At 45.5% G+C, this 46255-nt stretch carries 46 protein-coding genes and 1 riboswitch (1 of these 47 only partly in view); of the genes, 29 read left to right on the top strand and 17 right to left on the bottom strand.

The features are described from left to right. Nucleotides 1-403: 403 nt before the first annotated feature. On the bottom strand, nucleotides 404-928 hold the full coding sequence (locus OH459_RS02040) for a DUF3087 domain-containing protein (RefSeq protein ID WP_269984947.1): 525 nt from the start codon (nucleotides 926-928) through the stop codon (nucleotides 404-406). Nucleotides 929-1086: 158 nt separating this feature from the next. Here OH459_RS02040 and trmY point away from each other — a divergent pair, with 158 nt between their 5' ends. Continuing rightward, entirely contained in the window at nucleotides 1087-1686 is a 600-nt protein-coding gene (gene trmY, locus OH459_RS02035) for a tRNA (pseudouridine(54)-N(1))-methyltransferase TrmY (RefSeq protein WP_269984945.1), read from the top strand. 66 nt (nucleotides 1687-1752) lie between these two features. On the opposite strand, the gene OH459_RS02030 is transcribed toward trmY, so the two are convergent. Together OH459_RS02030 and OH459_RS02025 are read right to left on the bottom strand one after the other, a co-directional pair. Then, complete coding sequence (locus tag OH459_RS02030; protein ID WP_269984943.1) at nucleotides 1753-3096, bottom strand: TldD/PmbA family protein; 1344 nt, start codon at nucleotides 3094-3096, stop codon at nucleotides 1753-1755. After that, nucleotides 3096-4481 carry a TldD/PmbA family protein gene (locus OH459_RS02025; RefSeq protein WP_045392730.1) on the bottom strand — a complete coding sequence of 462 codons (1386 nt, stop codon included), beginning with the start codon at nucleotides 4479-4481 and terminating at the stop codon, nucleotides 3096-3098. Before OH459_RS02025 ends, OH459_RS02030 begins: the two co-directional genes overlap by 1 nt. A gap of 481 nt (nucleotides 4482-4962) precedes the next feature. Then, nucleotides 4963-5073, top strand: a riboswitch (TPP riboswitch). 109 nt (nucleotides 5074-5182) lie between these two features. Here OH459_RS02025 and thiD point away from each other — a divergent pair. From thiD to OH459_RS01985, 8 genes are all read left to right on the top strand, one after another. Further along, the gene (gene thiD, locus OH459_RS02020) at nucleotides 5183-6055 is read left to right on the top strand and encodes a bifunctional hydroxymethylpyrimidine kinase/phosphomethylpyrimidine kinase (protein ID WP_269984939.1); all 873 of its coding nucleotides are present in this window, start codon (nucleotides 5183-5185) and stop codon (nucleotides 6053-6055) included. Continuing rightward, nucleotides 6045-6800: an ABC transporter ATP-binding protein gene (locus OH459_RS02015; RefSeq protein ID WP_269984937.1), complete on the top strand. Its 756-nt coding sequence runs from the start codon at nucleotides 6045-6047 to the stop codon at nucleotides 6798-6800. Before thiD ends, OH459_RS02015 begins: the two co-directional genes overlap by 11 nt. Further along, complete coding sequence (locus OH459_RS02010) at nucleotides 6793-7593, top strand: ABC transporter permease (protein ID WP_005428301.1); 801 nt, start codon at nucleotides 6793-6795, stop codon at nucleotides 7591-7593. Before OH459_RS02015 ends, OH459_RS02010 begins: the two co-directional genes overlap by 8 nt. A gap of 47 nt (nucleotides 7594-7640) precedes the next feature. Further along, nucleotides 7641-8591: an ABC transporter substrate-binding protein gene (locus OH459_RS02005; RefSeq protein ID WP_029788739.1), complete on the top strand. Its 951-nt coding sequence runs from the start codon at nucleotides 7641-7643 to the stop codon at nucleotides 8589-8591. Nucleotides 8592-8645: 54 nt separating this feature from the next. Further along, on the top strand, nucleotides 8646-9314 hold the full coding sequence (gene tenA / locus OH459_RS02000; RefSeq protein WP_269984934.1) for a thiaminase II: 669 nt from the start codon (nucleotides 8646-8648) through the stop codon (nucleotides 9312-9314). 12 nt (nucleotides 9315-9326) lie between these two features. Further along, nucleotides 9327-10118, top strand: a complete 792-nt coding sequence (gene thiM, locus OH459_RS01995; RefSeq protein WP_017189896.1) for a hydroxyethylthiazole kinase — start codon at nucleotides 9327-9329, stop codon at nucleotides 10116-10118. A 64-nt stretch (nucleotides 10119-10182) separates the two neighbouring features. After that, nucleotides 10183-10797 carry a thiamine phosphate synthase gene (thiE, locus tag OH459_RS01990; RefSeq protein ID WP_122020924.1) on the top strand — a complete coding sequence of 205 codons (615 nt, stop codon included), beginning with the start codon at nucleotides 10183-10185 and terminating at the stop codon, nucleotides 10795-10797. Nucleotides 10798-10985: 188 nt separating this feature from the next. Next, entirely contained in the window at nucleotides 10986-11711 is a 726-nt protein-coding gene (locus OH459_RS01985; RefSeq protein ID WP_009697284.1) for a phosphatase PAP2 family protein, read from the top strand. 78 nt (nucleotides 11712-11789) lie between these two features. Here OH459_RS01985 and OH459_RS01980 read toward each other — a convergent pair whose 3' ends face one another. Together OH459_RS01980 and OH459_RS01975 are read right to left on the bottom strand one after the other, a co-directional pair. Continuing rightward, nucleotides 11790-14237 (bottom strand): molybdopterin guanine dinucleotide-containing S/N-oxide reductase, encoded by a 2448-nt coding sequence (locus OH459_RS01980; RefSeq protein WP_222326902.1) that lies wholly within the window; start codon nucleotides 14235-14237, stop codon nucleotides 11790-11792. 23 nt (nucleotides 14238-14260) lie between these two features. Next, nucleotides 14261-15355 (bottom strand): NapC/NirT family cytochrome c, encoded by a 1095-nt coding sequence (locus OH459_RS01975; RefSeq protein ID WP_009697286.1) that lies wholly within the window; start codon nucleotides 15353-15355, stop codon nucleotides 14261-14263. Between the two features lie 231 nt (nucleotides 15356-15586). On the opposite strand from OH459_RS01975, the gene OH459_RS01970 reads away from it, so the two are divergent. The 6 genes from OH459_RS01970 (at nucleotide 15587) to OH459_RS01945 (ending at nucleotide 19418) form a co-directional block, all read left to right on the top strand. Beyond that, nucleotides 15587-16138 carry a GNAT family N-acetyltransferase gene (locus OH459_RS01970; protein WP_038898016.1) on the top strand — a complete coding sequence of 184 codons (552 nt, stop codon included), beginning with the start codon at nucleotides 15587-15589 and terminating at the stop codon, nucleotides 16136-16138. A 27-nt stretch (nucleotides 16139-16165) separates the two neighbouring features. Beyond that, nucleotides 16166-16897 (top strand): SDR family oxidoreductase, encoded by a 732-nt coding sequence (locus OH459_RS01965; protein ID WP_269984925.1) that lies wholly within the window; start codon nucleotides 16166-16168, stop codon nucleotides 16895-16897. A gap of 9 nt (nucleotides 16898-16906) precedes the next feature. Continuing rightward, a complete protein-coding gene (locus tag OH459_RS01960; protein ID WP_009697287.1) occupies nucleotides 16907-17371 on the top strand; it encodes a GNAT family N-acetyltransferase in 465 nt (154 codons plus the stop codon). A 446-nt stretch (nucleotides 17372-17817) separates the two neighbouring features. Then, the gene (locus tag OH459_RS01955) at nucleotides 17818-18288 is read left to right on the top strand and encodes an HAD family hydrolase (RefSeq protein ID WP_005449534.1); all 471 of its coding nucleotides are present in this window, start codon (nucleotides 17818-17820) and stop codon (nucleotides 18286-18288) included. A gap of 66 nt (nucleotides 18289-18354) precedes the next feature. Next, nucleotides 18355-18885: a GNAT family N-acetyltransferase gene (locus tag OH459_RS01950; protein WP_005449536.1), complete on the top strand. Its 531-nt coding sequence runs from the start codon at nucleotides 18355-18357 to the stop codon at nucleotides 18883-18885. Nucleotides 18886-18968: 83 nt separating this feature from the next. After that, entirely contained in the window at nucleotides 18969-19418 is a 450-nt protein-coding gene (locus OH459_RS01945) for a GNAT family N-acetyltransferase (protein WP_252045540.1), read from the top strand. Between the two features lie 16 nt (nucleotides 19419-19434). Here OH459_RS01945 and OH459_RS01940 read toward each other — a convergent pair whose 3' ends face one another. Together OH459_RS01940 and OH459_RS01935 are read right to left on the bottom strand one after the other, a co-directional pair. Next, nucleotides 19435-20094, bottom strand: a complete 660-nt coding sequence (locus OH459_RS01940; protein WP_009695877.1) for a hypothetical protein — start codon at nucleotides 20092-20094, stop codon at nucleotides 19435-19437. Between the two features lie 65 nt (nucleotides 20095-20159). Further along, on the bottom strand, nucleotides 20160-20603 hold the full coding sequence (locus OH459_RS01935; protein WP_005449549.1) for a c-type cytochrome: 444 nt from the start codon (nucleotides 20601-20603) through the stop codon (nucleotides 20160-20162). 133 nt (nucleotides 20604-20736) lie between these two features. Between OH459_RS01935 and OH459_RS01930 the strand changes: the two genes are divergently transcribed. Both OH459_RS01930 and OH459_RS01925 read left to right on the top strand, forming a co-directional pair. Continuing rightward, on the top strand, nucleotides 20737-21378 hold the full coding sequence (locus OH459_RS01930) for a cytochrome b/b6 domain-containing protein (protein WP_269984963.1): 642 nt from the start codon (nucleotides 20737-20739) through the stop codon (nucleotides 21376-21378). A 10-nt stretch (nucleotides 21379-21388) separates the two neighbouring features. Further along, a complete protein-coding gene (locus OH459_RS01925) occupies nucleotides 21389-21817 on the top strand; it encodes a MarR family winged helix-turn-helix transcriptional regulator (RefSeq protein ID WP_009695880.1) in 429 nt (142 codons plus the stop codon). Nucleotides 21818-21912: 95 nt separating this feature from the next. On the opposite strand, the gene OH459_RS01920 is transcribed toward OH459_RS01925, so the two are convergent. The 4 genes from OH459_RS01920 to OH459_RS01905 all read right to left on the bottom strand — a co-directional run bounded on the left by OH459_RS01920 (nucleotide 21913) and on the right by OH459_RS01905 (nucleotide 24481). After that, nucleotides 21913-22440, bottom strand: a complete 528-nt coding sequence (locus tag OH459_RS01920) for a hypothetical protein (protein ID WP_017818234.1) — start codon at nucleotides 22438-22440, stop codon at nucleotides 21913-21915. Between the two features lie 331 nt (nucleotides 22441-22771). Continuing rightward, nucleotides 22772-23143 carry a c-type cytochrome gene (locus OH459_RS01915; protein ID WP_050903296.1) on the bottom strand — a complete coding sequence of 124 codons (372 nt, stop codon included), beginning with the start codon at nucleotides 23141-23143 and terminating at the stop codon, nucleotides 22772-22774. A gap of 71 nt (nucleotides 23144-23214) precedes the next feature. Then, nucleotides 23215-23502 (bottom strand): hypothetical protein, encoded by a 288-nt coding sequence (locus OH459_RS01910; RefSeq protein WP_005449568.1) that lies wholly within the window; start codon nucleotides 23500-23502, stop codon nucleotides 23215-23217. Between the two features lie 61 nt (nucleotides 23503-23563). Then, a complete protein-coding gene (locus OH459_RS01905) occupies nucleotides 23564-24481 on the bottom strand; it encodes a DMT family transporter (protein WP_005449569.1) in 918 nt (305 codons plus the stop codon). Between the two features lie 110 nt (nucleotides 24482-24591). On the opposite strand from OH459_RS01905, the gene OH459_RS01900 reads away from it, so the two are divergent. After that, nucleotides 24592-26037 carry an aminotransferase-like domain-containing protein gene (locus OH459_RS01900; RefSeq protein WP_269984912.1) on the top strand — a complete coding sequence of 482 codons (1446 nt, stop codon included), beginning with the start codon at nucleotides 24592-24594 and terminating at the stop codon, nucleotides 26035-26037. A 314-nt stretch (nucleotides 26038-26351) separates the two neighbouring features. On the opposite strand, the gene OH459_RS01895 is transcribed toward OH459_RS01900, so the two are convergent. From OH459_RS01895 to OH459_RS01875, 5 genes are all read right to left on the bottom strand, one after another. Further along, nucleotides 26352-27971: an endonuclease gene (locus OH459_RS01895; protein ID WP_005449571.1), complete on the bottom strand. Its 1620-nt coding sequence runs from the start codon at nucleotides 27969-27971 to the stop codon at nucleotides 26352-26354. A 555-nt stretch (nucleotides 27972-28526) separates the two neighbouring features. Beyond that, nucleotides 28527-30149 carry an alpha-amylase family glycosyl hydrolase gene (locus OH459_RS01890; protein WP_069217902.1) on the bottom strand — a complete coding sequence of 541 codons (1623 nt, stop codon included), beginning with the start codon at nucleotides 30147-30149 and terminating at the stop codon, nucleotides 28527-28529. Nucleotides 30150-30235: 86 nt separating this feature from the next. Continuing rightward, nucleotides 30236-30742, bottom strand: coding sequence for a hypothetical protein (locus tag OH459_RS01885; RefSeq protein WP_047514782.1), 507 nt, complete (start codon nucleotides 30740-30742; stop codon nucleotides 30236-30238). Between the two features lie 328 nt (nucleotides 30743-31070). Further along, complete coding sequence (locus OH459_RS01880; RefSeq protein WP_005449574.1) at nucleotides 31071-31880, bottom strand: MalM family protein; 810 nt, start codon at nucleotides 31878-31880, stop codon at nucleotides 31071-31073. A gap of 100 nt (nucleotides 31881-31980) precedes the next feature. Continuing rightward, nucleotides 31981-33264 (bottom strand): maltoporin, encoded by a 1284-nt coding sequence (locus OH459_RS01875; protein WP_029788721.1) that lies wholly within the window; start codon nucleotides 33262-33264, stop codon nucleotides 31981-31983. A gap of 446 nt (nucleotides 33265-33710) precedes the next feature. On the opposite strand from OH459_RS01875, the gene glgX reads away from it, so the two are divergent. The 11 genes from glgX to OH459_RS01820 all read left to right on the top strand — a co-directional run bounded on the left by glgX (nucleotide 33711) and on the right by OH459_RS01820 (nucleotide 45424). Further along, nucleotides 33711-35678 (top strand): glycogen debranching protein GlgX, encoded by a 1968-nt coding sequence (gene glgX / locus OH459_RS01870; RefSeq protein WP_269984906.1) that lies wholly within the window; start codon nucleotides 33711-33713, stop codon nucleotides 35676-35678. Between the two features lie 252 nt (nucleotides 35679-35930). Continuing rightward, the gene (locus tag OH459_RS01865) at nucleotides 35931-37652 is read left to right on the top strand and encodes a sensor domain-containing diguanylate cyclase (RefSeq protein WP_080994678.1); all 1722 of its coding nucleotides are present in this window, start codon (nucleotides 35931-35933) and stop codon (nucleotides 37650-37652) included. Nucleotides 37653-37906: 254 nt separating this feature from the next. Further along, complete coding sequence (locus OH459_RS01860) at nucleotides 37907-38062, top strand: hypothetical protein (protein WP_009695888.1); 156 nt, start codon at nucleotides 37907-37909, stop codon at nucleotides 38060-38062. Next, nucleotides 38062-38853 (top strand): uroporphyrinogen-III C-methyltransferase, encoded by a 792-nt coding sequence (gene cobA / locus OH459_RS01855; RefSeq protein ID WP_269984903.1) that lies wholly within the window; start codon nucleotides 38062-38064, stop codon nucleotides 38851-38853. The genes OH459_RS01860 and cobA overlap by 1 nt, the downstream gene beginning before the upstream one ends. A gap of 25 nt (nucleotides 38854-38878) precedes the next feature. Continuing rightward, entirely contained in the window at nucleotides 38879-39907 is a 1029-nt protein-coding gene (gene asrA, locus OH459_RS01850) for an anaerobic sulfite reductase subunit AsrA (RefSeq protein ID WP_069217899.1), read from the top strand. After that, nucleotides 39907-40707 carry an anaerobic sulfite reductase subunit AsrB gene (asrB, locus tag OH459_RS01845; protein WP_005449587.1) on the top strand — a complete coding sequence of 267 codons (801 nt, stop codon included), beginning with the start codon at nucleotides 39907-39909 and terminating at the stop codon, nucleotides 40705-40707. Before asrA ends, asrB begins: the two co-directional genes overlap by 1 nt. Before the next feature lie 12 nt (nucleotides 40708-40719). Continuing rightward, nucleotides 40720-41721 carry a sulfite reductase subunit C gene (gene asrC / locus OH459_RS01840; protein ID WP_269984898.1) on the top strand — a complete coding sequence of 334 codons (1002 nt, stop codon included), beginning with the start codon at nucleotides 40720-40722 and terminating at the stop codon, nucleotides 41719-41721. Between the two features lie 7 nt (nucleotides 41722-41728). Beyond that, nucleotides 41729-42874 (top strand): cyclopropane fatty acyl phospholipid synthase, encoded by a 1146-nt coding sequence (gene cfa, locus OH459_RS01835; protein ID WP_045485803.1) that lies wholly within the window; start codon nucleotides 41729-41731, stop codon nucleotides 42872-42874. A 314-nt stretch (nucleotides 42875-43188) separates the two neighbouring features. Continuing rightward, entirely contained in the window at nucleotides 43189-43425 is a 237-nt protein-coding gene (locus tag OH459_RS01830) for a hypothetical protein (protein ID WP_005449600.1), read from the top strand. A 188-nt stretch (nucleotides 43426-43613) separates the two neighbouring features. Continuing rightward, complete coding sequence (locus tag OH459_RS01825) at nucleotides 43614-44243, top strand: recombinase family protein (protein WP_188014408.1); 630 nt, start codon at nucleotides 43614-43616, stop codon at nucleotides 44241-44243. Continuing rightward, a complete protein-coding gene (locus tag OH459_RS01820) occupies nucleotides 44240-45424 on the top strand; it encodes a multidrug effflux MFS transporter (protein WP_269984893.1) in 1185 nt (394 codons plus the stop codon). The genes OH459_RS01825 and OH459_RS01820 overlap by 4 nt, the downstream gene beginning before the upstream one ends. Nucleotides 45425-45494: 70 nt before the next feature. Here the strand turns inward: OH459_RS01820 and OH459_RS01815 are convergent, their stop codons facing one another. Further along, a protein-coding gene (locus tag OH459_RS01815) for a hypothetical protein (RefSeq protein ID WP_017189873.1) crosses the window boundary here: on the bottom strand, nucleotides 45495-46255 show its 3' portion. Its footprint extends 10 nt past the window's final position; the window shows 761 of its 771 coding nt (coding positions 11-771); its start codon lies beyond the right edge, outside the window; the stop codon is at nucleotides 45495-45497.

The raw sequence follows: 46255 nt of genomic DNA, 5'->3' as shown, positions 1-46255 counted from the left end.
GGTCACTTCGTTTCATTGAAACCTAATTTGAAACCGCTCTTTATTAAGAGAAATTTCTAATTGGATTATCATCAACGAGTGCCCACACAGATTGATAGGTCTATATTGTTAAAGAGCTTGCTTCGTAAGCTTTGCTATCGAAGCGGAGGCGTATTCTAAGGAATTAATTCTTAGTGTCAAACACTTTTTTAAATTAATTTTTAGAAGCTTTTTCTTTCGCCTCATTGCCAACCGCTTTTGCGTTTCCGCTTTGCCCTGACAACGGAGGCGCATTATAGGGAGATGATTTTTCTTGGCAACCCTTTTTTAGAAAAAAACTTAAAAAAAAGCGTTGAGTGATGAAATCTCACTCAAACGCTTATTTTTAGCACTTAGTTGTTAACTTCAAGTAGCAAATAGGCAATCAATATGTGTCTATCCAAGACTCTTCAAAGCTAGCGATATCCAGATCCCGTGATTGCGCCGCTTCTATTTGTTCAATTGCCTCTAATTCTTTATTTACACTGCTCATCGTTAATGTGTTGTTGTCTAACTCAAACACCTGACTTTGAGTCGTATAGTAGAACTTAAGTATCGTCAGCGCTTTTACATCGTGCTCAACAGAAGCGGCTTTAATGCTTTTCAGTTTACGAAAGATCTTGTTGTGCAGTTGCTTGAGTTTCCAGACATACAACACTTCTTCCATATAAGGGCGTGTTTTGAATTGGTTCAACAAAGACAGTGAAGTGGCTAAGGCGAGCACAACACCAATTAAGTTCCAATGAAAGTTCCCCGTCGATTGTTCAGGTACTACATCTGTATTACCGAACAAGACAATTAATAAAGTACTAAAAGCAAGAGAAGAGATCGCAAGCAAGGCAACAAAGCCACCAATCACTAGGTTGACCTTCTTTCTATAGACTTGTTTGTTTATTTTTTTGATTTCCATATACCGCTCCTAACAGGTTGCCTCTATTCTAACCAGCACACTCCTTACGACAATCGAAGCTTTGTAAGTAAGTTCACATTTGCTATTAAACTCGCATCCCTTCCCTGCTTGGGTATATACTTCCGCGCATTCACTCTTCCTATATAGAGGCTAAATTCATGCGCTCTTTTGTTTTACGAGCTCGCGCGGCGCCAACCACCAGCAAAGCACTGTTAGAAGGTGTTGGTAATGAAGCGCATACAGAGATTCTTGCTCATACCATGATGAACACTATGTTCGTTGCTCAATCGCACCGCGAAGATGTGGTTGTACACTTGGTTTTAGAAAGCACAAAAGATTTCTCACGTACCATTACCATTCGCTCCAACAACATAACCAACATTGGCGGCTTCCATGAGTCAACTTTGATTGCAGCGGTGGCTCGCGCTTTAGACGCTTCGGTTGGTATGGGTAAAGAGCAGCTTCGTGAAGTCGAACCTGGTATCACCGTTCGTACAGTCAGCTTTGAACGCTTAGTGCAAGAACTGGCAGAAGATCACCAACTATATATGTTGGATAAAAAAGGCGAATTTGTTCGTGATGCAGAAATCGGTGGAAACCCATGTTTCTTGCTAACTGACCATATTCCGATGCCGAAGAAGTCTTTTAACAGCTTAAAGCGCCTTGGCACAGAGAAGATCAGCTTAGGTCCTAAGATGCTGTTCGCTTCTCAGTGTGTGGTATTGATCCACAATGAGTTAGACATTCGCGAATTTTAATTCTCACGAGTTAAAAGAAAGAGGACTCCATTGAGTCCTCCTTTTGTTTCTATAGGAATGCCTGAGTTATTTACCGCCAATGCTCAAACGAGCAAAACGAACGTCTGGCGAGAAGAAAGTGCGGCTATCGTTAATTAACTGAGCATCACCCACAGCCTCAACTTCTTGCAGCATCTTGTAGAAGTTACCCGCTACAGTGATACCACGCACTGGTTGAATGCGCTCACCATCACGGCACAAGAAGCCACTCGCACCAAACGAGAAATCACCACTCACCGCATCCGCGCCAGAGTGAACACCCTGCAGTTCGACTAACTCTAGGTACTCACCCGCTTTTACTTCTGACGCACTACTGTTGCCTGTCGCAATCACTTTGTGATTCGCTGATACTTCTAGGCTCGATTTTGCACCGCGAGCGGCACTTGCTGTCGAGACTGCACCCAAGTAACTTGCGGTCTGGCTGTTGTGTAGCAAGGTTTTCAACTCACCATTAGCAATCATCACATTGTCTTGAGTAGCAAAGCCTTCACTATCAAAACTTGCGATTGCCATACCATTTGGCATGTAAGCCGTATCACTAAAGGTAATTAAATCACTCGCAACACGTTGACCAAGCTTATCACCCAGTGGCGTAATGCCTTTCATCGCGCTTACGCCAGAGAAAGCACTGCCGAAAGCACCGAATAAACTTGCTAGCGCATTGATATGGAAGATAGCAGGGTAGTTACCCGTCGCAACCGGTGCACCTTCAAGAAGATCTCGAGCAAGGTTGTAACCGCCTTCTATACAGTAAGCTGGATTCAACTCATCAAAACGGCGACCAAGTGACATTCTACCCGCCATTGACTGTTTGCCGTCTTTTTCAAACAAGGTATACGCGTAACAAGTGAACGAGCGCTCGAAGTGTTGACACAATGTGCCTTGAGTATTGGCAATGATCAGTTGTGTTTCGCCATCGCTATAACCATTGTAAGGTGCGCTAGAAGCATGAGGCAGAGCTACTACGCCTTGCTCAAGTGCGAGAGACAGTTCAATTTTTTCATCAACAGAAGTCGTATCTTCTTGCGCAATCTCAGCAACATCAGTCGCGATTTGGCTGTTCACGCAACTAATAGTCTGATGTTCATCTTGCTTGGAAAAGCGAGCGCTTTGCAGTGCGTTTGTCAGCATCAAATCTAAGCTTGGTTGCTCTAACGACTCAGAATAGCTCGTTGCTACGCGCGCATCTTTCACAACACGAACACCCAGAACTTGGCTTGAGCTTACTTTGTACTCATCCAGCTTTCCTTGGTTCGCTTTCAAAGAAAAGCTGCTGTTGCGGTTTACAATGACGTCCGCTTCTGCACCTTGGCGTTTTGCTTCTGATAGGACGTAATCAACCGCATTAAGAAGTTGTTGTTCTTGGCTCATTAGTTACCGCCTCCTACCAGAATGTTATCTACTTTCAGCGTTGGCTGACCGACTGTTGTTGGCACTGAACCACTCACGGAACCACACATGCCCGGCGCAAGCGCCATGTCTTTGCCGACCATGCTGATTTCTTTCAGCACTTTTGGACCCGTGCTGATCAGCGTTGCAGTTTTCAGAGGTTTGGTGATTTTGCCATTTTCAATGAGGTAAGCTTCACGAACGGCAAAGTTGAACTCCCCCGTACCCGGTTGAACCGAGCCGCCGCCCATCTTCTTCGCATAGATACCACGCTCGATGCCTGTCAGCATGTCATCAAGTGAATGCTCGCCTTCTTCGATAAAGGTGTTACGCATACGCGAGGTTGGTGCGAACTTGTAGTTTTGACGACGACCAGACCCCGTAGGTTCGTAACCTGTCTTCATGCCCCCCATTTTATCGACCATGAAGCTGGTAAGCTTACCGTCTTTGATCAATTGAGTGCGCTGAGTCTTCATGCCTTCATCATCAACATGAATCGAGCCCCATTCGTTAGTCATGGTGCCATCATCGACTGCATTCACTGCGGTGTGAGCAACCATTTCGCCCATCTTGTCGTGGAAGACTGATGCTTTCTTCGCAACTGAAGTGGTTTCTAACAAGTGACCACATGCTTCATGGAAGATAACGCCACCAAAGCCGTTACCAATCACCACCGGCATTTCACCCGATGGACAAGCATCCGCACCAAGTTTAACCAACGCTTGCTGCGCGATAGTTTGACCTAGCTCTTTGGCATCAAGCTGTTCACTGAATTCCCAACCCGCAAGAGCGCCAGGACCTTCCATACCTGAAGACTGCTCATTACCTTTTTGAGCGACGGTATTACCAGCAACTCGGATGTAGTGGCGAGTATCGTCAACGTGTAGACCTTCTGAGTTGAAGATAGACACTTGCTGTTCGCGCTGAAGCACGCTGCCGATGAACTGGCTGATATGTTCACTCTCTGCGCGTGCGGCTTGGTCAACTTGCAATAAGAAAGCAATTTTAGAATCTAGGTTAGCGTCTTTGCCAAGTGGCATACGACAACCATGTTGAATTGGGTAGCGGTTCAGATTGAGAGAACCTGCTGACACGATTTGCTCACGCTTGTCTTTTGCTGCAAGCAGTGAGGTTACGCGTTTAAGCTCGGCTTCATCGGTGCTGTTGGTGTAACCGTAAAGCACTTTATGACCGAAGAAGAGACGAATACCGATACCAAAATCGATACCCGAGTTCACCTTGTCCACCTCACCAGATGCGATCTGGACAGTGTTGGTTTGATGGTGTTCAACGAATAGCTCAGCGAAATCAGCCCCTAAAAAGAGGGCATGATCGATCACCGCTTTCGCTGTTACAGAATTAAGCATGAAATCTCCTTGCTCGTTGATCGTCCTAGCCTTCCCCACCTTTGAGTTAGACTCTGTTTATAACAGTCATAACCTAAATTGGATGACTCAAAAGGATATTGGCAACGCGTTAAATATTAACACTTTTTTAACCTTGTTTTATGCTAATCCTTGTTAAATCAAAGAACGAATCGTTACGTATTATGTCGACATCTCACTATTAGATAGTGTCTTGAACTGCCAGTTTCAATGCAGCACGTTATTTACACTAAATTCTGCCACCATATTGCTGTTGGATTCACAAAATAATTAGGGTTCCAGCTAGGCAACAAGCGAAAGAGTCCCATGAGCATAGTTAGCCTATGTGATTGGGCGAGTGAGCGCAGTTAACAACGCTGGGGCTCTAATTACGAAGAGAATCCAGTTCTCATATTTAAATGATGACTCTCTCTAGCCATAAAAAAACACGTGCACCGTAACTGAGTGAACTGCTATTATCTTGACGAAATAGTCGGGGGGCCCATGCAGTGAATGCATCGGCTGAGATCGAAATTCGAGACCCGTTGAACCTGATTCAGTTAGCACTGACGTAGGGAACTATCATCACTTTGCCACTAGCTTGCCTTGAGTCTCTACCAGTGCAGCTAGCCCAATGGATCCGATCACCGATCTTCCCTTGCTTGGCCAAGTCAGTTCCTGTACGTCTTGTAATAGGAGCGACCATGGCGCAGCAGTCAAGCCAAGAAAAACCATCAACACAGCCACAAGCAGCAACTTCAACAGACACACCGATTGTGTTAACGATTGCAGGTTCTGATAGCGGTGGCGGCGCAGGCATTCAAGCCGACATAAAAGCGATGTCCGCAACCGGCAGTTTTGCTTGCTCGGTAATCACGGCGATTACTTCGCAAAATACCCAAGGCGTTTCTGCGATTTTCCCCATTCCTCTCGACCATGTAGAGAGCCAACTTGATGCGGTATTTACCGACCTCAACATCGTTGCAGTTAAAGTGGGCATGCTGGCCGATTCCAATATCATCAAAGTCGTTGCAGACAAAATTAAACAATACCAGCCAAAACACCTCGTGATTGACCCTGTTATGGTGGCCACCAGCGGCGATCTATTACTGGAACAGTCGGCAATCAACACTTTAAAAGAAGAATTGATTCCGCTCGCAGACATCATTACCCCTAACCTACCTGAAGGTGCTGCATTGACAGGTAAACCAGTTCCTCAATCAGAATCTGAAATGAACGATATGATTGCTGACTTGCACGCATTAGGGGCAAAAGCGGTGCTGTTAAAAGGCGGCCACTTGGAAAAAGATGAAAACAGCAACGATCTGCTGATCATGCAAGACAGCGCCGAGTTAATCAGCGCTAAACGCTTTCCAACCAAAAACACCCATGGCACAGGCTGCACACTGTCTTCTGCTATCGCGTCTTACCTTGGTCAAGGCAACAACCTGCACAAAGCGGTGCACCTTGGTAAGCAGTACATCAGCCAAGCTATCGCACACGCTGACGAATTGGATGTCGGTAAAGGTCATGGTCCTGTGAACCATTTTTTTGCAGGTCACACGCATGTGCGCTAATGCACTCGGCATTCAGCTTACCGAAGCAAGTCTGCAATACAAAGACAGCCAAACACCAACATTAGCTGGGTTGAGTATGGCCATCCCTGCCAATCAATGGACGGTGTTACTTGGTCGCAGTGGTTGCGGAAAAACGACGATCCTTCGTTATCTAGCTGGGTTGTTAGACGACAAAGTCGAATGGCATGGCGAGTTAACCACCACGGATGGCATCACCTTACACAAGCGTATTGCCTACATGGCGCAGCAAGACTTGTTGCTGCCGTGGTTAAATGTGTTAGACAACGTCTGCCTAAGTTCTCGATTTTCTCAAGATCAAGCACCAGAACAAAATACACAACGTGCACTGACTTTACTTAACCAAGTGGGACTCGCCGATTACGCGGATGCTAAGCCAGCTCAACTCTCTGGCGGCATGAGACAGCGTGTTGCCCTTGCTCGCACTCTGATGCAAGACAAGCCTCTAGTCCTGATGGATGAGCCTTTCTCTGCACTGGACGCGGTTACTCGTCATAAGTTGCAAACCTTGTCTGCCGAATTACTGAAAGACAAGACGGTTGTTCTTATTACCCACGACCCACAAGAAGCGGTGCGATTAGCTCACCAACTCTATGTGCTGCAAGGCACACCTGCGCAAGCTCAGCACTTGGTTGTTCCGGATTCCAAGCCTCCAAGAGTTCTCGATGGAGAGTGCGCAGCGCTACAACAGGCGATTTTGGATCAATTGGAGAAAGACTATGAGTGATATGACTCAGTACAACTCCGTTTCGGCACGTATTAATAAAAAAGAACGCGTGACCCATCCGGCTCTGCGCTTGGTCATAAGCACTGCGGTGATCTTGGGATTGTGGCAGTTGGTCGTGGTGATATTCGATATGCCAAGCTTCATCTTACCTTCACCTATTGAAGTGCTGGATAGATTGGTCACTCGTTACGATGTATTGCTCAAACATACTTGGGTTACTGCGCAAGAGATTTTACTTGGCTTGGCGCTTGGATTATCGATGGGTTTGCTGTTCGCATTGCAAATGCTGATGTTCGAGCCGCTGAAGCGTTGGTTACTGCCAATTCTGATTGCTAGCCAAGCGATCCCTGTGTTCGCCATCGCGCCAGTGCTCATGCTTTGGCTGGGTTACGGCATTGCTTCAAAAGTTGTTATGGCGGCGATCATCATCTTTTTCCCCGTCACGACATGTTGCTACGACGGCTTACGCAATACACCAACAGGTTACCTCGATCTTGCCAAGACCATGGGCGCGTCTAAATGGCAGCTACTTCGTCATATTCAATTGCCAGCCGCACTACCAACTTTAGCCTCAGGTATTCGTGTTGCCGTCGTTATTGCGCCAATTGGAGCAGTGGTCGGTGAGTGGGTAGGTTCAAGTGAAGGCTTGGGTTATCTGATGCTCCAAGCTAACGCTCGCATGATCATTGATGAGATGTTTGCGGCGCTGTTTATCCTCGCCGTGCTGTCTATCGCACTCTACTTCATCACCGATAAATTATTGAAAAAAGCCATCCCTTGGGAAAGCAAGTAATTGCCGAAAATAACCAAAGGAAATTGGGAAAGAAAAGGAAGAACCCCGTGAATAAAAACAAACTTATGAGCGCTGCTGCTCTACTCGCTTCAGTGGTATCAACCAACGTCCTTGCCGCTGAAAAAGAGATGACACTGATGTTGGATTGGTTCGTCAATCCAAACCATGGTCCTATCGTGATTGCCAAAGAGCGCGGTTACTTCAAAGAACAAGGTTTGAAGGTCAACATTCAAGAGCCTGCTGATCCAAGTACACCTCCTAAATTGGTCGCTGCTGGCAAGGTCGACATGGCGATTTCTTACCAACCAAGCCTAACTATCGATGTCGCGGCTGGTTTGCCACTAATCCGCTCTGCGACTTTGATTGCTACGCCACTCAACACGCTGATGGTGTTGGACAACGGTAAGAATGAAAACCTTGGTGACTTGAAAGGCAAGAAGATCGGTATTGCGATCGCAGGCAACGAAGAAGCGACAATCGGCACCATGCTAGCTCAAGAGAACGTGAAGTTTTCTGACGTACAAATCATCAACGTAGGTTGGGCGCTATCTTCGTCTCTTGCGTCTGGCAAGGTGGATGCGATTTGGGGCGGTCTACGTAACTTCGAAACCAACCAACTGGCACTAGAAGGTTATAAAGCTAAAGCCTTCTTCCCTGAAGAACACGGCGTGCCAGCGTATGACGAGTTAGTCTTCGTAGCCAATGCAAAAACCTACGACAAAGAAGCCATCAAGGCATTCAACAAAGCACTGGAGCAAGCGACCACTTACATCGTTAACCATCCAAAAGAATCTTGGAAAGAGTTTGTGGCTTATTCACCAGACACCCTCAATAATGAGCTTAACCAACGCGCTTGGAATGACACGCTAACTCGTTTCGCTCTTCGTCCATCTGCAGTAGATCTGAAACGCTACGATGATTATGCCGAGTTCATGTATTCACAAAACATCATCGAAACACTGCCAAAAGCGAAAGATTACGTACCGAGCTTTGACTAATTCTACTGACCTTAGGCTCAAAGCCTAAGGTCTTTTGATAACGAGATATCCATAATGAAATACCAAGACTTGATCGACGCTTGCCACCAAGATTGGCAAGAATACACTGAGCATGCTTTCGTGCAGCAATTGGCGCAAGGCACTCTGGCTCAGCCTTGTTTTCTGCACTATCTAAAGCAGGATTTTCTGTTCCTAAAGCAGTACGCACGAGCTTACGCATTAGCGATCTACAAAGCGCGTACTTTGGATGACATGCGCAGCGCTCTCCCAAGCGTACATGCATTGCTCGATTCTGAAATCGCCCACCACGTGACTTACTGTGAGCAATGGGGGCTGACGGAATCCGACCTAGAAAACGAGCCGGAAGATTTCGGCACTGTGGCTTACACCCGCTACGTATTGGATGCCGGCATGACGGGCGATCTTGTTGATCTATACGCGGCACTAGCGCCATGCTCTATCGGTTATGCCGTTATCGGTAAGATGCTGATTGGAGATGAAAAGACAGTAATCGAAGGCAATCCATACGCAAGTTGGATTAATCTCTACGGTGGTGAGGAGTTCCAATCTGGTGTCGCAAAAGGTGCAGAACACTTTAACCAGTTATTGGCGGAAATCGACATCAATAGCCAGCGTGGTCAAAACCTGATTCAGGTATTCAAAACCGCAACACGTATGGAAGTAGCATTCTGGCAACAAGGTCTGAACGCTCAGCAAGATTAATCGGAGAGTCTCATGTTAATTGAACAAATCACCCAAGCATTAACCGCAGTGCGCCAGCAAAAGCCATTAGTCGTCAACATCACTAACTACGTGGTGATGAACAACACGGCAAACGCCCTATTGGCCATCGGCGCTTCTCCAATCATGGCGCACTCCAAGCAGGAAATGGCAGAGATGATGTCGTTCGCTGGCGCATTGGTTATCAACATTGGAACCCTAGACAGCGTTTGGACACCGCGTATGAGCTATGCCGTAGAACAAGCCAATGCCAATGGTAAAATCGTTGTACTCGACCCTGTCGGTTGCGGAGCAAGCTCACTACGTACAGAGACATCACGTGAGATCGCACGCCTTGCAGACAAACTCATCATTCGTGGTAACGCCTCAGAAATCATTGCACTCGCTGGCGAGCAAGCACAAAGCAAAGGCGTCGATGCGTTAGACAGCAGCGACACAGCACTTGGCGCTGCCAACTTCTTAGTCACAGAGTATGATGCAAGCGTGGTGATTTCTGGCGAGACCGATTACATCGTCACGAAAGGGCAAACCGTGCAACTAAACAATGGTCACGAGATGATGCCATACGTAACCGGAATGGGCTGTACGCTCACGGCACTAACGGGCGCTTTTGCTGCCGTTGGTGATGACACTGGTCTCGCAGCAGCAGCGGTACTGGGTGTTGTTGGCGAGATTGCAGCGGAACAAGCTCGTGGTCCAGGTAGCCTGCAAATGAACCTGTTGGATGAGCTTTACCAGTTGGATGAAGAAACATTGGCGAAGCGCCTCAAACTGCACGTGCAATAAGCTTTTATCTCTTTTAACACTAGCCTCTCAATCCTCTTTAAATGAGAGGCTTAAAGGAAACCCAATGAACGCCTATCGTTTATATTTGGTCACCGATGACCAACAAGATTTAGCCACATTAAAGCGTGTTGTGAGAAAAGCGGTGGAAGGTGGCGTGACTATGGTACAAGTCCGCGAAAAACACGGTGATGTGCGTGCGTTTATCGAACGAGCTCAAGCCGTGAAAGACATCCTTAAAGATACCGATGTGCCTTTGATCGTCAATGACCGCGTAGATGTCGCACTGGCTGTCGATGCTGATGGGGTCCACCTTGGGCAATCAGACATGCCAGCAATCATTGCTCGTGAGTTGATTGGACCAAACAAAATTCTCGGTTTATCTATCGAAAATGAAGAGCAGCTTGCAGAAGCCGACTCTCTGCCGATTGATTACATCGGTTTGAGTGCGATATTCGCGACGCCAACTAAAACCAACACAAAAAAACACTGGGGTATTGATGGTTTGAAAATGGCGTTAGAGACGACTTCACTGCCGATTGTTGCCATTGGCGGCATTAACAAGAGTAACATTCCGCAGCTTAGCGCCACTGGTGTTCATGGCTTGGCTTTGGTTTCAGCAATTTGCCACGCTGAAGATCCAAAAGCCGCATCGGAGTACCTATTGGGTTTGATGAGCTAACCTTGCTCACTCCAGAGCAAAGCGCTTATGGATGAGCGCGTTCACCTCTCAAAACTTTCAACAGTCCATCCTTTCACAGCGAAGACCTGCAATGTCACTTTCACACTCGAATTGACAGAGCGTTGATAAGTTTTTCACATCAATTGTCGTAAGATAGCCGCCTATTTTCGACTGCTGTATGACTTTTCATGAAAACAAAAAAATATGGTTTGATGATGCTCGCCTTGTTCATTCTTGGCATCATCCCGCTTTCGCTGTTTGCCTCGTTCCACGATCTTACTTCTCACGTTTCTGATGGTACTGGCATCCTATTCACCTTGCTGACAGACTCTGCAGGCAGCAAAGGCTTTTTAATTACCTTGACGTTGTTGGTGCTGTCCCTTTACCGCTTTAAACCATCTCGCACCGACTGGATGCAAAAACTGTCGATGCTGGGGTTGCTACTGGTGATTGGTTTTGCCAGCAAAACAGGCTTGAAGCTAATGACAGAAAGCCCACGTCCCTACACCGAATTGCTTGCTGCAGAACAATTAATTGAACATCCAGAAGCGTTTTATCAACTAGAAACCGCTCAGCAAGCGAATGTGATTGGGCAGATTTCTGAGAAAGTCAGCGAATGGCGCACTCGCCACTGGCAAGGTGAAAAAGATTACTCTTTCCCATCTGGTCATACGATTTTCGTTTCAATCTGTTTAGCCTTCTTCGGTGGGTTATTTTTGCAGAATAAGTGCTATTTTTCTGCTGCAACTTTGTGGGTGTGGGCTATGGGCGTAGCGTACAGTCGTTTGTGGCTAGGCATGCACAGAATTGAGGATTTGATTGGCTCAGTGGTGTTTGTCGCTGTGGTATTTACCTTACTGCCTACATTTCAAATTACAAAAAAAGCGCCTTTCGTTGCCTTAGCAACCAAGTAAAAGTCTTAAAAAATAGATAAAAAGAAGCCAGCAACTTGCTGGCTTCGTTCATTTTAAACATTGGATTCTAAACCAAGACTAAGCATTCTTAGGTGGTGTAAATGCCGTTAGCTCAAGGATTGGTCCTTCGTATTTCTCGATACGAACCAACGCAGAGTTTGCCGCACAACCATTCGCAAGACGAGAAGTCGGAATATCTAGCGTTAGAACATTACAACCACCGTTTTTACAGATGCCTGTTTTCGGATCTAGATCTGGCCAACCACCTTCGTGAATACAAACAGAACCTTGCTTGATGCCATCAGTAACCAATGCCCCCACCAGAACTTGACCGCGACCATTAAAGGCACGAACAAGATCACCGGTCTTAATACCTCGCGCTTTTGCATCTTCTGGGTGGATAGAAATCGGCTCACGATCAGCAATCGCGTACTCTTCACGAATCTTCGCATAGTTGAACTGGCTGTGCAGTCGATGCGCGGCGTGCGCCGTCATTAGCTGAAGCTCACCATCAGTGGCATTGCCCGTGTATTCTGTTGGCTCCATCCAAGTTGGGTGCGGAGGACAGTCTTCTAACTGGTAGCCTTCAATTGTCTTAGAGAAGATCTCGAACTTACCACTTGGCGTACCTAGTGGGCTCATAATTGGGTTTTCACGGAATTCAGCGTAACGTACAAACTGCGCGTTTTTCTCGTTCCACTTCATTTCGATCAACTGATTATCTTCCCAGAATTTGCTGAAGTTTGGCATTGCGATGCGTTGACCACGACCGCCTTGCTGTGCTGCTTTATAGAAGCCATACAGCCATTCCATTTCCGTTTTGCCTTCGGTGTAAACATCACGTCCACCCGGAGCAAGCAATTCTGCCATATCCGCAAATACATCAAAGTCGTTACGAGCTTCACCTTGAGGCTCTACCACTTGCTTCATTGGTACTAGGTGTTGGTTACTGTAGTCACCTGTCATGGTCATATCGTTACGCTCAAACGATGTGGTGATAGGTAGAACAATATCCGCGTGCTTCGCTGCCGCTGTCCAGTATGGTTCAGAGATAACGATAAGCTCTGGTTTTTGCCACGCTTTGATCAAACGGTTGGTATCTTGGTGGTGAGTAAAGTTCGCACCGCCTGCCCACCAAATCATCTTGATCTCAGGGAACGTTAAGTCATGACCATTGTGATGGTAGCTCATCCCTGGGTTTTCTAACGCTTCAACAATACGTGCTACTGGGAACGCGTTAACAGAGCCAGAAACCGCCCAATCGTTACCCGCAGAAGATCCGCCACCTAGTGATGCTGAAATCGCAGGAAGCACACCCGCATCACGTGCAGGGTTACCACCGTTTGAGTAATGGTAAGAGAAGCCAAAACCACCACCCGGTAGACCAATTTGACCCAGCATAGTTGCTAGCGTCACTAGCATCCAGTGACGTTGCTCTCCGTATTGTTGGCGCTGCATACCCCAGCCCGCCATCAGCATTGTGCGGTTTTTGCTGAAGATGTCTGCAAGCAGCTCAAGTTGCTTAACTGGCACGCCACAAATCTTAGATGCCCACTCTGCAGATTTCTCAACGCCGTCTTCTTTACCCATTAGGTAAGCTTCGAATACGTCGTAGCCTGTGGTGTATTTCGCTAAAAATTCTTTGTCGTGCTTACCTTGTTTCACAAGCGTATGCGCGATACCCATCATCATTGCCACATCCGTCATAGGATGCGGAGCGATCCATTCTGCGTTTTCGCCGAAGAACTCGATGGTTTCTGAACGCATTGGGTCGATAGCGATAACCGTCTTACCTGACTTCTTAAGCTGATGGAAGAACTCAAGACCCGCACAGTCTGTTGAGCTCCAAGCGATTTTTAGGGTATTGATTGGGTTAAGACCCCAAAGCACCACAACGTCACTATGCTCAAGAACCACAGGGTAAGTGGTTTGCTGTTCGTATACTTCAATAGAACCTACCACGTGCGGCATGATCACCTGCGCTGCACCTGTAGAGTAGTCACCAAGGTGACCTGAATAACCGCCTGCCATGCTCATATAGCGCTGTAGAAGCGTTTGCGCTTTGTGCAGTACGCCACTTGAACGCCAACCGTAAGAACCAGCAAACACCGATTCAGCACCATGCTCTTTGCGAATGCGCATGTGTTGTTCGTGAATCAGTTTGTAAACTTCATCCCAAGACACGCGAACGAATTCATCACTACCGCGCACACCTTCTGGCACAGATGGGTTTGCCAAATAGCCTTTACGTACCATTGGGTACTTAACACGAGCTTTAGTATGAACTTGGTCAGGCCCCGTAGTTTGAAGACTGTTTGGTACCGTTTGTGGCAATGCGTTCGTGGTAGAAACCAGCTTACCGTCTTTCACTTCACATAGCATTGGACCCATGCGACCCGCTGTGAGTACACCTGAACCACGCTTATCGGACGCTAGCGCGCTCATTGGCGTCAATGAAGTGAAAGCTAGAGCACCAGCAGTTAGACCAGTGCCTTTTAGAAATCCGCGACGAGTTAAATTAGTCATAATCTTATCCTTCTATTTATCTATTAGTGACCAACCACATCTTTCGCGTGGTGCTGGAAGAACTTAGTCAAAATTTCTAGGTTTTCTGCTGAAATATCAGTGCGATCACCCATACTCTTCGCTACAGGACCCCATGCGTTCACAGTAAAGTGATTTGAAGGAATTTTCGCGTGGCAAGTTGCACAGTAAACGTTGTCCAACTCTTCCGCGTATGACCAAACTGGCTCTAGCGTATCAACGACTGGAGAATCAATCGTTGCCGTTAGAGTGACAGGGCGCCACTCGTTGCCATATACATCTGCCTTGAACTCACCAGCTTCAACTGCTTGTTGACCTTGTTCAGATAGTGTTGCGACAATCGCGCGTTGACCTTCACCCATGTAAAGCACTTGTTCTGCACCTTTCATTTGGAATGCGTTGATCTTAACCGTGCGGTTGTCTCCCTCAGCTTTCACAACGTCCAGCTTGGTTGTTGGATTCACCGTACCAAAGTCGCCCATGCTGATAGACGTCACTGGATAAACCACTTTCGCATCTGCTGCTGTCTTGGTTGTGAAGCTCATCAGTGTTTCAAACGCTTTGCTATCAAGTTCCGCTTCTGGAGCAAAGTGCGCTACACCTTTGTGACAGTCGATACACGTTTGGTCATTCGCTTTACCGTAAGCGTGCATCTTCGCCGCGTCACGTGATTGCTCGAACTCTTCCATTGCATCGAAATCGTGGCAAGAGCGACAGGTTGCCGAATCATTTTCTCGGAACTGCGCCCAAACCATCTCAGCAAGTTCAGTACGATGCGCCTCGTACTTCTCAGGCGTATCGATCTTGCCAGTCACGAACTCGTGGTAAATGTCTTTTGAGGCACGGATCTTAGTGATCAAGTAATCCATTGGCTCTTTCGGAATATGACAGTCTGAACACTCAGCTCGAATACCTTTAGCGTTACTGAAGTGCACTGAGCCTTGATACTCTTTGTATGGAATTTCCATAGAGTGACAAGAAAGACAAAACTCAGTGTCCGATGTGTAATGCATCACTGCTGCGGTGCCGCCTAAAGTTAGCCAGCCCACACCAATACCCACTGCCACCATTGCGGCGATATAACGTTTTTTAATTGACATAATTAGAAATAAATACTCACAAAGTTACATGCTTTGTCGCATATTTACCCCTTTAGTAGTAATTTCGACTTGATCTGAGTCATGCCTATTCTCTATGTGGTGACTTATTTTTCGTTATTGAGAGGCTCCTTACCATATTCCATTTTTTAAAAAAATCTTTCTTGACCAGACGTATTCGCCATAACGATAGATGTTGTTTATCAAAGCACTTTTGATATGTTTGTGTGAAATATGAAAACTCGATCACATGGAGGCGAATCGCACGTGCTATCTCAATCTATTTCTACCCCAAGAACCGAGCTAAAACCGCTCACTCAGGACAATTGGGATCTCTATCGACGTCTATCCAGTGATCCAGAAATCATTGCTCTTTGTTTTGATCCACCAACAGAAGCTGACATGAGACAGAAATTTGAATCGCGTCTGCCAATATGGACTCCCCAAAGTGAACATTGGTTATGTTTGGTGATTTATGAAAAGTGCAGCTCACAGCCAATCGGTATCACTGGCTTTGTACTGCAAAATGGGATTGCTGAGGTTGGGTATTTGTTGTTGCCAGAGTTTTACGGTAAACAATTTGGTACCGAATCTCTTGCGGGTGTAATTGATTGGGCATTTAACCAGCACAATATCTCTGAGTTTTCTGCCACCGTGACGGAAGGTAACATTGGCTCTGAGCGAGTACTGGAAAAGTGCGGATTTAAACTTACTGAAATCATCCCTGAAGCCTATGAAATCGGTGGGAAAAAGTACGCTGATAGGCTCTATTCATTACAAAAATAATATTAACTACAAAAACAAGGATATGTTATGCAGAAAGTAGTCATCATCACCGGAGCCAGCCGAGGCATTGGTGCAGCAACTGCTAAGCGATTGGCAGCACAAGGTTATTCTGTGTGCGTAAACTATCGTACGCAGACTGACGCTGCCACACAAGTTGTCAACGAAATAGAAGAAAATGGCGGTAACGCAATCGCTATTCAAGCGGATGTTTCCAATGAGCAGCAGGTACTCTCATTGTTTGAACAAACTGAACAAGCGCTTGGTAAAGTCACTCACCTCGTCAACAATGTTGGAATCTTATTCACTCAATCTCGCCTTGCCGACATGAGTCTTGAGCGCTTCCAAAGCGTGATGAATGCTAACGTCACTAGCTGCTTTCTCTGCTGTCGAGAAGCGGCGAAACGATTTGAATCTGGCAGTGCCATTGTTAATGTCTCCTCTGCCGCATCTCGCTCTGGTGCGCCGTTCGAATATATTGATTATGCAGCATCAAAAGGAGCAATGGACTCTCTCACTAAAGGGTTGTCTTTGGAATTGGCTGCGCAAAATATTCGCGTTAATGGTGTTCGCCCCGGCTGTATCTACACTGACATCCATGCCGACGGCGGAGAACCCAATCGTGTCGACAGACTCAGCGAAAAAATCCCTCTCAAACGAGGTGGCACTGTGGACGAAGTTGCCAATGCCATTGCTTGGTTACTGAGTGATGAAGCCTCGTATGTCACTGGCTCCTTTATCGATCTTGCTGGCGGAAATTAAGGAACAATCATGGAAATAAGACGAGCTACACCCAAAGATCTTGATGCACTATTTACGTTAAACAAACAGATCAGTGAACTTCACCATCTCAATGCTCCTGAAGCCTTTGTTGCCCCCTCGGAGCAAGACAAACAATTTCTTGCCAATGCTCTGGAAGATAAGGAACGTTTAATTCTAATTGCTGAACAAAACCAACAAGCGATCGGCTTTGTGACCGCAAGCATTACGCAGAATGAAACCATTAGTTTTCTGATCAAAGACCCAATCTGCCGTATCGGAACCATAGTTGTGGATGAAAATCAGAAATCAAAGGGAGTGGGAAGTCTACTCATGAATCAAGTAGAACAATGGGCCATTGAGTCAGGAGCCGTTCAAATTAGGCTGGAAGTAATGGAGTTTAACCAAGCTGCTCAGCAGTTTTATGACAAACTCAACTTTACGACGAGCTCGCGCATCATGTTGAAATGTTTGTAACGATCACGGCATTTAAGCGAAATTTACTATTAAAGCTAACCTGAATCGCAATTCTTTCTGGCACCTTCCTCCCCCTTTTTGAAAAGACGATATGATGTACGGATATACCCAAGTGACTTCAAGATGCGGGATTCAGAGCGTTGTCATTGATTCGAGAGCAAGGAAAATAACGCAGTGTAATAGCCAGCTATTTTCAAGTTGTTTGACGCAGCCATTGGTTTAATTAAAAAAGCGAGTCAATGACACGCTCCCGAAGGGCACTCTTTACAAATAGTAAGGTTACAAATAGTAAGTTTACAAATAGTAAGGGCCTTGGCTTGTATACTTTGTTGCCGATTCTTGATTTAGAGTGACTAGATCTTTAAATCGCCTACGCGTCTACAAACCGAGTCATTCTCGCTGAACCAAGCATCTCGAGGTTACTTGGGTATAATGGAGATTCGAACATGATTTATCTTTTCGATTGGGGGAACACCTTAATGGTAGATTTCCCTCACGCACAAGGAAAAATGTGCGATTGGGAACACGTCGAGACCATGCCTCTCGCCAGAGAAACGCTAGAAAAACTGTCACAGCAGCATAGCGTTTATATCGCTACCAGTGCATCAGACTCCGCAATGGAGGACGTGCAAAAGGCATTTCAGCGAGTCGGACTGGACCAATACATCAGTGGTTACTTTTGTTTTGCCAATCTTGGTATTGCGAAAAATCAACCTAGCTTCTATCTCGCGGTCGCTGAGCAATTAAACGTAGTACCCAGCCAGCTCACTATGGTGGGAGACTTACCAGAAAAAGACATTTATCCCGCAATGGATGCAGGGCTAAACGTCATTTGGTTCAATCCTAAAAACCTTCCTATTCCAAGTAAGCCTATTCCGTCTCAAGTGCATTGTTTATCGGAGCTGATACTAGGCTAACCAACAAGGCTTTACTGGAACTCTCGTTTAACCAACTACACTTAATGCACTAATCAAGGAAGATGAATGCAGATCAGACCGATTACTCTCAACGATATCGACCATTTTATTGCGCTCTGGAACCGTGTATATGAAGAAGGCGAGTATTTACGATCTCCTGCGCCTGACCGAACAATGTTGAGTGATGTGATCACCCGAGTAGAAAAAGAATCCATCCCTCAGTTTGTCGCCTTTGATGGGAGGCAATTAGTGGGAAGTATTGAGATCTTCCCTGCCGAAATGTGCGGTTATGAAGGTGGAGAGTTTGCGAAAACTGGTATTCTTGGCATTCACATTGATCGTCATTATCGCAACCAAGGACTAGGAACAAAACTTCTAGCAACCGCCATTCAAAGTGGTTGGAAGTATGGTTATGATACCATTGTTCTCAATGTTTATAAGACCAACCAAGCAGCGATTGCTTTGTATGAACAATTTGGCTTCGAACATGGTGGTGAGCTAGGAGAAGTGTTACTACCCAATGGCAAATATCTGATGAGTCAAAAAATGGTGTTAAAGCAAGACGAAATGAACGCTAGCAGCAAAAGCCATTCTTGATAAGCTAAGAATCCAAGGCTACTTGGGTGCAAAGCCGACCTTTCGATATACTCGCTCGCCCAACGACTTAACACGTAATTGTGATGATTGAATTTAAACCTTTACCACCAAACCAAGTTCCAATGACTTTGCTGCTAGAGGCAGACCCTAATCAAGACAACATTGAGCGATATCTTGATACATCCATTGGCTTCGCCGCTATTGAAGACAATCAAATTGTTGGTGCATGTGTGATATTACCTCATTCGAAAACACAAGCTGAAATCATGAACGTTTCAGTCGCGCCAATACATCAACAACGTGGCATTGGTTCAAATCTATTGCGTTTTGCAATTGAAGCCATGAAAAGTCAATCATTTCAAAAACTGATATTGGGAACGGGTACCTTTGGTTATCAACTGACGTATTATCAGCGATTAGGTTTTAGGGTAGAGAGCGTGGACAAAAATCATTTCTTACTCCACTACCCAGAACCAATTTGGGAAAACGGCATTCAACATAAAGATATGCTACGCCTGTATCTTGAGCTTTGAATAAAGAGACTTTCGGTTAACTTTTCATATCTAACTTTTTACCCAAGTATTCAATTTCAAATGTCGCATAGCCAAGCTGAACCGCTTCAAAAGAGTACATTAGGTTTTGTGCCTGCTGCGCATCCTTGGCTAACACAGCGACTGAATAGATTGGACGCTCAATGCCATTGTCGAGTACTTGGGTATTGATATAAGACGAAGTGATTAAACCAGAGTTGTTCAGATTGATAACACGCTGTAAATCGACACCCAATACGCGGTCCATTTCTAAAGCCTCAACCCCCTCTTTCCAACGCAATGTCACACTGTAGTTATCACTCTCAGGCGTGTTATCTAACCATTTAGCACCCAAAGGTTGGATACTCGCGATCTTCACCAAATCTTGTTGGTACATGGGTAAGTCTTGCAGTTTTGCTTGTACTTCCGCTTCGTTTTCTGCTGATAAAACAAAACGCAGAATTTGTACCACTTTACCATCAATACTGCTTGGTAAAACGAACATGTCTTTCACATCACCTTGCTCGATAAGTTGACTAAATTCGGCTTTCTGTTTTGGTAATGTCTGTAAAACCTGCTCTACATCGTTAGTATTCCAGGCTAGTTCAACGCCATAATCAGCAGCAAAACTTGAGAAAGACGCAACAGCAAGTGTGCTCAATAGGATGATTCTGTTCATAAGGTTACCTTTCATTTTACGATTTTCTTATCTGCTTCAAGTTAAATTCAATGTGGTTGACTCTATTACCAGCGGCTACGATATGCGCGATGGCAACTACGACAAGTACTCTGGGCTTGTTTGAGTCCAGCCTCGGCTGCTGAAACTTGTTGATCTTGCGCTGCTTGATACAGTTGAACGAACCCTTCATCCATTTGCACCATCAAACGATTGAAGTTCTCTGGCTTGCTCCACACTTCTTTTTTCGCTTTGCTATCAGCTTGGCTACCTTGTGGAAACGCTTGTAGCAAATGTTCGCTATGACGAGAGAGTTCATTGCCGATCTGCGCTAAAGCTTGCCAATCGGTATTGCTGCCATTCAGAGTCTTGTCCGCTTGCTTCGATAGAGATTCAATTTGCTCAAACGCATTCTGGCGCATGTCGATTTGAGAGCTGAAGTCTTGAGCAAAAAGCGTTGTTGGTACAAAAATGGTCGGTAAAAGTGCAATCAGTGCCAGTGTCTTTTTCATGTCTTTCTCCTAATCGTTCTTCATTGTTGGGTTGTTGGATTTAAATTTACACAACAATCATTGCGTACGCAACTATTGTTGTGTAAATTACCGTAAAGAAGATCATCACACAACAAAACGATCGAGGTAAATGATGAAGATTTGGGACTTAGCAACAAGGCTCTACCACTGGAGTCAAGTTTTACTTTTTATAGCATTGATGGCATCTGGGCTGTCTGGTAACGGTCCTCATATCCAACTTGGATTGGCATTATTCACACTGCTAGTATGGCGAATGGTATGGGGATTCATCGGCAGTGAGACTAACCTATTTCGTCAGTTTCTCCGCTCCCCGGAAGACATCATTTCTTATTTAAAGGGAAAATCGGCAGCCACTGCTGGTCACAACCCTGCTGGCGGCTGGATGGTAGTAACCATGCTGACAGCACTCTTGCTTCAATGTATTTCTGGAATGGCTCTTGGTGGCGTATTCGACACATGGCCTTATTCGGAAGTTTGGCTTAACGATGACGTATTCGCTGGCATGGAGTGGCTACATTTAACCTTGGTCGATCTTTTACCAATATTGATCGCTTTACATATTGGCGCGATCCTTCTTTATAAATTAAAAGGCAAACCATTAGTGAAAGCCATGATCACTGGTAAGCAGACCAAAACAATCAAAGAAACCTCTGTTGCTGAGCAAAAAATTGTCTATCTCGCACCGCAAAGCCGCGCGTTGGGGGTGCTAGTTGCCGCAACATTGGTTACCATGACAATCGTTGCTTTATCATAAGAGAAAGAAAATGAGCGAACAGTTTGATAGACAAGACAGTTTTGGTTGGATGATCAACGTGGTTGCACACGATGCGGCAAAGCGATTTGAGATCGAACTCAAGAAGCATGGTCTCACAGTAGCGCTTTGGCCAACCATGATGTGTTTATGGGAAGAAGAAGGCGTAACACAGCGCGATATTGCGGCGAAATCTAAGGTAGAAAACTCAACCACGACTCGCACTTTGGACAAGCTTGAGAAGCTTGGTTTAGTGGAACGCCACCCTGATCCAAATAGCCGCCGATCATTCCGAATTTACCTCACGGAAGAAGGGCGAAACCTCAAAGAAACCTTGCTGCCAATTCCGTTGAACGTCAATAAAGCACTAATGAGCCCGTTAGAGCCGGCTGAACAGAAAGAGATGTTACGCCTACTAAAAAAGTTGGTCGCAGAGATTTAGCGCTTCGCTGAGTTTTCCAACCCAAGAATAAACAAAGCCCTAAGTTCTGAACTTGGGGCTTTGTGTTTTTAGGTGAACGCCAAGTTTGCCCGTACCTAACACCCTTCAGTAACATGCCCTCTTACCACTGAGCGATTTGATGCTTGATTAACGTAATAGAAATAACACGCCTCACTTTCCAAGGTATAGCCCTGCGGCCAGATGTACACCACACGATCTAGACCAGAGTGATCAATAAATTGGTATTTTGGGATCTCAACAAAGTGTGTACTGTTAGGAAATTGATTGCCCATAATACAAAAATCGCTGCCATGGCACGGCTTATCGATGGGTGAATTGCCCTTGGCGGGTAATCCTATTTCCAATAAAGCACGGATACTGTTCGCACTTGCTTCCGGCATGCCACTGAGCATCTTCACTTGATGGTCAACATAAGTGATTTGTTGACTATCCTGTGCATCATCAATAACAACTTTGGCATGAAAAAACTTAAGAGATGTCCCCAGAGAGGACTGTGAACTGTGCAGCATAGACGCGTATGCTTGGCGGTGGATATCGAGCAAGACAGGTAAAGCTGCGAGAGCAATGGACCCCAATGTTGCGAGCACAATGGTGATTTCCATCAACGTAAATCCTTTTGCTTTCACTTCTTATCTCTCGGCATACAGACAAATGATAGTTACCCAAGTAGCCTCTTGATGTTTGATTCAGCGAAATGGCCGAGGGTAAAGGTCGTCGCTCCCACTTCCATGTGAGAACCGAGCCAATATATCGCTGAAATTACGCAGAGAAACGCACTAACTGAGAGAAAAACCGAACCAATTAAGAACTTGAGACCAGCCACTAAGTTGTGCTGAAACATACTCAGCAATTAGCTAAAAAACTCGACTAAATTCAAACTACTACGGCACAAACGATCAGGTTAAGTATTTGTTTCTAAAATAAGAATCTTATTTAGTTAATACTTTTGATGTATTCAAATATGTCATTGACTTCGTTTTCACTCAGCACAGTTTTGAATGGTGGCATTGCACCGCCCTGCCCATTACCACCTTCCAAGACAGAACCAATCAGCTCCACTTTCGTCCCAAACGGGTTTAAGAGCTCGGCAGATATATTATCGGGTTTAATGTCCATGGCTTTGGCAACAAGACCATCTCCATGCCCTTTATCACCATGACAAGAGACACAATAAGACTCAAAACGCTGCTTTCCTGCGACTAGGTCCGCCTCGCCGTATTGGTTATCGGTAAACCATTTATAGCCTGCAAATCCAAAGCTGGATACAAGCAATAAGAAAACAACAGAGAAAAAGAATTTACGCATGGGTGCCCCTTGTCTTCATTTGCTAAATCAATGAAGACAAGGTAACGAAGGGGATGTCGAAAAAGTGTTGATTAAGCGTTCAACAAAGGGACGTTATTACGTACTAGACCTCGACGCACGCTGGTGCACATTTTGCCAAAGCGACGAATTTCATCAAATTGAGGAGTGATACCGCGTTCCATCGCCGATTCCCAATAACTCAATTCTGAATCGACCATCTCCAACAGTTTTTTAGGACAACCAATGCATTGTCCTTCAGGACCACAAACAAACGTCTCTGGTTCATAAATCGGCAGTTCAGCTTTTACTTGTGCAATGATATCGCGCATTGCGGTCATTCGATCTGGCTTGACGGTCATTACCCGGCTCCACACAATATTGAGAGCCGGATTGTACTCTCTGGCACGCAAATGTCCCTACCTAATTTAGGTATATTTTACGTTTTTGCTTTGCAAACTTTGATTTAAGCGTTGGAAATTCAGGCTTTTTCGCCACCAAATATACTGCGGTCGCTGCCAACACAAAGCCAATAATACCCATCCAATCAAATGACTCACCGAACGCAAACCAAGCTTGAAGCGCCGTGGTTGGAGGCACAAGGTAAAACACAGAAGCAACGCTTGATGCCGCACCATTCTTGACCATGTACAGCAACAATAAAATTGCTACGCAAGACAGAACAACCACTAACCAAATCAAGGTGAAAATAAACTCCGCTGTCCATTGCACCTGCATGGTTTCAAACTGCATTGCAACAGGTAGAAACATCACCAATGCCGCCAAATATTGCACCGTTGCGCCTCCCACCATGTCCACTTGTTGACAGTATTTCTTTTGATACAACGTGCCGACGGTAATACCAAACAGAGATGACAAACACACACCAATCGCTAAAGTTTTGTGCAAATCCGACTGCCACTCCATCTTACCCATCAGCACCATCGCAATGCCGACAAAGCCCAATGACAAACCAATCCATTGTGATGGCTTAAATTGCTCAGAAGCGAACACTACCAGCAGCACGGCCGTTAAAATGGGCTGTATACCTACCAATAACGAACTTAGTCCTGCTGGCATACCCAAACTAATGGCAAAGTACGTCCCACCTAAATAAAAACCGTGGATCAATACACCAACCACGCAGCTGTGCCAAAAGTCCTTGCCCGTTGGAATACGACGACGCAGCAAGACCACTATCACTAGGAACAGCAAAACATTAAACGCCATGCGAATCGACAATAAGGTTGCTGGTTCAGCGTATTGCAAACCAAAGCGTGCGCCGACAAACCCAGAAGCCCAAAGGATAACGAATACAAAAGGAATGGCTCTGATTAACATGATGCGCCCTCACTCTACCTATTTTTAAATTTTGAATGTTTTTCAATCTCGAATGTTGCTAATGTAGTTAGGTACAGTGTTTTCAAAAAGTGACAGATGGAAGTGTTTTTATGGGTACAGATTTAATCAGTACGCTTGATGCGAATAAGTACTTGATCGTCGAGCATCACCTCAAACAAGCGATCAGTAATGGGGTCTATCAACCGGACGATAAGTTACCTTCCATCCGTCAATTAAGCACCGAGCTTAAAGTAAGTAAAAACACGGTGATCCGTGCCTACCAAGAGCTGGAAGCGCAAAGCATGGTTTATTCTGTGCCCAAATCCGGTTATCGCGTAAAACCCACGGAACAAAGTGAAGCCAAGATCGCCAAGCCTACGCGTGTGGATTTACTTTCCGTGTGTAAGCAAATCCTCACTTACCCTGAGTATCAAGAGCGGCTTCCGACTGGTTCTGCACACCCAAATATTGATGCCCCAGCAATCAAAAGTCTGTATGCCGAAATTGGTCGCCATAGTCGCCATAGTCGCCAGCAAAGCCATATATCCAGCCATTATCAATTGCCACCAGGCGATGATTTGTTGATCAAACAGTTGGCTAAGATCACTCAAGATCTGGGAACCCCTGCGAATGTTGACGATCTTCTGGTAACCCATGGTGCCCAACAAGCAATCAGCCTTGCATTAAGAGCAACAACACAAACCGGAGATATTGTCGCTGTCGAATCACCGTGCTATTTCGGTAACTTATTAATGCTTGAATCGCTTGGTTTACAAGTGGTTGAGATCCCAAGCTGCCCCCGAGATGGTATGGACCCAGACGCACTAGAAAAAGCAATGGCAACATGGGAGATCAAAGTCATTGTCGTCACACCGAACTTTACCAATCCAACCGGCTCTCTGATGCCGCTTGAAAGACGAAAGCAGCTACTCGCGGTCTCTGGAGACGTTCCCATCATTGAAGATGATGTATTTGGTGCGTTGAGCTTCGATAAGACTTTGCCAAGCCTACGAAAGTTGGATGAAAAACAACGAGTGATCTATGTGAATTCTTTATCGAAAACGCTCGATTCACGGCTTCGCATTGGTTGGATGCTGGCAGGGCGTTATCGCGCTCAGGTCGAGCAGTATTTATTGTGTGAAAACATGGGCAGCTTGAACTTGATGCAATCAGCGGTAGCGACCTTTTTGACGTCGGGGAAATATCGCACGCATACGGCGCGAATGTGTCGCGTGTACCAAGCAAACGTCCGTCGATATTTGCAAATGCTAAATCAATGTTTAGACGTGCACTTTGAATTAAAAAATAATTATCAAATCAATGCAGTACAAGGCTCATTCTTACTTTGGTTACGCTTACCACCAAAAACTGACAGCTACGCGCTCTATCAAGCCTGTAATGAACACAAGATCAGTATTCTACCCGGCTCTGTATTTGGCACGCAGGGGCAGTACCAAAACTGTATCCGCCTCAGTGTGGCGAACTTCGGAGCTGAAAAAAACTGGCAGCCAGCTATGGAAACCCTCGCCAAGCTCATCGCGAAGTTTGCACAATAAAAACAAAGCCGCCCAAGTGGACGGCTTTATTAGGGTCTGTTGACGAGATTAGGGTCTGTTGACCTTTCGTGGTGATTTTTGCAGCAGTTTATAGGTGTTTTATGCAAGGCAGAGGCTTTGATATGTAGTTATTCTACCTGATAAGCCGATAACGCAGTAGAAAGCACCTACAAACGCTACCCAAAGGGTTCGGCTAAAAGCGTTTTACTCTTTGTTGAGTCAATTTTACTTAGAACCACTAGGCTTCAATCGACTCGCCGCGATTAAAACGCTTTTATCTCGAACAAAATTTAACCACGAAAGATAAACAGACCCTAGTTACCCCAAACCATTTCGACAAATTCCGGATGATCGATGTACGGGTTACGGTTACCCTGGAAATCAAATACCTGTTGGTTACGATTGATTTCTTTCGCGCTCACCGGATCGTTTTTGTGCCAACGCTTAAGCATGTTAAGCATCCATGGTTCAAATACCGTCGTGCTTGTGCCATTGAGTACAGCGTCTGAACTGCTTGAGTTCTTTTCCCAATTACCAATCACGTTTTCGTATCGTGTTGCCATGTAGAAGTAAGCACGAGCGAAGTCACCTTTAAACTCATCAATTGGCTCAAATACTGTGCCTGAGTAGCCCAAAGATGCGCTGGCTGAACCTAATTTTGAGCCATTATTAGAAACATAAGTGCTGCTACCCACCTCGCCAAATGGCCAGTTGCTACGCTTAGCATTCACATAACCATCGGTCGCAAACAAATGGTGACCGTCTGAGTTCATTGGTTCAACTTTGCCACCAAACCAGCTTTTCGGGAATGAGTGTTCGCGGTTATAGCAATCCCCTTCAGCTTTGTATTGACCACACTGATCTGTCACTTTGGTAAAGCTGACAGCATCATTACCCAATGGTTTTTCTGAGTACATGTCTAGGATTGTGCCGTCTTTTTCATAGTAGTTGTCCAGATCGGCATCTTTCACCAATGTCCAAATCGCAGAGTAGCCACGACCAGTGTGGTTATTGATGATATTGAACAACGCCGTTTTCAATGCAAAACCTGTTTTGCCTTCCGCCGCTTTGTAATATTCCCCGACGACCGGTGGTGTAGTTGTTTCACCAAGCGTGAAACTAGTGGTTTGCGTTTTAGTAAATTCACCACCTGAAGCAAGCGTTTTTTGACCAAGCATCAAAGCGTACGAGCCGTTACCGCTGCTGCAACAAATGCCGTCACCGTAGCTATCATTGATGGTAAATTGATAGTCACCATCGGTCAAGCACATGGTCTTTTCATAGGTTTTAGAAGAGTCGAAACCTTGACCAGAGAAGAGTACTTTTGATTGACTGTCCTTCAGTTCCCAGCTGGTTTCTGAGCCGTAACTATCAGTCGTCAAAGTCAGTCGGATTTCATTATCATTGCAGCTTTCAACCGGAGGCTGAGTACCTCCACCGCTTTGGTTAGGTAGGAAGTTATCGACATACACTACTTCAGAGCCATCAAAGCCCGATTCATCATAGAATCTCAGACCAACGTTAATGGTTTTATTTGATGATGCGGTATAACTGTGTGTGAGCTGTTGCCATTGATTGGTTTGCTTAGGGTTTGAATAACCATGGTACCCATCAACAATCAGACGCGCTTTAACATTGCCTTCAGTGTGATAAACAGACACTGCGAATGGATAGGTTTTCCCTTGCTCCACATTAATGGTTTGCAGAAAGTCCGTGTTGCTTTGGGTACCCGTATTCACGACTACTTGCGCCGCTAAACCACCGGACTGCACTTGGTTACTAGTAGGAGATACCGCAATACCAGAGTCAATCACAGCCCATTGTGTTGGCGTATTGCCATTCCACTGTTCGAAGTCACCGTTGATGACGTCACTGTAGGCGAATGGAGAGCAAAGCAAAGGTAGGATAAAGAGGGGTTTCGCTATGGATTTCATTATAATTTTCCATTGGTTATATAAATCCAAGAAAAGATAAACATAATGATCACATATAAATAAGCGTTAACTCACAATTTTACGTTGCACGAATGTGAATATTCTCATTATCGTGCAGAGCATCTCACAAATTGCGTACTGTTTCTCGATTTGGATAGCATCGTTTGTTCGATATAAAACAGTAAGATAGAACATGCGTATAGAGATAGAGATAGGAATCGAAACAACAGAACTTGTCATACCCAATTAACTTCAAGATACAGGATTCAGAGCGTTGTCATGGATTTCCTGTTTCCCCGAAGGGTACTCTTTGCAAACAGTAAGACCTTGTCCTGTAGACTTTACTGTCGGCTCTTGATTTAGAAGAACTAAACCTTTAAATCGCCGCCACGTCTACAAAACTAAATCACTCTCGCTGAGCCAAGCATCTCGGAATTAGCTGGGTATATGATTTCTAAAACCTACAAAAAAAGCCAAGTGAGTCTCTATGGGGGTAGAAGACTGCACTTGGCTTTGGATAGAAATAAAATACTAATGAGCAAGTAGCCTTAGATGCTATTGCACACTCGGCGTTACTTTAAAGAATCGCCCTTGTAGTGCGGACATTGGGATCTGGTATTGCCCATTACTTGGTGTGATTGTTTGGTTCGTTAGCAAATCCACCAGCGCTTGAGAGCTACCCACTTGCGCCTCGGTCAAAATAACGTTTCGAGCGCTTTCTAATGTATTAAGCGCAAACAACACCTGATCACTGCCAGACTTTTTCAGATCGACATAACTACCATTGCTCGCCGCTAAGTTAACGCGAGAACCTTGATACAGGGCTGGATGAGCTGCACGCATCGCCATCAAAGATTTAACGTAATTTTTTAGGTCAACTTGATTTGCATCCAAGGTTGCTGTCACACCCTCAATCTTAGCGCTGCTGCGGGCGACATGGTCATCGCACACGCCTCGCACGGCGCAGGTGTTATTGTCTTCTTTCGCAGCAAACCCATCAACTTGATCGCCAATTTCGTCGCCGTAGTAGAGCGTAATTGGTCCGGTATAAGCCGCTTGGAAAGCAAACGCAGCCTTATGACGTTGCCAATACTCGGCGTCATTAATATCAGCCATACCGCCGCGTTGAAGTAAGTCACCAAAACGAACTAAATCGTGGTTGCCAATCATTAAGTTTGGCTGCGCATGGGATGGATACTGATTGTGCGTTTGGTAGCCATTATCCAACCAATCAACACCTCGCCCACCCACGCCACTTTCATTTACCGCTAACGTTTCTACGATGCGGTAACGCATTGGGAAGTCGAACGCCGAGCACAACGCGGGATCATCCGCAGACCCATACGCTTCACTTGCGATATCAGATTCGCCCTTCCAAATCTCTGCAACCATATAGCCAAGAGGGTTAACGTCTTTGCCATCAGCATTTGTGTAAGTCACACTTTGCGAAGCATCATCGACGGCTTTGCGGATCTGTGTCCATGCATCCGTTGGTACTTGATACGCCTGATCCAAACGCCAGCCGTCGATCTTCAGCTCTTTCACCCAATAGGTCGCCACTTCTTTGTAGAAGTCTAAGCTGGCAGGATAATCAACAGGATTACTACCACCAGTAGGCAGCAAGCCAGACGGAGAAGGTTTGATCAATCCATCTTTGTGGTGACCGAATACGCCATCAAAAAAGACATACAAACCACGCTTGTGTGCCTCATTAACTAAGGTTCTTGCCGTTTCTAAATCGCCAAAGCGAGGATCAATCTTAAAATAATCCGTAGCAAAATAACCCGTTGCATCCAAGCGATCTGCCCAGTGATCTTGTCCCGCAATCGCTTGAGACTCAAAAACTGGCGTCAACCAAATCGCATTCATGCCTAAGTCTTGGATATAATCTAGGGAATCAATGATGCCTTGTAAGTCGCCATTGTGATGACTGGTACCATATCCGGTCCCATGACCTATGTTTGAATCACCATCGACAAAGCTCTCAACCATGATCTGATACGTGCGAAGCTGATTACTCTGCTCCATCACATTCGCTTGGCAGGCATAACTCGAATCTGGAAGTGGTGTACTGCCACTATCACTGCTACCAGAGGAATTACATGCCGATAAAACACCGACAACACTCAACGCAATAAGCGATTTACCAAGCAGTTTATTATATCGGATATTGTGCATTAAACTCTCCCAAATAAAATTAACCCCGACACGTTCTCCATGTAGGGGTTAATAAAAAAAGCAAATCTAAATAACGAAATGGAATATTATTGGCACTTATTAACCATTACATGAAGTGGTTTGCCTTCGCCTTCAAATTGAAGACTCCAAACATATTTACCATCTTCTTTAATTTCAACCGCTGTATCCGTTCCGTAGCCACCGAAAGTCAGTGGTGTTAATTCACCCACGTTCATTCGATTGCCTTTCGCAGTAAATTGTGGGAACCACAACTCTGTCGCGTACTGCATTTTGTAAGAGCCTACTTTTTCTTGCGTCACAACTTGGTAGAAGTTGTTACCTTTATAAGTGTATTGGCGTTGAGGTACATGCTTCCAATCTGAATCAGCAAACGTACCAACAACAAACAGTGGCTTAGAAATTGGACCTTTCGCCGTACTATCTGGGTTATCACAAGCCGCCATAAAAGCGACGACTTCATCTTGAGATAGATTAACAATAGGCTCAGCCACCGCTTCTGGTTCTGCCGTTGATTGACAACCAGCAAGAGCAACAAGTAAGGCAGCAGCAAGTGATGTTTTCATCATGTTCATTTTCACGTTAATTCCTTTTTAATATTCCAAAGTAAATAAAAACTCACCAAGTTGGTAAAAGTTTAATATTTAAAAAGAACAAAATATCGAACCACCGATAAAGAATATTATTCTATATCTTGCTGAGCCAGATTACTTTGATAGGTTTAATTATTTCCTAATCGATGACGAGTAAGGTTAGGAACACAATTTAATTATTGATCTGTTAAATATAAAAAACAAAGTAAAACAAATAAATTTGTGAATAAGCTAACTATATGTAGGGGTGAGTTTTAAACACTCAAATAGAGTAATAAAAAAGGTCAGCATATCGCTGACCTTTTTTAAATTATTTTGTATTTACTGCTTTCACAAATACTTCTTGTGCACCTTCGATGCCCAATTCTTTCGCTTCATCAAGCAGTGTTAGTGCTTTCGGAATATCATTAGCCGCGACCGCTGCTTTAATCGAGCTGTGGTAGTAGCTGGTTAAATCCGTACCTTGTGGGATATTGTCGTTTTTCGCGACAATTTTAGTATTCACGATATCGTTCGCGGATACTGAGAAGCGGAACTGACCAAGTGGGCTGTGTTTCGCTTGAGGATCTGCAATATCTGGCGGCTGAGTGTGATTTGCCAGTGCGAAGGCTTTTGCAGGGTGAAGAACTTCTGAACTTCCTTTTAGATCATCGGAAGTGGTGTAAACCAACACATGCAAATCGTTACCTGTCATGTCTGGAATTACATTCATTTCAAGTACGAACTTATCGTTATCCAGTAGTTTTGCTGGCACGTACTCAAACTTTGAAAAATCTGCTTGGTAAATAGGTTCACCCGCCGCATTCATTACAACGACGTTTGGTGCATAGAACTCTAGGTTCTTGTTTACGAATGTCTCTAGTTTGATATCGAGACTGCCGCGATTACCCGGTAGAGCGAACGCTGCAATTGCGCCTGCGCTATTACCATCTAATAGCATTTGGCTTTTATCAGTCAAAGCGAACTCAGTAACCGCAGGTACATCAATTGGTACCCATTGAATATCACCCGACTGCGTGATCACTTGTTGCTGACCTTTCGGGCTCATGTCTACTTGTTCTACAGAAGAACAACCCGTAGCCAACATTCCCAACAGCACGGGAGCAAGCCATTTTTTCATTACCGTCTACCTCGACTCGTTATTGTTTTTGAAATAAATACAGCCAGATAGGTTCTGGCTGTATCATTCTAGGACAATTTAGGACTTAATGGTTAGATGATTACCACCAAGCTTCCGCTTGTACACCAAACTGGAATGTATCGTCAGCTTGTTTGTTATCAAAGAACTTATCTGTGCTGTTAATTTCTTGCTCACCAGTTAGGTAAGAAGCGTATAGGCGGATTTCAGGACGAGCCCAGAAGCTAGAGCCAGCAGACCATGCTTGAGCAACTGTGAACTTACCGAAAGAATCCTCTTTACCGTCTTGCTTGTCGATTGCATAACCCGCTTCAAAGATAGTTTTGTGGTTATCGTCCCATTTGTACATAGGACGGATTACAGCAGAAAAACCTTCACGTTTGTTCATGCCATCCCACATGTCTTCACCAACACCGTATACTAACTGGTGACCCATTTCCCAGCTGTCACCCATGCCGATTACACCCCAGTTGATTAGGCGGTAACCAGATGCGCCATCTTTCGCTTCTGCACCGTACCAGCTACCATCACCGTAAAACGCCATTGTTTTAGAGTAACCTTCAGTACCGTACTGAACTACAGTTTTGTTGAAGCCTGAATCTAGACCTTGAGTCAATTCAGCTGTGAACATTACGCCATCTTTCGCATCTTTAGTGCTGTTTGGCGCAGCGTCAGTTTCGTTAACTAGTGCGTAGTTAAGACCTAGCTCTAGGGAAGCATTGTTCCATAGTTGAAGGCCTGCGTAACGTGCATCAAGTGTGTTTACGTTTCCAGCTTTACCATCATTGCCAGGATCAGAGATGTCACTACGGTCGTTACGTACCCATGCTAGAGATAGTTTACCTGGACCCGCTTCGATGTTTTCGATACCAGCACCGGCACCAGAAATGTTCCAGTAGTAGAAGTCAGAGATATGGATATCGTGACGTTGGTAGTAACGTTTACCAGCCCATAGCGTTGCTTCTGGAGCGAAGTCTAGAACGCCTTTAGCTTGAACGTTGAACTGACGTAGAGCAAATTGTGCATCGTCAACACACTCTACTTTGTCGCCCTTAGCATTTAGACCACAGTTAGCCGAAGTGCTTTCCCAGTCGTTTGAACCGTTAGAAGTCATTGCGAACATTGAGTCAACGTAGAACGTTTTACCGTTGTTGTTGTAAACTTCTTTACCTAGTTGAACTTCACCGTATACATCGCCTTCGTTACCTAGACGACCGATTTTGTTCTTCTCAAATGTTACTTGTTGGCCACCATCAGCGCTCACACCAACACCAGCACGCATGTAACCGTGGAAATCCACTGCGAAAGCAGAACCAGCAGCTAAAGTTGCAGCAACAGCAGCAGCAATTACACTTACTTTTTTCATTCTTAACTCCATTAAGGGTATTTATAATTCTGTCTTCCCTGCTCACTCTTTTAGGTGAATATAGGCAGTAAAAATGCACCTAAAGAAAGAGAGGTAAGATGGGAACAAGTCCCCGTTTGTTTCAACAGTCTTAAGATTACCCAAGGCGTACAAGGATGACGTCCTCCACCCCAAACTAATTTAGGGGGGATGAGAAAGGATGAGAAAAATTACCGAATGGTGTTTTTTCGAGTCAGATCACCAATCTAGGGAGGAATTAGTAAGTTTCTTCGGTTTATAGTGGCTACAAAGTGATAGCCATTTCATATTTTCGTCAAAAATAGGACGTAGAAAGTAATTTAATTACAGTGATAATTTTCGTTCTAAGGTGGTTGACCTAAGTAAGACAAAGTTTTTTACTTATAGTTTCTTAAAGGTAGCAATAAATATTAAAAAAAGTATCTCTGATGACACGACTTCACTCTCGCCCCTACCCACTTGGTGCAACCCTAAATAAAGAAGGTTGTAACTTCGCTATTCATGCGCCAAGCAGTAAAGACATTCAACTTGCGCTCTTTGCAGAAGACGGCAGCTATGCACTGCACGACTTACCAAATGAATATGCAGGTATTCGTCATACTTTTATTCCAGACATTAAATCTGGGCAGAAGTATGGCTATGTGGTGACGCATCAAGACCAACCTTTGCTGATTTCTGATCCTTACGCAAAGTCGATTGATAAAGCCCTCCACTACCAACCTCCTTTCTCTCCTGCAAAGAGCTTTGATATGCCTAAATGTGTCGTTATCGAGGATCACTTCGATTGGCAAGACACCGATCACCCTCGCATACCAAGAGAAGAGATGGTGTTATTTGAAACCCACGTAAAAGGGTTAACTCAACAACACCCAGAGGTCCCAAGCGATGACAGAGGACGTTACCTAGGTTTATCGTCACCTGAGATGTTGGCGTTTTACAAACAACAAAACATCAATACGTTGCAATTGCTACCTGTTGCTGCGTGTATGCACGAGCCGCATTTACTTAAGATGGATAAGGTGAACTATTGGGGTTACAACCCTTACCTTTTAATGGTGCCAGATCCTCGTTATGCCGAAAAAGATGCCGTCACAGAACTCAAAACTACCATTCGAGAGCTGCACAAGCACGGCATCGAAGTGATTCTTGATGTCGTTTACAACCACACGGCGGAAGGCGGTGAAGGTCCGACTATCTTCAACCTAAAAGCACTCGATCCTCGCTGTTACATCAAGCATGGTCCTCACTATGCGAACTTCACTGGTTGTGGCAACACGGTGGACCTGACTTATCAGCCAGCACTTAACCTCGTTATGGATACGCTGCGTTACTGGGTGAGCGAATTTAAAGTTGATGGTTTCCGTTTTGACTTGGCAGCAACACTCGGTCGCCAAGGGGACGATTACAACCCTGAAGCGGCATTCTTTAAAGCGGTCGCGCAAGACCCAGTTCTTCGCGAGACAAAGCTGATTGCAGAACCTTGGGACATCGGTCCTAATGGCTACCAAGTGGGTAACTTCCCATTTGGTTGGAACGAGTGTAACGACAAACTACGAGACATCTCCCGCAGCTTCTGGCGCGGCGATCAAGGTTACCTAAAAGAGTTTGCGACGCGCTTGATGGGCTCTCGTGATATCTACAGCGCAGCGAACTGGCCTTACAAACTCACAGTCAACTACATCACATATCACGACGGCTTTACCTTGCAAGATCTCGTGTCTTACAAGCAAAAACATAACGAAGCCAACGGCGAAGAGAACCGTGACGGTCATGGTGATAACCGCTCGGAAAACTATGGCGTTGAAGGTGAAACCGAAAACCTAATGATCATCGCCACACGCGAAAAGCAAAAACGCAACCTGATTGCTAGCTTGCTGTTCGCGTTCGGTATTCCTCATATCCTGACTGCAGATGTGCTATCCCATACGCAGGGTGGCAACAACAACGCCTACTGTCAGGATAACGAAACTAGCTGGTTGAACTGGGCAACATCTGAGCGCAAGCAAGATTTCAAAGCATGGATTTCACAAATGGTGGCAAACCGTAATCAATACATGGTGCCATTCATTCGCGCTTTTAGTGGTGAAAATCGTAATAACAACCGCATCTTCTGGCGTCGTATTGATGGCAGCTTGATGGAACATGACGATTGGAACCGTTTAAGCTCAGTAGCGCTGCATTTAGGCATTGGTAAAGAAGGGCAAGAATTGGTTTACTTGATCAACCAAACCAATGCACCAGCGCGCTTCAAGCTGCCAAGTGAGCGTGGTCAAGAATGGGTGACGGTGTGCGATACCAACGTACGTAACCTAAACCCAGGACATGCGGAAGGAGAAGTCTTGTTGTCTCCAACTTCGATGGCAATTTTGCACTATAACCCAAAGCAAGAAGCCTAACGGATTCGCCGTCCAATCCTATAAGTTCTTACAAACCCAGCTGCATGCTGGGTTTGTTTTATGGACGTTTCGAGCAGATATCCATCAATCAGGTCAAAGAACACACCATACGCATTGATGCGATAATGAAACTAATCTAATATCGTTAGCCAAATCACATTTATAATATCTACAACGTAATTTGGCACCATGGCTTTACCTAAATTCTTAATCCGTATTCTGCGGCCTTACCTGCTACTTCTCGCAGGATTTATGGTCTATCTGGCTTATGCTCAGTTAGTTGATTCTGAGTCGATGGTTTATCGGCAATCTCAAACCAATATCATCACCGCCGAGCGGCTGATCCACTCCCAAATCGAAGCGGCTTTCAGCAAATTCTATCTACTAGAAACCGCACTAAAGACAAGCAAGCAAGACCTTAATGATCCTGACTTTCGTGAGCTAAGCCAAGGCATCATCGATTACTCACCACAGTACTCCAACATTCTCTACACCACGACAGATAGTAACATTGCCTATGGTCTTTCTGGTCAGGTAAAACAAGCGGATATCAGCAAGATCTTATGGCATAAGCTGAATACCGTCAGTGATAAATTTTCCATCTCTTCGCTATACCAAAACCCGCAACAACGCTGGGTATTTGCCATCAAACATGACAACCCAGACCTCAAATACCAACTTTGGTTAGAGTTCGATCTCCTCCATACTACTCAGCAGCTACGCGGTCTTAAAACTTTGAATAAAGGCTATGTGTTTGTCGTAGACAGAGACACCGAACGCTTAGTGTTCCATCCTGATCCAAGCCGAATTGGCGATAACTCTGTCAGTTATCACGGTGGCATTAGCGAGAAAGTAGCCGCAGGATTGTTGTTTGGTAAACATGAATACTATTACCAAGATAACTTTAAGATTTCGGTCTTCGACGCAGACAACGGATTAAACTGGGTGTTTGTGGCGGGCACAGACCGCGCCGACATCCTCAACAACAGTTATCCATTTACTCTTACTGCAGGTGTCATTGCTTCTTTGTTAGCTCTAGCGATTGGTATCAATTACCTCACTTACCAACTGCATTTGTCACTCGCACGCCTAAATGGCACTGAGAGCGTTGATGAGTTCAAAACCCAACTCAAGCATGTTTTGGATCGTTTCTGCTATCACCGAGGTATACAGTTCTGTTTATACGACAGCTTGAATTACAGCTTTTACACCCTCGATTATCACGGTAACAAAAAGCTCGTCTTAACCGATGCCGAACTCGCGGCGCGTTTTTCTCATAGTGCGTTGACTTACCGCAACAAGAAGTACGGCGACGAGTTGACGAAAAAGCTCAAGATCAACAGTAATCACTACTGCATTCCGTTGTTTGATGGACGAGAACTGCTTGGGGTGACTTACGTCAGTTGCCGATTCCCAACCTACAAATGCGTGCTCAGTTTGATTCAGAACTACGCCCAAGTGGCGTTGGCAAACCTCAAATTGCATGACCGTTTACGCCATCAAGATCCAATGACGCAACTCGAAAATAAAGCGTGTTTAGCTGCAAAAGTGTCGAGAGAGCTTCATTCAGAGAACCGTTTTATCGCGATGGTCGATATTGATAACTTCAAATACATCAACGATAAATTCGGTCATCCAGTGGGCGATTTGGTCATCCAAAAAACAGCTGAAGTGATGCGCGACTGTTTCCCTAAACCAAAAGGGATTTGTTTAGCGCGCTATGGTGGTGAAGAGTTTGCAATCGTGTTCCAAGCCAATGACGAATTCGATGCCAAACACCAACTGGATAACTTCCTAACGGTGCTGCAAAGAAGCCATCTCACTTTGGGTTGTGGCGATGTGCGATTTACGGCAAGTGTTGGATTTACACCATTAGAAACCAGTTACCATCACGTGGTGGAGCAAGCTGACAAAGCACTTTATCAAGCAAAAAGATTGGGCAAGAATCGCGTCTGTCACCTAAAAGCAGCATAACGCTTTTCTTTTCCAAAAACGACAAAGCCAGAGCAAACATCGCTCTGGCTTTTTTATTTTTATTACAGTCAGTTAAATCAAAAAAACTGACACTCCCCTTTCCTCTTTCCCGTCTTTTAACCGACTCAAGTTCTGCCCCCAAACACCCTCTCGTTAATCAGTTCTGAACAGGTGTTTATTTTTCTTTGATTTAACTTAACGGCTCTCACCAATAACCTTAAATACATCAGGGGATTGCATGAAGCCAATTGAAAATGAAAGAACTGGACGATTACATAGAGCAAATAAATTTAGACCTGACTAACGAGATGTTAGAGGAGCTAGGTTGGATTAGCGACAACGTTCATCAAGTGTTTTATTGGCTCATTGCCGCCATCCTATTCGTTGTATTGATTTGGGGTATTTTTTAATGAAGGCATCCAATCCATCTTATGGTCAGGTTTATTTGGTTGGGGCGGGCACAGGCGATGCATCACTGCTCACCATTAGAGCATTTCGTCTGCTCAATCGCGTTGATGTTGTGCTTTATGACCATCTGGTTTCGGAAGAAGTCTTGGATGTAATTCCACGAAAAACCCTAAAAATCTGCGTAGGCAAACACTACGGTAAGTGTTCGCAAACTCAGGCAGAAATCAACCAAATGATGAAAGGCTACGCAATCACAGGTCTTACGGTATGTCGCTTAAAAGCGGGCGACCCGTTTGTATTTGGTCGAGGCGGTGAGGAAGCGACCTATTTAGCTCAACAAGGTATCAACTATGAAGTTGTGCCGGGTGTAACTGCAGCGCTCGGGTGCTGTGCTTACGCGGGGATACCGGTCACTCATAGACAAGTTTCGAGGGGTGTCACCTTGGTAACGGGTCGAAACTGTAATGATGCTAGCGAACCAAATTGGAGCGCACTTGCCGCCATCGACCACACCCTAATTTTCTACATGGGGCTACACAAAGCAGAAGCGATCGCAGACAACCTGATTGCTCACGGTCTCGCGCCAGATACACCTTGCGCTATCGTCAGCAATGGGACACGAGAAAATCAAAACAAGATCGTCACTACCTTAGCTGGACTGTATGAAACCTGCAAAGCGCAAAAACCACCACTGCCAGCAATCATAGTGGTGGGAGACGTGGTTTCCCTTTCACAGTCACTGGAATGGTTTGAGTCCACCGCCGAGCCCTGTTTAGAACGCACGATTCATTAGTTTTTGAAAATAACGAGATAGAACAATGCCTAAGTTTTTAACTACTCAGCAAATGGGTTCGGCGATCGAGGCGTTACGTCAGAGCTATAAGGTGATGGCGCCCGTCTATGAAGAATACGCAGGTCGTTTTGCCCATACCCCAAATTTGGATTACCAAGAACTCGAACGTTACGATCAACTGGAGTGGAAAGAGAAAAGCCATTTCTCACCCAAAGAAATCGTCTTCCCAATTACCGAAACCCTGTTTTGGTTTAACGCCGACGAGTTGCGAGAATCCAGCGTCGATGCGCGTCCTGTGTTTCTGTTTCTCAGAGCTTGTGACATCAATGCGCTCAAAAGCCTTGATTACATGTTTTTAGAAAACGGCGGTCACGAAGACTTCTACTACAAACGTCTGCGCCAAAAACTCAAACTCGTACTGATTGAATGCAGCGAAAGTTTCGAAAACTGCTTTTGTGTCTCTATGGGCACCAATAAAACTGACAACTTTGCGGCTTCAGTTCAATTTAGTGAGCATGGCGCAATTGTCACTATTAAAGATCCAGAGCTAGCGCCCTACTTTTCACAAGGCAAAGACGTTGAGCACAATGTCAGCTTCGTCAAGTCCAATCCTGTCAAAGTGCGTACGCCAGATTCGGTTTGCGATGATCCGGCTAAAGTACGCGAAGTGTTACTCGGTCATCCAGTGTGGTCAGAATACGATTCACGCTGCATTGGTTGCGGTCGCTGCACTTCCTCATGCCCGACTTGCGCCTGCTTCAACGTGTTTGATGTGGTTTATAACCAAGAAGCCAAAGTGGGTGAACGTCGCCGCCAACACGCCAGTTGCATGATTGATGGTTTCTCGGATATGGCAGGCGGTCACAGCTTCCGTCATAAAACTGGAGAGCGCTTACGTTATCGCGCCTTACACAAGGTCAACGACTTTAAGTCTCGCCAAGGCGAACACCATATGTGTGTCGGATGCGGGCGCTGCGACGACCGATGCCCTCACTACATCTCATTTAGCAACATCATCAACAAGATGACATCGATTGTAGAGGAGGCGCTCTAATGTGCGATTGTGAAAACAAAATGCTGCCGCAAAGCTACCCGATTATTCATATCGAAAAGCACACAGAACTGGAATGGAACTTTCGCGTTGCGTGTGACTTTCCGGTGCACTACGGACAATTTGTCGAAGTGGGTTTATCCCTTGTGGGTGAAGCTCCTATTTCCGTCTCCGACTACGGCTTAGGTTACGTCGACTTGCTGATACGTAATGTCGGCAAGGTAACCAGCGAGCTGTTCCAATTAAACGCCAGTGACCGCGTGATGATGCGCGGCGCAATGGGCAATGGCTACCCGATGGAAGAGTACCAAGATAAACACCTCATTGTGGTCGCGGGCGGCACTGGCGTTGCTCCGGTTAAAGGGCTGATTAACTACTTTCACAACAACCCAAGTGATGTGAAGAAGATGTCTTTGATCCTCGGATTCAAAAACCAAGATGCCGTGTTGTACAAGAACGACTTGCTGAATTGGTCTTACTCCAATCACGTCATCACCACCTTGGATGACGGTGGCGACGAACACTTCTATGAAAGCGGCTTAGTTACCGAACACATCAGCAAACTTGATCTCTCTGACAAGGAAAACATCCGCGTCATCGTAGTAGGTCCACCGATCATGATTAAGTTCGTCGTGCAGGACTTCTTATCCAGAGGCATTCAAGAGGACCAAATTTGGGTCGACTACGAACGCAGAATGGCTTGCTCAGTTGGTAAATGCGGCCACTGCCGAATTGGCGACAAGTACGTGTGCTTGGATGGTCCGGTTTTCCGTTATGACCACGCCAGAACCATGATCGATTAGGAGGGAATCACAATGACGATGGACGTAGATATCATCAAAATGCGCGCCAATGGCGATTACCGCCTATCGAAAGTACGTGGCGAGTGCATGATCAGCGTACGCATTCCGGGTGGCATTATGCCTGCTTACCTGCTCGGCGCTGCACAAGAGATCGCCGAAAAGTGGGGCAATGGTGTTATTCACCTCACCACGCGACAAAAACTGGCGATGCCCGGTATTCGCTATGAAGATATTCCAGAGGTCAACAAAGCGCTGGAGCCCTTCATCAAAGGCATCACCGTCGATACGTGCGGCATTGATGTCGAAGACACACAAGCAGGTTATCAGTCGATTGGTGGGCGTAATATCGTCGCGTGTCAGGGCAGTCGAATCTGCCAGAAAGCCAATACCGATACCACTGGCTTGGCACAGCGAATGGAGCGTCACGTTTACCCAAGTAAATACCATTTAAAAATGGTCATGGCAGGCTGTCCGAACGATTGTGCCAAAGCCAATATGGCAGATTTCGGCATCTTCGGTATCGCCAAGATTAATTTCGAAAGTCATCGCTGTATTGGTTGTGGTGCTTGCGTCAAAGCTTGTGCGCACCACGCAGTAGATTGCTTGTCACTCAAAGACGGTAAAGCGGTGAAGGAAGAAAGCATATGCATTGGCTGCGGCGAATGTGTGCTTGCTTGTCCGACACTGGCTTGGCGTCGAGATCCAAAACAATTCTATATGGTCAAACTGGGCGGTCGAACTTCGAAGAAGACCCCTCGCGTTGGCAAGATGTTCCTCAATTGGGTAACGGAAGACGTCCTACACCCTGTCATCGACAATCTGTTCGAATTTGAAAAAGAGATGTTGGGCGGTAAGCCGATTTACCTTCACATGGGACATCTGATCGATAAAGGCGGCTACTTGCGTTTTAGAGAGCGTGTCTTAGATGGCGTTAGCCTAAATCCAGAAGCCAAAGTCGCCGAACGTATGTATTGGGCAGAAGATGAATACGTAGCGAACATGCACGTGAAATAGGCATAATATGAACAAACTAGAAGAAATGTTTAGAGAGGCGTTAGCCCCGGCAGGTATTACCATTAACGGCTCGAATCCGTGGGATATCCAAGTATTTAACCCAAAAGTGTATGAGCTTGTGATGCAGTCAGGCTCCTTGGGTTTAGGGGAAGCGTACATGTCCAAGATGTGGGATTGCAGTCGCTTGGATCAGTTCTTTGAACGCGTACTTTTAAACGACATTGAAGGCAAACTGGGGCTGGCTGAAAAACTCAAGTTTGCCTCTTCCGCTGCGAAACTAAAATTGAAAAGCTGGGTTAACCCGCAGAGCATTGAGCGCTGTAAATTCGATGTACCGCACCATTATGACATCGGCAATAAGCTTTACCAAAAGATGCTCGATTCACGCATGACTTACACCTGCGGATACTGGAATCGAGCTTCGACACTGGATGAGGCGCAAGAGCACAAGATGGATTTGATTTGTCGCAAGCTCGATCTGCAACCGGGGATGCGTATTCTCGATATTGGCTGTGGTTGGGGAAGCTTTATGATTTACGCAGCGAAGAAGTACGGCGTTATCTGCGATGGTCTCACTCTATCCAAAGAACAAAAGAAGCTCGGCAGCAAACTGGCGATAGAAAATGGCGTAGTCGCGAACTTCATTTTGAAGGACTACCGCGAGTTCAAACCTACCGTGCAATACGATCGCCTAGTGTCGATTGGTATGATCGAACACGTGGGACCGAAGAACTACGCGGAATACTTCGAGTGCGCAGAGCGCTTCATGAAAGATGATGGCGTGTTCTTGCTACACACCATTGGTTCACACCACAGCACTACCGCATCGGACCCGTGGATCTCGAAATACATCTTTCCAAATGGTGTCATTCCATCGATGAAGAACCTCGCAGAGGCGATGGAAGATCGATTCAACATCGAAGATGTGCACAATTTCGGTGAAGACTACGACAAAACCCTGATGTGCTGGTTCTCCAACTTCCAACAATCGTGGAATCAAATCAAAGGCGATTACAGTGAAGATTTCTACCGCATGTGGAAATACTACTTACTCAGCTGTGCTGGCGCCTTTCGCTCACGAGATTTGAGCCTATGGCAACTCGCCCTAACTAAGATTGGTCGCCGTCGTCCACTGACCGTACGTTCCATGTAAGCAATCTGCCTCCAGATTGTGTTTTGAGCACCTTCGTTTGGCTCCAAGCCAGAATGGGCGGTTTCATTCTGGCTTTTTTTACAGTTCACAGTTCACTTCCACAGTCCGAAAAGTCCCATTTAGGGGGCTTTTATAGTGACTCTCCTCGCAAAAACTAATACTTAGTAACGTCTAGTGTTACTTTTAGTCTTGTGCGCTATGACTTGTTGAGCATTGATGGTGCCGTTCGCTCGACTCAGGCAATCTTCCTCTCAACCAAGGCTCATCCCAACAAACAAAACCAGAGCCAAGATACCATTTTGAGAGTCACCACTATGAAAGCCATCAAATCAATCATCATCGCACTACTGTTTACATCGACACTTTCTGGGTGCGTTTCAACGCCCGGTCACTATCGCTTGGCACCCAACGTTCGTCCTACTTTGATGAATGCCAATATCAACGTTCAACCACTGGTTAACACCGCAGTCTCCGTTGGCAAAGTCGTACTGCCTTATGCGATATCAGCGGGACATGCTTACGTTAATACGCCTTACTTCTTATTGCGATAAACTCGCCAAACTCATTCATTTCCCAAAAAACTAGCCAATTTCTTCGGCTAGTTTTCATTTATGTATCATAGAGATAAAAAATCATTACCTTACATATGGGTCATTTGGTGTTGTGAGAACAAATGAACCAGTGTATATTTATGGACCATTACAGTATATGAGCCATTCAGACGAGGCAATTCGCGATCATGAACACCTTTCTCTATACGCGCCACTCACCAAAGAATCGAGCTTACCCCGAACAGCTTAACACTCTGCGAACTTTTGCCCCTAAAGCCGTTCACTTTGAAGACAAAGTACGTGGCTGCACACCACCAGCAGAACGACACGCTTTTCAGCAACTCATCAACACCGTTCAATCCGGTGACACTGTCGTACTTTGGTGGCTAACCGCGTTTGGGCGCGATTTCAGCCAAGCATTAAACACAATACAAGCTCTACTTGATCAAGGGGTCACCCTAAAAACGGTTTGTGAGCCATTGACCTTTGAACCAGGTTCGGTACAAACACAAACCTTGATCTCACTGCTTTCTGGCTATGGGCAAGTCCAAACTCAACACCGTCTATTTGCCGCGGAACAAGGTCGCAAGGCGCTCAAAGACAATCCACAGATGTGGAAGCAGAAATTCCGAGGCCGTCCGGCAGATAAAGCAAAACATCAACACATCGCGACGCTATTGTTGGAAGGAAACACGCTCCAAAGTGTCGCAGAGCAATGTGATGTGAGCCTATCGACGGTAAAACGGGTGAAAGCCAAGCTGAATCAGTTCGATGAAGAAGGAAGCCTACGTCGCCGCGGTGATGGTGAAAAGTCATGACTCGAACATTCGAATTTAAAACCATCTTGCTAGCTTGTTTGATCATCAGCGTTGGTCAACTCAGCATGGGCTTGGTGTTTCCATCATTGCCTTGGATTGCGAAAGACTTTGATATCTCCCTCGACCAAGCTCAGCTATTGGTAAGTGTTTACTTACTTGGATTCGGTCCCTCTCAGTTTATCTACGGCCCAGTATCTGATGCACTAGGTCGTAAAAAAGTCCTACTTACCGGCTTGTTGATTGCTATGCTCGGTCTGTTGATGATCATCTTCTTCAGCAATACCTTCACTGGTATGGTGATGGGGCGTTTTCTGCAAGGTCTGGGAACAGGTTGTTGCGCCGTATTAGCTCGTGCATCCACCCGTGACCGCTTTAGTGGACCAGAGCTGCCTGTCGCCCTTTCCTACATCGCAATGGCTGCGTCTATCACACCATTAGTTGCCCCCGTTATTGGTGGCTTCATTAACGCCCACTTCGGCTGGACCATGGTGTTTATTTCACTGCTCGGTTACGTCTCACTGGCTTGGATTGTTATATTGGTGCGCTTTAAAGAGACCATCACACAAACCTCCCCACTGCCATCACCGAAAAAAATGCTGCTGCAATATCGTGATCTGCTGACTTCTCGTTACTTCATGAGCTTTGCCAGTATCGGTTGGCTTAACTTCAGCTTGATGATCACCACTGTTTCGGTAATGCCTTTTATCATGCAAAACCAAATTGGCATGACATCTGATCAATACGCGATGTGGGCACTGATTCCTGCATTTGGCATGATTTTCGGCACCAGTATTTGTAACCGTGTGCGCCCAATCATCGGCACGAAGAAGATGCTACTGGCGACGCCTATCCTGCACCTAAGCTCCGCAGTGTGGCTGTTCTTTTGCCCAGTCGAACCGCTATATTTGATGCTTGGTCAACTGCTGATGATCTTAGGCAATGCGATCGCTCTACCTTGTGCTCAAGCCATGGTTATGCAGCCATACAAGAAGCAAGCAGGAGCGGCGGCTGCCATGTCGGGCGGTGGTCAAATGGTGGTGTCATCCTTGGTCAGTATGGCGCTCGTGCAGCTCGGTTTGAGCCAAGCGTGGCACTTGTCGTTAGTGATTGTGGTATTCGCGACAATTACATTGACCAATATCTTGCGAGGCTTTGCAACTGAGCAGCCTTCAGAGCAATAGCAAGGATAGATAAACAAAAAGACAAGTTAATTTTGCTTAGCTTGTCTTTTTGTTTTTTAAAGCAGGAAAATTAATCGTTATTTTTCTTTGCGTCTAAGATAGCTTGAATACGAGGATGCAGCTTATTACCGTGCTCATGTTCGTATTCTTCACGCTTTAAGTCCGTCATGCTTTTCACCGAGTGAGTCGGTAAAGCAATAGGTGCTGTCGTGAGCTTTCCTTTCTCAAGCAATTTCATCGCCTGACGGTAGTATTCACGGAATTTCTTTAAAATCAGATGCTCAGGCAGTCGACGTAGCTCGTAGAACTTGCTTTGCATTAACCACAATTCAATATCGTCATTTGGCGTGCGTGCCACGACTCGGTTTAACGCATCCTCCAACTCAGATTCCGTTGGTAAATCTTTCAATACCACCAATTCACCCATAATTGGCGGCCATCGGTCCCCCGATTGCAGACGCTCGCGACAGTGCTGGATAATTCGCACTAACTCTTTATCTGTAAGCGAATCCGCGAAATCTAAAAAGCGACCTGTTGGACGTTTACCGTAGCTTTGCACCCATGTTGATTCATAGATACTAAAGAGCGTACCAAACACCTCATTGCATCGATCGCTCGCTTCTTGAGTAACGACAAGCGCTTGCTCAGAAAACGTCGGTTGTGGTTCAGAGACAATGGGCTGCTCCCAGCTTACGCTAGGTTCATTTTTCACAGTAAGAGATTGACTGGTAGATACTTTATCTTTGTTCAAGTGATCCACGTTAGCTTCAATACCAAGTTCACGAAGTCGACTTTCGAATGACGAAAAGTCCACTTTTTTTGGTTTTTTAG

It is taken from the genome of Vibrio sp. MM46, assembly GCF_027587135.1.
Taxonomy (GTDB): domain Bacteria; phylum Pseudomonadota; class Gammaproteobacteria; order Enterobacterales; family Vibrionaceae; genus Vibrio; species Vibrio harveyi.
This window is presented reverse-complemented; position numbering and strand designations above follow the sequence as displayed.

Excerpts from the sequence above, each read along its gene's own strand:
- OH459_RS02040 (WP_269984947.1), bottom strand. The coding sequence starts at position 928 with ATGGAAATCAAAAAAATAAACAAACAAGTCTATAGAAAGAAGGTCAAC.
- trmY (WP_269984945.1), top strand. The coding sequence starts at position 1,087 with ATGCGCTCTTTTGTTTTACGAGCTCGCGCGGCGCCAACCACCAGCAAA.
- OH459_RS02030 (WP_269984943.1), bottom strand. The coding sequence starts at position 3,096 with ATGAGCCAAGAACAACAACTTCTTAATGCGGTTGATTACGTCCTATCA.
- OH459_RS02025 (WP_045392730.1), bottom strand. The coding sequence starts at position 4,481 with ATGCTTAATTCTGTAACAGCGAAAGCGGTGATCGATCATGCCCTCTTT.
- thiD (WP_269984939.1), top strand. The coding sequence starts at position 5,183 with ATGGCGCAGCAGTCAAGCCAAGAAAAACCATCAACACAGCCACAAGCA.
- OH459_RS02015 (WP_269984937.1), top strand. The coding sequence starts at position 6,045 with ATGTGCGCTAATGCACTCGGCATTCAGCTTACCGAAGCAAGTCTGCAA.
- OH459_RS02010 (WP_005428301.1), top strand. The coding sequence starts at position 6,793 with ATGAGTGATATGACTCAGTACAACTCCGTTTCGGCACGTATTAATAAA.
- tenA (WP_269984934.1), top strand. The coding sequence starts at position 8,646 with ATGAAATACCAAGACTTGATCGACGCTTGCCACCAAGATTGGCAAGAA.
- thiM (WP_017189896.1), top strand. The coding sequence starts at position 9,327 with ATGTTAATTGAACAAATCACCCAAGCATTAACCGCAGTGCGCCAGCAA.
- thiE (WP_122020924.1), top strand. The coding sequence starts at position 10,183 with ATGAACGCCTATCGTTTATATTTGGTCACCGATGACCAACAAGATTTA.
- OH459_RS01985 (WP_009697284.1), top strand. The coding sequence starts at position 10,986 with ATGAAAACAAAAAAATATGGTTTGATGATGCTCGCCTTGTTCATTCTT.
- OH459_RS01980 (WP_222326902.1), bottom strand. The coding sequence starts at position 14,237 with ATGACTAATTTAACTCGTCGCGGATTTCTAAAAGGCACTGGTCTAACT.
- OH459_RS01975 (WP_009697286.1), bottom strand. The coding sequence starts at position 15,355 with ATGTCAATTAAAAAACGTTATATCGCCGCAATGGTGGCAGTGGGTATT.
- OH459_RS01970 (WP_038898016.1), top strand. The coding sequence starts at position 15,587 with ATGAAAACTCGATCACATGGAGGCGAATCGCACGTGCTATCTCAATCT.
- OH459_RS01965 (WP_269984925.1), top strand. The coding sequence starts at position 16,166 with ATGCAGAAAGTAGTCATCATCACCGGAGCCAGCCGAGGCATTGGTGCA.
- OH459_RS01960 (WP_009697287.1), top strand. The coding sequence starts at position 16,907 with ATGGAAATAAGACGAGCTACACCCAAAGATCTTGATGCACTATTTACG.
- OH459_RS01955 (WP_005449534.1), top strand. The coding sequence starts at position 17,818 with ATGATTTATCTTTTCGATTGGGGGAACACCTTAATGGTAGATTTCCCT.
- OH459_RS01950 (WP_005449536.1), top strand. The coding sequence starts at position 18,355 with ATGCAGATCAGACCGATTACTCTCAACGATATCGACCATTTTATTGCG.
- OH459_RS01945 (WP_252045540.1), top strand. The coding sequence starts at position 18,969 with ATGATTGAATTTAAACCTTTACCACCAAACCAAGTTCCAATGACTTTG.
- OH459_RS01940 (WP_009695877.1), bottom strand. The coding sequence starts at position 20,094 with ATGAACAGAATCATCCTATTGAGCACACTTGCTGTTGCGTCTTTCTCA.
- OH459_RS01935 (WP_005449549.1), bottom strand. The coding sequence starts at position 20,603 with ATGAAAAAGACACTGGCACTGATTGCACTTTTACCGACCATTTTTGTA.
- OH459_RS01930 (WP_269984963.1), top strand. The coding sequence starts at position 20,737 with ATGAAGATTTGGGACTTAGCAACAAGGCTCTACCACTGGAGTCAAGTT.
- OH459_RS01925 (WP_009695880.1), top strand. The coding sequence starts at position 21,389 with ATGAGCGAACAGTTTGATAGACAAGACAGTTTTGGTTGGATGATCAAC.
- OH459_RS01920 (WP_017818234.1), bottom strand. The coding sequence starts at position 22,440 with ATGGAAATCACCATTGTGCTCGCAACATTGGGGTCCATTGCTCTCGCA.
- OH459_RS01915 (WP_050903296.1), bottom strand. The coding sequence starts at position 23,143 with ATGCGTAAATTCTTTTTCTCTGTTGTTTTCTTATTGCTTGTATCCAGC.
- OH459_RS01910 (WP_005449568.1), bottom strand. The coding sequence starts at position 23,502 with ATGACCGTCAAGCCAGATCGAATGACCGCAATGCGCGATATCATTGCA.
- OH459_RS01905 (WP_005449569.1), bottom strand. The coding sequence starts at position 24,481 with ATGTTAATCAGAGCCATTCCTTTTGTATTCGTTATCCTTTGGGCTTCT.
- OH459_RS01900 (WP_269984912.1), top strand. The coding sequence starts at position 24,592 with ATGGGTACAGATTTAATCAGTACGCTTGATGCGAATAAGTACTTGATC.
- OH459_RS01895 (WP_005449571.1), bottom strand. The coding sequence starts at position 27,971 with ATGAAATCCATAGCGAAACCCCTCTTTATCCTACCTTTGCTTTGCTCT.
- OH459_RS01890 (WP_069217902.1), bottom strand. The coding sequence starts at position 30,149 with ATGCACAATATCCGATATAATAAACTGCTTGGTAAATCGCTTATTGCG.
- OH459_RS01885 (WP_047514782.1), bottom strand. The coding sequence starts at position 30,742 with ATGAACATGATGAAAACATCACTTGCTGCTGCCTTACTTGTTGCTCTT.
- OH459_RS01880 (WP_005449574.1), bottom strand. The coding sequence starts at position 31,880 with ATGAAAAAATGGCTTGCTCCCGTGCTGTTGGGAATGTTGGCTACGGGT.
- OH459_RS01875 (WP_029788721.1), bottom strand. The coding sequence starts at position 33,264 with ATGAAAAAAGTAAGTGTAATTGCTGCTGCTGTTGCTGCAACTTTAGCT.
- glgX (WP_269984906.1), top strand. The coding sequence starts at position 33,711 with ATGACACGACTTCACTCTCGCCCCTACCCACTTGGTGCAACCCTAAAT.
- OH459_RS01865 (WP_080994678.1), top strand. The coding sequence starts at position 35,931 with ATGGTCTATCTGGCTTATGCTCAGTTAGTTGATTCTGAGTCGATGGTT.
- OH459_RS01860 (WP_009695888.1), top strand. The coding sequence starts at position 37,907 with ATGAAAGAACTGGACGATTACATAGAGCAAATAAATTTAGACCTGACT.
- cobA (WP_269984903.1), top strand. The coding sequence starts at position 38,062 with ATGAAGGCATCCAATCCATCTTATGGTCAGGTTTATTTGGTTGGGGCG.
- asrA (WP_069217899.1), top strand. The coding sequence starts at position 38,879 with ATGCCTAAGTTTTTAACTACTCAGCAAATGGGTTCGGCGATCGAGGCG.
- asrB (WP_005449587.1), top strand. The coding sequence starts at position 39,907 with ATGTGCGATTGTGAAAACAAAATGCTGCCGCAAAGCTACCCGATTATT.
- asrC (WP_269984898.1), top strand. The coding sequence starts at position 40,720 with ATGACGATGGACGTAGATATCATCAAAATGCGCGCCAATGGCGATTAC.
- cfa (WP_045485803.1), top strand. The coding sequence starts at position 41,729 with ATGAACAAACTAGAAGAAATGTTTAGAGAGGCGTTAGCCCCGGCAGGT.
- OH459_RS01830 (WP_005449600.1), top strand. The coding sequence starts at position 43,189 with ATGAAAGCCATCAAATCAATCATCATCGCACTACTGTTTACATCGACA.
- OH459_RS01825 (WP_188014408.1), top strand. The coding sequence starts at position 43,614 with ATGAACACCTTTCTCTATACGCGCCACTCACCAAAGAATCGAGCTTAC.
- OH459_RS01820 (WP_269984893.1), top strand. The coding sequence starts at position 44,240 with ATGACTCGAACATTCGAATTTAAAACCATCTTGCTAGCTTGTTTGATC.